This window comes from Enterococcus sp. LJL128, assembly GCF_056924295.1.
Genome location: NZ_JBXPBP010000008.1, coordinates 1 through 57671, shown reverse-complemented (window position 1 = coordinate 57671; position 57671 = coordinate 1). Strand labels below are relative to the sequence as shown.

The following is a 57671-nucleotide window of genomic DNA, read 5'->3' as shown; positions in this document are numbered from 1 at the left end:
CCGATAAATTCTAAGAAGTCAATTTTCCAATGTTCTGTCAGAGGCTCCTTATTAGCTATAGAGAATAGAAATAGTAACTTTTTTTCGTGTATTTATTCGAACGTAACTATCATACCATGAAAAGGAATAATTTTGTTTTTGAAATTGGTTGTTTAAATTTCATGAAAATGGTATAAAAACGGTTGCAAAATAAAAATTTCTCTGCTATCCTAGTTAAGAAATGTAAATGAAGTTTTCAGAAAATGAAATCTAATAGATGATTAGGAGAAAAGCAAGATGGAAAAACAAACAATCACAATTTATGATGTTGCCCGTGAAGCCGACGTGTCTATGGCAACAGTTTCCCGAGTTGTTAATGGCAACCCGAATGTTAAACCGGCAACAAGAAAGAAAGTATTAGAAGTTATTGACAGACTGGATTATCGTCCAAACGCTGTAGCTAGAGGCTTAGCAAGCAAAAAAACAACAACTGTTGGTGTGATTATTCCAGACGTCAGCAATATCTTTTTCTCTTCATTGGCAAGAGGAATAGATGATGTAGCGACAATGTACAAATACAATATTATCTTAGCCAATTCTGATGGCAACGATCAGAAGGAAGTTAATGTACTGAATAATTTATTGGCGAAACAGGTAGATGGTATTATCTTCATGGGTCACCATATCACAGATGAGATTCGTGGAGAATTTTCGCGGTCTAAAACACCTGTTGTACTGGCTGGTTCTATTGATCCAGATGAACAGGTTGGAAGTGTAAATATTGATTATTCCGCAGCTACAAAGGACGCAACCGATCTTTTAGCTAAAAATGGAAATAAAAAAATTGCATTTGTTAGTGGTGCATTGATTGATCCTATTAATGGAAAAAACCGTATGAGCGGCTATAAAGAAGCATTAACAGAAAATGGTTTGTCTTATAATGAAGGTCTGATTTTTGAATCAGAATACAAATTTAAAGACGGCATTAATCTAGCTGAACGAATCCGCAACAGTGGTGCAACTGCTGCAGTTGTTACAGATGATGAACTTGCTATCGGCTTACTGGATGGTATGCTGGATGCGGGTATTAAAGTTCCAGAAGATTTCGAAATCATTACAAGCAATAATTCTTTACTGACTGAGGTTGCTCGTCCGAAGCTTTCAAGCGTGACTCAGCCTTTATATGACATTGGTGCAGTAGCTATGCGTTTACTGACAAAACTAATGAATAAAGAAGAAATCGAGGATAAAACTGTTATCCTTCCTTATGGTTTAGATAAAAAAGGCTCAACAAAATAATCAGAGTATTCTTTGTCATTGAGGACGAAAAATACTCAGCTTGGACTGTTGAGTAATTTAAATATGCAAAAGCTGAAATATGATGAACTCTGTTGTAATTCAGCTTTTTTTGATTAGAAGAAAGAAGAACAGATAAAAAATAGAAGCAGCGGATTCCAATTATTCAAGGGAATCCGCTGCTTTTATTTAACTAATCGGAATTTTCAGGTTCAACACCGGATGGCGACTCAATATTACCTTCCTGATTTCCACCGTTGTCCTGTCCGTTCTCTTGATTGTTTTCTTCTTTGTTTTCTTCCGAAGAAGAGGAAGAAGGTGTAGTATCTGAACTGTTTGAGTTGTTTGTATCGTTAGAATTATTGTTGTTATTTGTGTTATTACTATTATTGTTCGTGCCACTGTTGCTGCTATTATTGGTACCAGAGATATATTTACTCCAGTATGCCTGATAATTAGCATCTGATCCGCCAAAACCAAACTTATATTGACTATCAGCTGGACCATTTTTAGCAAAGTAAGAGACAACAGATTCGCTAGATACTGAATATTTGATGTTATTGTAAGTAAAGCCGCCAATCTTGTCGCCTGTTAGTTTAGAAACGGTTGCTTTAATCACATCATCAGAAAGAGTGAAGCGTTCTTCAGCATTAAATAAGTCTGGACGTACGTTATAAATAGCATTTGTCAGATGAGCCAGGTAGGTACTGTTTTGAATCCCGCTATTTGGGCTCATGACATTTCCTTCATCATAACCAGCCCATGAACTCAAAGTAATACTTGGGGTTGAAACAACGAGCCAGGCATCTTTATAATCATTTGTTGTACCCGTCTTACCAATCCAGTCTGCTGCTGCAAGCTGAGGATTAAGACCAGTAATGACATCTCGGAATGGCGTTGTAATTTTTGAGTCAATGACAGAGCGCATCAAATCATTCATAATCGTTGCCGTAGCTTGTGAATAAACTTGAACAGGGGCTTCCTGATGCTGATAGATAACATTTCCTTCATTATCAGTAATCTTTTCTATCATATAACCCTTTTGATAAACGCCTTTGTTGGCCAGTGCCTGAAAGCCATTTGTCTGTGTGTAAACAGAGGCTTCAACAGACCCCAATGGTGCAGATTCAAATGCCCAACCGTCAGCAGCAGGGTAGTTCATTTTACTCAAATAATTATTATAAGAGAAATTGTCATCGCCCATTTGCTCTTTTAATGCTTCATTCAAGTGATAAACTGGAATGTTATAAGACCATTCAAGGGAAGTGCGAACCGTATCGAAGGTATTGGTTCCACTGTTTGTCGCATTACCCAGCTCTTCGCCTGTTTTATATTTTGTTGGATAGTTGGCCAAACGGCTTTCCGAACCAATCATCCCTTGGTCAATGGCTGGACCATAAACAGAAATAGGTTTGATTGTTGAGCCGACCTGACGGTGGGTATCAAAGGCATGGTTATTTTGATTAATCTCATAGTTTCTTCCAGCCACAAATCCGATAATTTTCCCAGTTTGATTATCCATTAAGACATTTCCGGTTTCTACGGAAGCCGCTGCATAACCATCATCGAGAAGATAGCCGTAATTCGCTACAGCTTCTTGCATAGTGTTATATACAGTTGGATCAATAGTTGATTCGATGGTGTATCCTCGATTTTGAATTTGTCGTCTAGCCTGTTCCTCGTACTGAGTCAGTCCCAGCTCGTCCAAATCCTCTCTCTTCACACCAGCTTTTTCAATATTTACATCCATAATTGCTTCAACTGCCTGTTCCATTACAGTGTAGTAAAGGAAGCCCTCAGTTGTGGTATTTGCTGCTTCGGTAGGAAGAAAGTCCTGTTTCAAGTCATAGGCTTTTGCAGCCTCGTATTCATCTTTTGTAATTTTTTCTTCCCGGAACATATTAAACAAAACAAAATCTTTTCTTTTCATTCCAACAGCTAAATCCTCATCACTTTTCAGCTCACCTGTATTACGATAGGGAGTGTAGACAATAGGACTTTGCGGAAGCCCTGCAATAAAAGCGGCCTGAGGTAATGTCAGATCGTTTGCGCTCTTTCCAAATAATCCTTTTGCCGCTTCTTCAACACCAGCGATATTTTCTCCTTTATTGTTTCTGCCAAAAGGAGAGACGTTTAGATAGGTTGTAAGAATTTCATCTTTAGTAAAGTACTTTTCAATCCGGTAAGCAAGAAGAATTTCATTTGCTTTTCGTTTAAAGGTAGTTTCGTCTGTCAGGAGCTGCTGTTTTACCAGCTGCTGCGTTAAGGTTGAACCACCAGAAGAACCGCCGAAGCCAACAGAGTCAGCTAAAAGTGCCCGGACTAGTGCTTTTGGCACAACGCCGTCATGTTCTTCAAAATATTCATCTTCTGTGGAGATTACGGCATTTTTTAAAAGTGGAGAAATGTGTTCGCCGTCTACACGGGTTCGGATTAGATCAGATTTGATTGATGAAATCATTGATCCGTCAGCGTAAGTCATTTTTGAGACTTCGGTGATATCACTAATCTCCCGCTGGAGTTCTTCTTTCGTAGGAGGTTCTGTTCCTTCAACTAAAGAGGCAAAATAGCCCATACCTATTCCTAGACCTAATGAGCCGCCTAAAAGAATGGCAACAACAGCAAACAAAATTACTGCTTTCAATACACGAACAAGTACATTAAAAGATAAAAGGGCATTTTTTTTATTGACCAGCTTATGTAAATTCTGTTTGTTATTGTTTGAATTGTTCTGATTATCCAAAAACTTCACCTCGACATGTCAATTCATATATTCCGTGATATTATAGCAAAAAAAAGAGATAATGAACAGTTGTTCCGTCTTTTATCGAAAAAACTTTAATTTCTTAAGAAAAATCCCGTGTTTTGTCTTTTATTTGGGGTCTGAATCAGTTAATATTGGAGGATAGGAGAAAAATAACTCCAGTAAAAAAGTGTGGGAGGAAACGAAATGAGCACAGATTTTTTTGATGAACTAAAAGCACGCGGACTTGTTCATCAAACAACAGATGAACAAGCACTAAAAAAACAATTGAATGATGAGTCTGTTAAGCTTTATATCGGGTTTGACCCGACAGCTGACAGTTTACATATCGGACATTTATTACCGGTTCTGATGCTGCGGCGTTTTCAATTAAACGGTCATGTTCCTATTGCCTTGGTAGGCGGAGGAACTGGGATGATTGGCGATCCTTCTTTTAAGGATGCAGAGCGTAGCCTGAACACACTGGATACGGTAAAAGATTGGTCGAATAGCATCAAAGGTCAGCTTTCACGTTTTATTGATTTTGATGATGAGACAAATCCGGCTATTCTTGCTAATAACTATGACTGGCTGGGAGAAATCTCGCTGATTGATTTCCTAAGAGATGTTGGGAAAAACTTTACGATTAATTACATGATGAGTAAAGAGAGTGTGAAACGCCGCATTGAAACTGGGATTTCCTATACGGAATTTGCTTACCAGCTGCTCCAAGCGTATGATTTTCTGAAGCTGTATGAAACACAAGGCTGTTTACTACAACTGGGCGGTAGTGACCAATGGGGAAATATTACCTCTGGGATTGAGCTGCTGCGTCGTGAGAAAGAAGTACAAGGTTTTGGCTTAACTATGCCGCTGATTACAAAAGCAGATGGTACAAAATTTGGAAAAACAGAAGGAAATGCTGTTTGGCTTGATGCAGACAAAACTTCTCCTTATGAGTTCTATCAATTTTGGATTAACACAGATGATCGTGATGTAATCAAGTTTTTGAATTACTTTACCTTCCTCTCTTTAGATGAAATTGCTGCGATTGAAAAAGCATTCAAAGAGGCACCTGAACAAAGAGCAGCTCAAAAAGCATTGGCTAAAGAGGTAACGACACTTGTTCATGGAGAAGAGGCTTACGAGCAGGCGGTTAAAATTTCTCAAGCGTTGTTCAGTGGAGATATCAAAGGTTTGAATGCTGACGAAATTTTGCAAGGCTTTAAGGATGTCCCTTCTTATGAAGTTCAAACAGAGGATTCAGCAAATATTATTGAGTTGCTGATTGCAGCTGGTATTGAACCTTCTAAACGTCAAGCTAGAGAAGATGTACAGAATGGGGCTATTTATATCAATGGAGAGCGGATGCAGGATGTCGGCTTCGAATTGTCTGATAATGAAAAAATTGAAGGGCAGTTTATAGTCGTTCGCCGAGGCAAGAAAAAGTATTTCCTATTGAAATATTAACAAGTTAAGCTGGCAGGACAGAAATGAATAAATTACAGAACTTGGAACAAAAGCAGGAACTTGCTGGTTTTGTTTCAAGTTTTTTTATTCGGGGAAGAAGAACTTCGTCAATAATCTGGGTACTCCAAGTAAAATTAGGTTTTTTTATTTATAGGAAACGATTTTTCTAATGTTCTACACTAGTGTTGCAAAGAAAATAAGATAGTTCATCATGCTTCAGACCAATAGAATAGGCAGTGAGCCGGAAGCAACTCGGCAGAAAATGATGGCCGAGTTCATTCCTAAATGAAGTCAAACAAGCAGTGTTAAAAGCAGCTTGTAATTCCTTATCTGCTTTTAACACTGCTTGTTCTTGGTTTTGAAGTATAGCTATCCATAGATAAAAAGTGCTGATGTGTTTTCCGTGAAGGATTTTCCACCAGCACAAACAATTAAAGTTCTTTGCATTTTTGAGATTAGATCGCTTCCGTATTTTCTTTGATTCTGAAAAGAACAATTTTTTTTATTACCTCCCAGGGAAGCTCTTTGTTTACAGGAAACTGGATTGCTCCTTTAGAGGTTTTATATCCGGTCAGGTCCTCTTGAAAAGCAGAAACCGCAGAGGGAGTTGGATAAAAGCCGATGTGTTTGCTGGCGTTAGCGAAATGAACCAGATTGCCGTTTAAATAAAAAGTTGGCATACCGTAGGAAATTTTTTCTTCAGCCTGAGGAACCAGCTCCTTGATAAAATGATAAAGCTCTGTCAGCAGCTCTTGTCTATCTGCTGGGCTTTTTTGGATATATGCTTCAATTGGTGTAGTCATGTGTTCTCTCCTTTACTTTTTTAGAAACAAGCGGTATTTCGCTTTTTATCTGCTGTTACATAAAAGCCTTTTCGCCTATATACCATTCCTGCTATACTATCATTTAACAGGAATGTTCTTTCAACTACTCCAGTATACCTTGGAAAGAATAAATTAGCATCTACTGCAGCTGTTTTTTTATCAAAGGAAATTCTTGTACAATTTCAAGACAAAATAAAAGAGGTCGAGATAAAGCATTAGTTTTCTACAAGCTTGTCTACAGTTTTCACTCTGTTGCAATACTCGAAGCATACAAAGTCTGAAACGCCGTTTATTCGCATTTTAGAGAAAGAAGAGCAGGTATTTACCTATGTCCTAAACTCAAAAGAAGTTATAAAATAGATAGCATATAAAGGAGAAAGTAATGACTCGTTCAATCGTAGAAAAATTACAATTAGATAAGTATAAAAACAAGTTGATTTTAGGGCGGCCGAAGCCTGCATATTTTTCAGAATTAAGCTTTGAATATGAAAACCAGGCAAGCATACCGGTGGACTTAATCATTGCTTTTGTGGAGGATATGGCGAGTTTTAAAAAATGTGTTCAACACGTCGCGGAAAAGCAGCTGTTGACTGAACAAGGTGTATTATATGTTGCCTATCCGAAGAAGGGTAATAAATTGTATAAGACGTTTGTTCATCGGGACGAGATTTTCCCAACTTTGAAAGTCAATGAAGCAGATGGGTATGTGGAAGGAACCGAATTGAAGTTTAATCGAATGGTTCGTTTAGATGATACATTCACAATTGTCGGTATTAAGTATTTACCAAAAAGCAAAAATAAACCTGTAAAAAAGAGTCAGTCTGTTCAGGAATATACAGAGTTGGTTCCAAAGGTTCAGGAAGCATTGTCTGGTAATCCGAAAGCTTTGCAGTTTTTTAATGAGCTGACACCTGGCTATCAGAGAGGTTGGGCGCAATATATTTATAGTGCCAAGCAACGTGCCACGCAAGAGAAAAGGCTGGTGGAAGCGATCGAGCTGCTGGAAAAAGGCTTTAAGTCGAAAAATTTATATCAGCAGTTTCTAGCCAGAGATGAATAGGAATGGAAAGTCTATAGCGGACATGCTAGAGCCAGTGCAGCAACAACTACTATAAAATTCTAAAAAAAGCGGCTATTCAAAAAATTATATAGCCTTGTTAACTGTGTACAGCATACGAAGAGCCGTTGTTTTGATTGTGCTGATTTGAAGCAAAAAGATTGTTTTTTCAGGTATTTTCACTTAATCTGAAAAGGATGAAGACTAGAGGAGGAAAAGAATGTTAATAGGGTCACATGTAAGTATGAGTGGAAAGAAAATGTTGTTGGGGGCGGCAGAGGAAGCAGCAAGCTATAAGGCTTCGACGTTTATGATATACACAGGAGCTCCCCAAAATACCAGAAGGAAACCAATTGAAGAGATGAATATTGAGGCTGGCGAAGCCTTCATGGCAGACCATGGCATTAGCAACATTGTTGTGCATGCTCCTTATATTATTAATCTGGGAAATACGATAAAACCAGAAAATTTTGGCTTTGCTACAGAATTCCTGCGGCAGGAAATTCAGCGTGCAGAAGCATTGGGCGCAAAACAGATTACACTGCACCCAGGTGCTCATGTAGGTGCTGGGGTAGATGCAGGTCTGCAGCAGATTATCAAAGGACTTAACGAAGTTTTAACAAAGGAACAAGTACCGCAGATAGCGCTTGAAACGATGGCAGGTAAAGGCACTGAGCTGGGGCGGACTTTTGAAGAGCTGGCTGTAATCATTGATGGTGTCACATTAAACGATAAATTATCTGTTACACTGGACACTTGTCATACAAATGATGCTGGTTATAATGTGAAAGAAGACTTTGATGGTGTATTGGAAGAATTTGATAAAATTATTGGACTGGATCGTTTAAAAGTAGTTCATGTGAATGATTCTAAAAATCCAATGGGTTCTCATAAAGACCGTCATGCCAATATCGGCTTCGGTACGATTGGTTTTGATGCATTGAATGGCGTCGTACATCACGAAAAGCTGGCTGCTTTACCTAAAATTTTGGAAACACCCTATGTAGGTGAAGACAAAAAGACGAGCAAAGCACCTTACGGCTACGAAATCGCGATGTTAAAATCCGGAAAATTTGATTTTGACTTATTAGATAAGATTCAGAAACAGAACTAATTAAGAATGCAAAAGGGCTTTTAAAAAATTTCTTTTGAGGAATCTTTTAAAATGCCTTTTCTTTTTCTATGCTTTCTAGTAAAATGATTTCTTGAGAGCATTTATATGACTTAAATTTGAAGCTTAGTATGAATAGAATTACTTTTTTACAGAAAAAAGACGCCATACTCATTAGCTTTTTATGATGGAAAGGAGAGATTTAATATGTCAACAGGAGTTGTAGTTTTAATTGCAGTAATCGCTTTAATCGCTGGTGCGGTAGGCGGATTTTTCCTTGCCCGTAAAGCAATGCAGGACCATCTGAAAAAAAATCCTCCCGTTAATGAGGATATGTTGCGAATGATGATGGCATCGATGGGACAGAAGCCTTCTGAGAAGAAGATTCGTCAAATGATGCAGCAAATGAAGAACCAAGGGGATAAGTAAATCCTTTTGCTAATCATCATATTTGGAGCTGAAACGGGCAGATTTTTTGTCCGTTTTTTTGTGTCTTCAAAAACAGTAGTGGAAAGGGGTTCGTAAAAATGGGGAAAAAGAATAGAAAACGAGTGATTAGTGAGTAGAAGTTGTGTTAGGAGGAAGGTAAATGTCAGTTTTTAAGAAATTAAGCTGGTTTTTCAAAAAAGAAAAAAGAAGTTATATTATTGGGATTTTTGCATTAGTGATGGTGGCGCTTGTTCAGCTTGTACCGCCTAAGGTCATTGGTGTAGTAGTAGATATTATAGACCAGGATGGATTTAGCTTCAGTCAGATAGTGTTCTGGATAAGTATCCTGCTGGCGGCTGCACTCGCACAATATGTGTTTCGTTATATATGGCGAAAACATATCTGGGGCGGGGCGGCTCGATTAGAAAAAGAACTGAGAAGGCAGCTGTTTTATCATTTTACAAAGATGGACAGTATTTTTTATCAGAAACACCGTACAGGAGATTTAATGGCTCATGCAACGAATGACTTGAATGCTATTCAGAATGTTGCAGGAGCAGGAATTCTAACCTTTGCAGATTCATTTCTGACTGGAGGCAGTACGATTATTGCTATGGTGTTGTTTGTCGATTGGCGGTTAACATTGATTGCTTTGGTTCCGCTGCCGTTGCTGGCATTGATGTCTCGAATTCTTGGTTCAAAGCTCCATGATGCTTTTAGAGATTCTCAAGCCGCTTTTTCAGCGATTAATGAGAAAACGCAGGAAAGTATTACTGGAATCAAAGTGATAAAAACCTTTGGGCAGGAAAAAGAAGACATTAAGGATTTTACTGAAAAAATCGATGATTCGATTGTTAAAAATAAACGAGTAAATTTTTTAGATGCATTGTTTGATCCATTTATTACCCTGATTATTGGCATCTCGTATGTTCTAACGATTATTGCGGGCGGTCATTTTATTATGAAGGATATTATTTCCTTAGGACAGCTGGTTTCATTTATCAGCTATATTGGGATGCTGGTGTGGCCGATGTTTGCCATTGGCCGATTGTTCAACGTTCTTGAGAGAGGGAATGCCAGTTACGATCGGGTGAATGAATTGCTGCATGAAAAGACACACATTATTGAACGTCAGGATGCCATTCAGACACCAGCCAAAGGAACATTATCAATGTCTATTGCTTCATTTTCTTATCCAGGAGAGGAAGAAGCAACCCTCAAAGATATCGATTTTACAATTAATGAAGGTCAGACTTTAGGAATTGTTGGTAAAACAGGAGCAGGAAAAACAACGGTTCTGAAGCTGCTTCTGCGGGAATATGATAATTATCAAGGGCAGATTAGACTAGGGGGATACAATGTCAAAGATTATTCTTTGGACGCTTTGCTGACAGGTATCGGTTACGTTCCCCAAGATCATTTTCTGTTTTCCATGTCTGTGCGGGACAACATTCGCTTTGCAGATCCTTCATTATCACAGGAGGAAGTGGAAAAAGCTGCTCAAATGGCTTTTATTGATGAGGATATTAAAGGCTTCGCCAAAGGGTACGATACAATGGTCGGCGAACGAGGTGTCTCCCTTTCAGGAGGACAAAGACAAAGGATATCAATTGCCAGAGCTGAGATTATTGATCCGGAGCTGCTAATTTTAGATGATGCTTTATCAGCAGTAGATGCCAAAACGGAAGAAGCAATTTTAAGTAATCTAAAAGCAGCTAGACAAAATAAAACCACAATCATTTCTGCTCACAGATTGAGTAGTGTTATGCATGCGCAGGATATCATTGTTTTAGATAAGGGCCAAATCATTGAACGGGGAACTCATTCGGCACTACTGGAAAAAAATGGCTGGTATCGTCGTATGTGGGATAAACAGCAGCTGGAAGCGAAAATCGAAGGGAGTGAAGAGTAATGGAGGAACAACAATCTGCATGGTCCAAATCGATTCCTGTCAAAGAACAGGTAACGATTGTGAGACGTCTATTCAACTATGCAAAGCCTTTTCGGAATACGTTTGCTGGAGCTATCGGCTTTGCGTTTATTCTGTCAGTTATTAATGCACTATTGCCGAGAATTATACAATTGTTGATGGATAACTACTTAACAACTAAAACAGCGACTTCTCAGATTATCTATTTGTTTGCAGGACTTTATCTGCTTGGAATTATTTTGAAAAGTATTATCTGGTTTTTTCAGTGGTTCCTATATTCCATGGCTTCACTGAAAACCTATCAATACATTCGGGTAAAACTATTTGAAAAGCTGCAGACCTTAGGTATGCGTTATTTCGATCAGACACCGGCAGGGTCAATTGTTTCTCGTGTGACAAATGATACAGAAACTCTGTTTGAATTCTGGTATGTTTTTTTGATGGTGTTGACTGGAATTTTTGCAGTAATCTCTTCTTTTGTCGGTATGCTGCAAATAGATTCAAAGATTGCTTTTTGCATCTTGTTATTCCTGCCGGTGCTGTTGGCTGTAATTGCTTATTATCAAAAATTCAGCTCCCGTATTTATCGGAACATGAGAGAAAGACTGAGTCAGTTAAATACCAAGCTGAACGAATATATTTCTGGTATGCAGATTATTCAGCAGTTTAGACAAGAAAAAAGACTGGAAAATGAGTTTGAAAAAACAAATGAAGAATATCTGCAGACAAAATTTGCGATGATTCGTGTGAATTCGTTGCTTTTAAGTCCGATTATTAATTTGCTGTACGCTTTAGCAGTATCAGTTGCACTGTCTTTGTTTGGGCTGGACGCATTGGATTCACCAGTTAAGGTGGGGCTTATTTACGCATTTGTCACTTATGTTCAAGCCTTTTTTCAACCAATGACGCAAATGATGGATTTTCTAAGTATTTTCACTGATGGTATGGTTGCAGGCAGCCGTATTTTGAAAATTTTTGATACGGAAGAAGAAACTCCTCAGCAGGAACCGGATGCAGATGGAGAAATTCAGGATGGAAAAATAGAATTTAGAAATGTTAGTTTTTCGTATGATGGAGAAAATTATGTACTGAGAAATATCAGCTTTACAGCGAATCCGGGCGAAACGATTGCCCTAGTAGGACATACTGGAAGCGGAAAAAGCTCAATTATTAATGTGCTGATGCGTTTCTATGAGTTTTACGAAGGGGAAATTCTGTTGGATAATCGAAATATTCGGGAATATCCATTAACAGAATTGCGTAAGAAAATGGGACTGGTATTGCAGGATGCGTTTATGTTTTACGGAGATATTGCCGGGAACATTCGAATGCTGAATAAGAACATCAGCGATGAAAAGATTGAAGAAGCTGCACGCTTTGTTCAAGCAGATAAGTTCATCGAAACGTTGCCGAATCAATACCACGCCAAAGTCATTGAACGAGGCGCAAGCTATTCAAGCGGGCAACGGCAGCTGATTTCTTTTGCACGAACAATGGTGACAGATCCTAAGATTCTGGTATTGGATGAAGCAACAGCAAATATTGATACAGAAACAGAAGGGCTTATCCAAGAAGGCTTAGCTAATATGAGGCAAGGACGGACTACAATAGCTATTGCTCACCGTCTTTCAACGATTCGGGATGCTAATCTGATTTTAGTTTTAGAAAAAGGACACATCGTTGAACAGGGAAATCATGAGGAATTACTGAAGCTGGAAGGTCTGTATGCAGATATGTACAAGCTTCAAAACAGTGAAGTCTAATAGAAAAAATACTGGTGCTGAAAAGTCATTACATGGTTTACTTTCAGTGCCAGTTTTCTGTATTGAGAGGGGGAGAAACGATGATTTACACCAGGCGAACAATTCTGAGACCGTTTGACTCTTTGGATTTGGCTGATCTATATGCATATAGCAGAATTAGCGGATTGGGCGAACAAGCAGGCTGGAAACATCATGAAAGTCTGTCAGAAGCCGAAAAGATGCTGTGGCGGTTTTTGAAAAGCGGGTTTACTTTTGCTATTGTTTTGCACGAAAATGCTAGAGTAATTGGGCATATTACTGCACATGAGGACTCTGTAGATGGGAGAACAGATACTAAAGAGCTGGGATTTGTGCTGCATCCTGGCTATCAGGGTCAAGGCATTATGGCAGAGGTTATCGAAAATTTTCTTCCTTATTTATTTAATCAAGGGATTGTTAAGATCTATGCCTGTTGTTTCCAAGTAAACCGCCCTTCAAAAAAACTAATTGAAAAATGCGGCTTTCAGTTTGATCAGGAAGGTGAATTTGTTTCAAAATCTCTTAACCAGACTTTTCCCTCCTATGAATATTTGCTGACTAAAGCAGAATGGGAAGCTAGAAAGTAAGAGGCGTAAGCTAGAGATAAGAAAGGTTTTTGACTAAACTACACTTAGCGTTGTTGTTTCAAAAGATATCGAATGATAAAATTGTTTTGGGATGAAAAAAATAAAGGAGCTATACTGTATGTATACAGATTTCATTTTTATGCTATCTATCTTCGATATTCTTTATGATGAAAATTTTTCTAAGGTATGTAAATTGCTGCATATTAACTGGGATGATGATTGGATGGCAGCGAAATATGACCAAATTATTAGTGGTCAAGGGGAAGCAGTAATTCTCCATTCAGTATCTAATCAGCATGAGCTTCTATTCTTTGACTTACATCTTGGTTTTACGGATCAGCATAATATGGTCTTGATTGGTGTTCGCTGCAGCGAACATAGTTCGTTTGAAATCAAGCCGCTGCTCAAAAAAATCTATGATACAGCAGATGTGAAAAGTCTTCAAATGGAACAAGGGGGTTCTCTTCTTGATGAAAAGATTAAAGTCTCTAATTATCCTAAAAAAATGATGACTGTAACAAAAATTAACGGGCAGGAAGTATACGAATATGAACAACGGCTGGAGTGTTATTAAAGCTTCTGATTGAACAAGAGCAAAGAAATGGAAATTACAGTCAATCTTTTAAAGAGATTGTGTTATTATGATAAAGGTGTCTGCTTAGGCAGATAAATAGACAATCAAAGGTTTAGGTTGTAAAGTAAATATACTTGAAAAAAAGAACATTTATTCTTGTTTTTTTCTTCGGAGGACAGAAATGCTTTTGTTGTCTTAAAACAGAAACAGCTGTTCCACTTTGAAAATAACAGTTCTTGATAAGAGAGAAAAGGAGAATGACTTATGTATGATGTGATTGTGATTGGTGCAGGACCAGCAGGAATGACTGCTGCACTTTATGCTTCCCGTTCCAACCTGTCTGTTTTGATGATTGAACGCGGCGTACCAGGAGGACAAATGAATAATACCGCAGAAATAGAGAACTATCCTGGGTTTGATTCAATTATGGGGCCGGATCTTTCGTTGAAAATGTATGATAGTGTAGAAAAATTTGGAACAAAAAATGTCTACGGCATGGTTTTAGATATTAAGGATCATGGAGATTACAAAGAAATTATTTGTGAAGATACTACATATGAAGGTAAAACAGTGATTATTGCTACCGGCTGTGTGCATAGAAAATTGGGTGTAGCTGGTGAAGAAGAATATGCTGGACGAGGTGTTTCTTACTGTGCCGTATGTGATGGTGCATTTTTCAGAAACAAACACTTGATGGTCATTGGTGGTGGAGATTCAGCAGTTGAAGAAGCGGTGTATCTGACTCAGTTTGCTTCTGAAGTAACTATTGTTCACCGTAGAGATGAATTACGTGCCCAGAAAATCATTCAAGATCGTGCATTTGCCAATGAAAAAATCAATTTTGAGTGGAATTCTGTTTTAGAAGAGATTATCGGAAATGACATGGCTGTGACAGGGGTTCAGTTGAGAAATGTGAAAACGAATGAAGTGAAAGAAACAGCGGCAGATGGTGTCTTTATCTACGTAGGATTGGATCCGCTGACTGAGCCTTTCCGTTCAAGCGGCATTACAAATGAAGAAGGCTGGATCATTACTGATCAGGAAATGAGAACCGCAATTCCAGGTGTTTATGCGATTGGCGATGTTCGGGAAAAGACATTGAGACAAATTACAACAGCTGTTGGTGAAGGCGGAATCGCTGGACAACAGGTTTATAAATATCTAGAAGAAATGAAAGAGTCCGAAGTAAAAATCAGCGAATAATTAAAAAAATATAGTACCAAACAAGATGATTGGTTTTATATCAAATAATTCCTCGTAAGATAAAAAGTGAATACAATCATAGAACTTGAAATGAAAAACAGAGAATATCTGATTTTTCTTTCAAGTTCTTTTTTGAGAAAGGCAACACAATTGTTAATTCTAGATTTGTTTATAGAGCTGTGAGAATATTCACTCTGCGTTCTTTAGAATAACGAAAAAAATAAAATAACGATTGGTTTGTTTTGACTTTTATCAGATAATGCTTTATTATGAGTTTGATTATAGAATTGAATATGAATTGTTAGGTGAGGCTCCTATATGGACACAGGCTGCTGCCGCGAAAGAATCGAGAGACTCTTAGTTGGTTGAACAGGAATGATCGTGAAGGTTATTCATAACGTAGCTGATAAGAAATTATCTACGCCCTATAGTGCTAAAGCTCAACGATAGAGAAACTATTATTTAAGTTGCTATTTTAACGCACACTCTATTGTTGAGTGTGCGTTTTGCTATTTAACACGGATTGCTAGCAATCAGATGTTAAATAGTACAAGGCGAGAGAAAAAGAGCGTTGTGACATCTGTTTGAATCACTGCGATTGTCTACAGAGCAGATGATGAAAAGTACTTGGCGAACGAAGAGAGCGAAGTATCGCTTAAATCAGACAAGGCTGTGAACAGGAGCATGCAGGAATTATTCAATACTTAAAATAAAGGGAAAGACAGAGAGGAAGATTATCATGGAAGACCCACATCAGAGGCGAATGAACAATAATCTTTGTCTGATCGGATAGAACTTTTCTTTTCCGGTTAGGCAGAATAATCGGGGGAAAAGATAATGATGAATAAAAAATTAACAGATTTTAAAAAAGAAACAAAAGAGCAAGAACTAAAAAAACTGGCATTATTATCAGAACGGGAATTAATGATGGAACTGCGGACATCAGAAAGAGGGCTTTCTACAGAGGATGCAGAGCAGCGTTTAGAAGAATTTGGTCCTAATGAAGTATCAGCACAAAAGCCAACGCCTGCACCGCTGATGTTTTTAGAGGCTTTCAAAGATCCTTTTGTTTTTGTACTAGCACTATTGATGGTTGTATCCGCTGTAACAGGCGATTATGAAGCGGCAATTGTGATGGGCCTAATGATTCTAGCTAGTGTTGTTATCACGTTTGTGCAAGAATATCGTTCTCAAAAAGCAAGTTTGGCATTGAAAGAACTGATTGAAAATACAACGGCTGTTACTCGGGATGGAGAAACGAAAGAAATTCCTATGGATGAAGTGGTGCCAGGAGACATTGTGACTTTAGCAACCGGGGATATGATTCCAGCGGATGCAGTTTTGTTTTGGACAAAGGATTTGTTTGTGAACCAGTCTTCTTTAACAGGAGAATCAATGCCAGTAGAAAAATTTGTTGAGGCAGGGATTACAACAGACCAACAAGAGGTTTCCGCATTAGACATGCAGGATTTGATTTTTATGGGAACTGATGTGTTGAGTGGTCAGGGAAAAGCAATTATTTTAAAAACAGGGCAGCGGACATTTTTTGGAGATATTGCTAAAAATGCAACAACGCAAAGAGGGAAAACCTCCTTTGACATTGGTTTGACTAAAGTTAGCAAGTTTCTGCTGCGGATGGTTGTTGTACTATTTCCAATCGTCTTTTTGATTAATGGTTTAACAAAAGGCGAGTGGGGAGAAGCCTTCTTCTTTGCAATCGCTGTTGCAGTAGGGTTAACGCCTGAAATGCTGCCGATGATTGTAACCAGCAATTTGGCCAAAGGAGCCCTTAGCTTGTCTAAGCATAAAGTAATCGTAAAGGAATTACCATCTATTCAAAATCTTGGTAGTATGGATGTTTTGTGTACAGACAAAACTGGAACAATCACAGAAGATCGAGTTGTTCTGGTTCAACACCTGGATCCGTTAGGTGATGAGAATGAGCAGGTACTGGATATGGCGTTCCTGAACTCTCATTATCAGACTGGTTGGAAAAACCTTATGGATATTGCTGTAATCAACTACTATGAAGAAAACAACCGCCAGGCCCCATTTCAATCAGTCACAAAGCTGGATGAAATTCCTTTTGATTTTTCAAGAAGAAGGCTGACTGTAGTTGTGAATGGTGATGGCCATCAAATTATGGTGACCAAAGGCGCTGTGGAAGAGATGGAAGCAGTGTGTACACATGCTGAGATTAACGGAGAGGTTGTAGCATTAACCGAAGAACTGCGGCAAAATATGCGGGTTGTCAACCGGCGGATGAATGAGCAGGGAATGCGTGTGATTGCTGTTGCTGTGAAAAAAGATGTTCATAGTGAACCAATTTATAATACAGAAGATGAACAGAATATGACATTGATTGGGTTTATGGGATTTTTAGATCCAGCCAAAAAATCTGCTATTACTGCAATCCGCTCTCTCCATGAGCATGGTGTAAATGTGAAGGTATTGACAGGAGACAATGATATTGTCGCAAAGAAAGTGTGTAGTGATGTAGGCATTGAGGTTTCTCATGTTGTTTTAGGTACAGAGCTTGATGAACTGTCAGAGGAACAACTGGCGGAGGAAGTCGAAAAGACGAATCTATTTGCGAAGCTGAATCCTATGCAAAAATCACGACTGATTGAAGCGCTGCAAAAGAATGGTCATACTGTAGGATTTATGGGAGATGGCATAAACGATGCCCCAGCTCTGAGAAAAGCAGATGTGGGTATTTCAGTAGATACAGCAGCTGATATTACAAAGGATGCCAGTTCAATAATCCTGCTTGAAAAGAGCCTCAATGTACTTGAATCAGGTGTAATTGAAGGACGTAAGGTTTTCAGCAACATGATGAAATATATCAAGATTACCATTAGTTCAAATTTTGGAAATGTTTTTTCCATTTTAGTAGCCAGTGCATTTCTGCCATTTCTACCTATGTTATCCATTCAACTGCTGATTCAAAATCTGATTTACGATGTCGCTCAGTTGACAATTCCGTGGGACAATGTTGATGAGGAAGAACTGGTGAAACCTGTTCGCTGGGAAATTAACAGTTTAGCCAAATTTACATTATGTATTGGTCCTGTCAGCAGTATTTTTGATATCATGACCTACTTGGTTATGTGGTTTGTTTTCAGTGCTAATACGGTAGCTAGTCAAAGTTTATTCCAAACAGGATGGTTTGTAGTTGGCTTGGTAAGCCAGACTTTAGTGGTTCATATGGTTCGTACAAGAAAGCTGCCGTTTATTCAAAGTATTGCATCAGTACCTGTTATAATGACAAGCTTGGCTGCCATTATATTGGGAATCGGCTTAGTATTAAGTCCCCTTAAAGCTGTTTTTGATTTCACTGCTCTGCCAGGTGCTTACTGGGGCTGGTTTATCGTCATTATTTTGCTATACTTAATTACTGTGGAATTTGCGAAAAGACTATATATTCGTTTGACAAAGGAATGGATTTAACAGCGAATAATTTAAAAAGGATTTCGACTTTTGTCGGAATCTTTTTTTATAAAGTGACTAGTGATTAATATAATACATATTGTTTCACATTTTTAATTATTTCCCGTATCATTAATATGTAGGTATTGCTTACAATTTTAAAAGATGATAGCTATTGAAATGAAAATACATAAAGCTCTTTTAGGGAATAACAATAATAGGAATTTTTTTTTGAAAAGGGATTTTTTAAAGCATGAGAGCTTTATTTAAATTCTTTAAACTCCTTTTGACAAAAGTTAAATTGAAGGATACGACTATTTTGTTTTCTAATCATTTTTCAATGGTTATGATTGGAAAGTTAATAAGTGAGCAAGTAGAATAAGTGTAGATAATTACTACAATTAATGAGCTGTTATATTTTTTTGATGTAAATACTGTAACAGCAGTTGGAATAAAGCAAAAACAGCTAGGAAACAGAATGAAACGTTTTCTTGCTTGTGATTTTTATCACTAACCGCTGTTTTATCAGTCTTTTTAAGGCTAAGTCTTTTTTCCTGGAAAATAGAATATTTTACTTGCTCTTTTCATTGATTAATGATAATTTGTATATGTAGCCGATAAAGTGATACAGTTTAAATTGCTGTTTCATTTTTTCGAAATAATAAGAATCGTTAATAGAGAGGATTGTGTGACAAAATGGCAAAGAAGCAAAAACCTATTGATTTCAACCAATTAATGGACGAAGTCAACGCAGAGTTCCCAACTTATCAAGTATTGGATCAAGAGGGGAAAGTAGTAAACAAAGATTTAGTACCAGATTTATCCGATGAAGAACTAGTAGAATTGATGACACGTATGGTTTGGTCCCGTGTACTTGATCAACGCTCAACTGCGTTGAACCGCCAAGGACGTTTGGGCTTTTATGCTCCAACTGCTGGACAGGAAGCAAGTCAGCTGGCAAGTCATTTTGCGATGGAAAAAGAAGATTATTTGTTACCAGGTTATCGCGATGTGCCTCAACTTGTACAACATGGTCTTCCTTTGAAAGAAGCATTTCTATGGTCAAGAGGACATGCTGGCGGGAATATGTATGCTGAAGATTTAAATGCAATGCCTCCACAAATTATCATTGGAGCGCAATATATCCAAGCAGCAGGTGTTGCTCTTGGTATGAAGAAACGCGGAAAGAAAAACGTTGTCTTCACGTATACTGGCGACGGTGGTTCTTCTCAAGGGGACTTCTATGAAGCAATTAACTTTGCTGGCGCTTATCAAGCAAATGGTGTATTCATTATTCAAAATAATGGTTTTGCAATTTCCACTCCTCGTGAGAAGCAGACTGCTGCTAAAACACTAGCACAAAAAGCTGTAGCGGCTGGAATTCCCGGGATTCAAGTAGATGGTATGGATCCATTGGCTGTTTATGCTGTAGCTAAAGAAGCGCGCGACTGGGCAGCAGAAGGAAATGGTCCAGTATTGATTGAAACACTAACTTACCGTTATGGTCCGCATACATTGTCTGGTGATGATCCAACTCGTTACCGTTCAAAAGAAATGGACGGCGAATGGCAAGCAAAAGATCCGTTGATTCGTTTCCGTAACTACTTAACTGAAAAGGGTTTGTGGTCTGAAGAAAAAGAAGAACAAATTATTGAAGAAACAAAAGAACAAATTAAAACTGCAATTGCAGAAGCTGATAAAGTTGGCAAACAAAAAGTTTCTCACTTCCTGAAAAACATGTTTGAAGTTCAACCACAAAGTATTAAAGAACAAATTGCAATTTACGAAGCAAAGGAGTCGAAATAATCATGGCACAAAAAACAATGATTCAAGCTATTACTGATGCTCTAGCTCTTGAGCTGGAGAACGACGAAAATGTATTGGTTTTTGGTGAAGATGTTGGTAAAAACGGCGGTGTATTCCGTGCAACAGAAGGCTTACAAGAAAAGTTTGGCGAAGATCGTGTATTCGATACTCCTTTGGCTGAGTCCGGTATTGGCGGATTGGCATTTGGACTAGCTTTAGAAGGATACCGTCCAGTTCCTGAAATTCAGTTTTTCGGTTTTATCTTTGAAACAATGGATGCAGTAGTGGCTCAAATGGCACGTACTCGTTACCGTATGAGCAGTACAAGAAATATTCCAGTAACAATTCGTTCTCCATTTGGCGGCGGCGTTCATACACCTGAACTTCATTCGGATAATTTAGAAGGTTTGATGGCTCAATCTCCAGGATTGCGCGTGGTTATCCCATCTAACCCTTATGATGCCAAAGGCTTGTTGATTTCTTCTATTAGAAGTAATGACCCTGTTGTATTTTTAGAGCATATGAAATTGTATCGTTCATTCCGTGAGGAAGTGCCGGACGAAGCTTACGAAGTACCTTTAGACAAAGCAGCTGTTACCCGTGAAGGAACAGATGTGTCAATTATCACTTATGGTGCAATGGTTCGTGAAGCAATTAAAGCTGCAGAAAATCTTGAAAAGGAAAATATTTCTGTAGAAATCATCGATTTGCGCACAGTCGCTCCACTTGATATCGAAACAATTATTGCTTCGGTTGAAAAAACTGGACGTGTGGTTGTTGTTCAGGAAGCTCAAAAACAAGCGGGCGTTGCTGCCCAAGTGGTTTCAGAAATTTCAGAAAGATCTATTCTTTCACTACAAGCACCAATTGGCCGTGTATCAGCACCAGATACCATCTTCCCATTTGGTCAAGCGGAAAATATTTGGTTGCCTAACGCTTCTGATATCGAAGCAAAAGTGAAGGAAATCGCTGAATTTTAATAAGTAAAGAAGGGAAGAAAGAAACGATGGCTTATCAATTTAAACTACCGGATATCGGTGAAGGAATCGCAGAAGGCGAAATCGTAAAATGGTTCGTTAAAGTCGGCGATACAATTAATGAAGATGATACACTTTTAGAAGTGCAGAACGATAAATCAGTGGAAGAAATTCCATCTCCAGTGACTGGAACAGTAAAGAATATTGTTGTATCAGAAGGTACTGTAGCAAATGTTGGTGATGTACTGGTTGAAATTGATGCACCAGGACATGAAGACAATGAAGGCGATAGCGGGGTTGCGGCTCAAGAGCAAACCCCTGCACAGCCCGCAGCGACTCCAACAGCAGCTGCTGATTCCAATACAGGGGTTTTCCAATTCAAATTACCAGATATTGGTGAAGGAATTGCAGAAGGCGAAATCGTAAAATGGTTCGTCAAAGAAGGCGATACAATTAATGAAGACGATACCCTTTTAGAAGTGCAAAATGATAAATCAGTGGAAGAAATTCCGTCGCCAGTGACTGGGACTGTGAAGAAAATTGTTGTATCAGAAGGTACTGTAGCAAATGTTGGTGATGTACTGGTTGAAATCGATGCCCCGGGACATAATTCAGCTCCTTCAAGTAGTGCAGCATCAGCAGCACCTGCGAAAACAGAAGCAGCGAGTGCGCCAGCTACTGAATCGACTGGAGTTGTTGCAGCAGCTGATCCAAACAAGCGGGTCTTAGCAATGCCGTCAGTACGTCAATATGCTCGTGAAAAAGATGTAGATATCACTCAGGTATCAGCAACTGGTAAAGGTGGACGTGTCGTTAAAGAAGATATTGACAGCTTCTTAACTAATGGTGGTTCAGTATCGGCTGCAGAAACTACTGCACCAGCGAAGGATACAGCTTCTACATCTGCAGAAACAACGGCAGCTGCACCAGTTAAGCCGGCACAGACATTTACTTCAAGCCTGGGTGAATTGGAAACACGTGAAGCAATGACACCAACACGTAAAGCGATTGCGAAAGCAATGGTAAACAGCAAACATACAGCTCCGCATGTGACCCTGCATGATGAAGTAGAAGTATCCAAGCTATGGGATCATCGTAAGAAATTCAAAGATGTTGCTGCAGAAAATGGTACAAAATTAACATTCTTGCCATATGTTGTTAAAGCATTGACAGCAACTGTTCAAAAATTCCCTGTGTTAAATGCCTCAATTGATGATGCAAAACAGGAAATCGTTTATAAAAATTACTTTAATATTGGGATTGCAACAGATACGGATCATGGTCTGTACGTTCCTAATGTTAAAAATGCGAACACAAAGAGTATGTTTGCTATTGCTGATGAGATTAATGAAAAAGCCGGTCTGGCAGTAGAAGGAAAATTAGCTGCTCAGGACATGCGTGATGGAACTATCACAATCAGCAATATTGGTTCAGTTGGCGGCGGCTGGTTTACACCAGTTATCAACTACCCTGAAGTCGCTATTTTAGGTGTAGGAACAATTGCTCAACAACCAGTAGTAAATGCGGATGGTGAAATTGTTGTAGGTCGCATGATGAAACTTTCAATGAGTTTCGACCACCGTATTGTTGACGGTGCAACTGCTCAAAAAGCAATGAACAACATCAAACGTTTACTAGCTGATCCAGAATTATTATTGATGGAAGGATGATTGACAAATGGTAGTAGGAGATTTTGCCATTGAATTAGATACAGTTGTAATCGGTGCGGGACCTGGCGGCTATGTAGCTGCCATCCGTGCTGCCGAAATGGGACAGAAGGTCGCGATTATTGAACGCGAATTTATCGGCGGAGTTTGTCTGAATGTAGGATGTATTCCTTCTAAAGCGCTAATCGCTGCTGGTCATCATTATCAAGAATCACTGGATTCAACTTTGTTTGGTGTAACGACTGAAAATGTTTCATTAGATTTCGGGAAAACACAGGAATGGAAAGATAACAAAGTTGTTAATACATTAACTTCCGGTGTAGGCATGCTTTTGAAAAAGCACAAAGTAGAAATTATTGAAGGAGAAGCATTTTTTGTAGATGATCATACACTTCGTGTTATTCATCCGGATTCTGCACAAACATACTCATTCAATAATGCAATTGTTGCAACTGGCTCTCGCCCAATTGAAATTCCAGGATTTAAGTTCGGCGGACGTGTTCTGGATTCAACAGGCGGATTAAACTTAAAGGAAGTACCAGAAAAGTTCGTAATTATCGGCGGCGGTGTTATTGGCGCAGAACTGGGTGGCGCTTATGCTAATCTTGGTTCTGAAGTAACGATTATTGAAGGAACTCCTTCAATTTTACCAACTTATGAAAAAGATATGGTGAAGCTTGTTGTCGATGATTTTGCCAAAAAAGGTGTGAAGATTGTCACTTCTGCTATGGCAAAAGAAGCAGTCGATAACGGTGACAGCGTAACTGTTAAATACGAAGTAGATGGTAAACAAGAAGAAGTAACTGCGGATTATGTGATGGTTACGGTAGGTCGTCGTGCGAATACAGATGATTTAGGACTTGAACAAGCAGGTGTTGAGCTTGGTGAGCGCGGCTTAATCAAAGTAGACAATCAAGGACGTACAAATGTATCGAATATCTTTGCAATCGGAGATATCGTTCCAGGAGCCGCTCTAGCTCATAAAGCTAGTTATGAAGCAAAAATCGCAGCAGAAGCCATTTCTGGCAAAAAAGTAGCTGTTGATTATAAAGCAATGCCGGCAGTAGCCTTTACAGATCCTGAGTTAGCATCTGTTGGGATGACTGTTGCAGAAGCAAAAGAAGCTGGAATTGAAGCCAAAGGCTATAAATTCCCGTTCGCCGGTAACGGCCGCGCTATCTCATTAGGCAAAACAGAAGGCTTTGTCCGTCTGGTAACGACTGTTGAAGATAACGTGATTATCGGTGCTCAAATTGCTGGTGTAGGCGCAAGTGATATGATCTCTGAAATGGCGCTAGCTGTTGAATCAGGGATGAATGCGGAAGACATTGCATTGACTATCCACCCACACCCTTCTCTAGGGGAAATTGTTATGGATGCTTCTGAATTGGCTTTAGGTTTGCCAATCCATATTTAAGCATATCATATATTTTGTCACACAGAAAAACCGGGCTGGCCAAGCCCGGTTTTTTACTATAAAATTCAAAAAAAGAAACCGATAAAATCAAAGGATAGGTTTCTTTTTTTTTTAGTTATATTTTATTGTTCTTCCTAAAACGACCACCAAATATACCAACTAATTTTTCTATAATCCAGTTTTTTTGATTAATTGCATGCACAATCCTTAGCGGAAATAACAGAAAAGTTTTTGCTCATAATCTGAAGAGTAGCATATAGATGGGCTGGCAACAAATCAATCAGTAAATGTTTTCAGGCTCTCCTGATACAAAAGATCATCAATTTCCGGGATAGTTAATTGCTGAATAATACCATAAATAACCACAGCATCCCAGCTGTTTTTAGGATAAAGCTGAGCAAAACCGGTTTTTTTCAGCAACTCATTCAGCTCATCTAAAGTCAGTGTCATACCGATTCCCAGAGCAATCAGACGCTCTCTAGGCGGCTTTCGCTTTCCATCAAAGTACTGATAACCAGTAGCTTCGGCAATCCCGGCTTTTCTTAGCACAGAGCTTTTAGAAAGTTTTTTTTTATTCAACCAGTCAGAAAGCTGCTGCTCTATATTGTATTCAATTGTATGAGGTTTTGTTTCAGAAATTGCGGTTTTAAAACTTTCAGCTTGTTTTAAAGAATTCAATAATTGATGTGTTTCTTTTTCTTTCATTTTCTGCTCCTTTAAAATGGTATAAAAATAGTATACAATGACTTAGAGAAAGATAAAATATCTTCCTGTGTTTTTTTTATTATCCTGTAAAATTGAGCAAAATGGGGTTAGCGATAAATGGAAAATGAGTGGACAGAAAAGCGTTCGTTGAATGGGTATCGACATATCGAGGAGTTAACGGCTAAGGAGAATGGTCCTGTACTGGTACGAAGTGAAAAAAATCAGCAGTTCTGGGTAAAAAAACAATATCCAATAGCTTTGAGAGAAAGCTTAGAGACCCTGAAGCAAATCAGGCATATCAACTTACCTAAAATTGAAGAGGTATTTGTTGAAGAAAAGCAATTATTTCTTTACGAGGAGTATATCCATGGAACAACCTTGAGTGACCGCATTCGTTCACCTGAACAGATGGATACGAGGCAGATTCTGGAGCTCGCTAGAGATATTTTAGCTGGGTTGTCAGAGCTGCATAAGTATGGCGTGATTCATCGAGATATTAAACCATCAAATATAATGATTACAAACGATGAGACCATTAAACTGATTGACTTTGATGCAGTTCGGATTATTAGCGGAGAAAAAGATACAGATACGGTGCAGTTGGGAACTGTAGGTTTCGCGGCACCTGAGCAGTTTGGGTTTGCTGAAACGGATCAGCGCAGTGACCTCTATTCTTTGGGCGTTGTAATGAATGTCTGTGCCACTTTAGATTATCCTAAAAATAAATTGACTGAAGAGCCTTTACTGAAAGAAATCATTTCAAAAGCGGTACGGATTGATCCGAGTGACCGTTATCAGACAGCTGAAGCTATGAGAGCGGCAGTAATTACCAGTTTGAAATTATTGGATTCCGTTGAAGCGAGAGCAAATGAACAACTGGCTTCTACTCAAAACAAAACTGATTTTGAACTGCCAAAACCTGTATCAGCTCCCCCAAAAAAACAAGAATCTGAGAGGTTCGATGCTCAGGTTTTCTCTACAAATAAAAAAAAGAAACAGAACTTTTTTAGCCAATACGTTCCCGGCTTTAGAACAGGACAGTGGTGGAAGAAGGTGCTGGCCGTTGCGTTCTACGCTGTTTCGATTAATCAAATTGTTTATATCTTTTCAAGTAGTGCAGAGACTTATGAGAAGATTCTTGATTTAACAGATTTTTTTATGATTTTTATTATTCCGATGATGATGTATACAAATTTTCTTGATTTCCATCGCGATTTACCCCTATTATCATCAGATTTCCAAACGAAACGGGTAATCGGATATGTGGTTCTCGCTGTATGCTGGTTCTTGCTGCTGCTGCTTTATTTTGCTTTTAGGCCAGTTATATAAAAATGGAAGCTCGAAACAACAGCTTTTTCCTGCTTATTTGCATTTGAGTGTTGGAAGATAGGCCCTTGTTAATCAGCATTTACGGTATTAAAACAAAAAAGCGTCGAATTATGCATATTGCATAAGATTTAAATCGACAGATTGAGTATGATTACTATAGAAATACGGATCAGCAAACCAGAAAATCATCTAGCCTGTTTTAAGAATAAAAGACAGCTGTCAGACCAACAGCTGAAGTTTGGTAGACTTGTTATTCTTAAAGGGCTATAGACAGCAGGAGACTGCCATGATTTTCGCGTTAGTTTGCAATTGTCTAGTGACATCAAATGTTTATTGAATCAACGACGTTCTGTTATTAAAGGGGTTAAGAGTTAAATGAAAGTGTTTTAGGGGACAGAACAATGTTTTTTCTATAAGCAGGTACACTCAATCGACAGCCCAATGTTTTTGATGCATTCAATCAGTTTTCGCTTCTTTTAGAGTTAAAAAATCAAATGTATCCCCATGTCAAAGACTATTTGATTGAAAACTTTGGTTGCTTGATTCGTTATTTTGTTTAGCTGATGTAGCATAAGTATACAGCAGCTAAAAGGAGTATGAAAAAGGTAGAGTAAAAGGGTAGCAACAAAAGAAACAGGATAAGGAGCCTTCCATTTTTGGAAGTCCTTATCCTGTTTCTTTTGAATTAGCCAAACAACAGTTGAATGATTGCAAATAAAATATTCATGGCAACAATCAGTGAGCAAATGATGAGATGGCGTCTTTTTCGCATCATTGCAATGGCGATGAATTCTCTTAAAAAAGCATTTGGTAAAAAGTAAAAAGCCGTTTTTGCGCCGATGCCGTCAGCTTTTATGTTTGCTTCTTTGGCAAAAAGGCCGGCACGGAACAGATGGTAATTATTTGTGGTGAAAATTGCCTGATAGCTGGTGCCGCCAAAATCCTGTTCCATAATTTCTTTAGAGAATTTCATGTTTTCCAAGGTGTTTTTGGAGTTGGCTTCAACTAAAATATCTTCTTCCGGGATGCCCTTTTCTAGAGCGTATTGCTTCATGGCTAAACTTTCAGCCAAATGCTCATCATCTCCTTTACCGCCTGACATTAGCAGCTTGGGCGGCACGTCAGTCGCTTGCTTTTGCTTTTGATAAAATTGAATGCCTCTTTCAATACGCTTGCCTAATAGCGGTGGGACGGTTTTCCCGTTAAGCAGACCAGCTCCCAAAACAATAATGTAATGCTGAGTGTACTTTGGTCTGTTAAACTGATAAAGCACAGAAATAGTTAGGAAATTATAAAAAACGATGGCAAAATAAGCGATGCACATTGGAAACATAGAAAATAGTGATGCGGCCCATAGAGGCAGGTAACGTCCGGAAACATAGCTGAGTATAAGGAAACCTGTCAACGCAAGTGCCAGCAGCAAGGTAAGCAGGTTAGCTAGCGAGTGCCCTTCTTTACGCCAGACAACAACAGCATTCCAATAAAGAAAGATGATTAGTGCATAAATACCAACCAATAACAATAGAAGTAGTAGGACAAAAATTCCAGCAAGCAGAAAAATCAAAAATGGACTGCGGCTGCTGATGGCTAATAGCCCTAAGTACAAGCCGAAGCTGACTAAAAAGAAATTAAACAGCAATCCATTTATCAAGCGTCTTTTTTCTCTTCGATAAAAAAAGAAAAATAGACAAAAGAAAAAAAGCGGAATTAAAATAAAATAAGTTCGATCCTTGATCTCTAAAGAGAGAAGATAAATGCTGAAACAGCCAAGGGTCCAGATGAATACTGGGAAAAGCCGGCTTTTCATGCGTTTTTTCCGCCATAAGGGAATCAGTACTAGTCCTATCAGAAAAATCAAGGCTAATGATAAATCAAAATTCATTTTCATTACAGCTCCTTTAAATATAATCCATCCTAAGTATAGCGAAAAATATACATAAAAGATAACAAAAACTTTTTCTTTTATATTTTAAGAGAGTCTAGAATGTTGTGATTTAGGTGAAAAGCACCTTTGCGGTCTATCAGGGATTTGTTATAATAGGTAAAAACGAGTAAGGAGAAATAAGATGGGATTATTTAGTGGTTTGATTGGTAATGCTTCTGCACAGTCAAATGAAAAAGCAGAAGAAAAGCTAAAGGATTTTTTAGTTCCAGGTGAACAAATTGAGCTTGCATTTAAACTGATTCGCGACATGGTAATTTTCACAAATAAACGTTTGTTAATAATAGACAAACAAGGCATGACAGCAAAAAAGACGGAATACAAATCAATTCCATACCGGGCAATCTCAAGATTCTCTGTAGAAACATCGGGACATTTTGATTTGGATGGGGAATTACGAATTTGGATATCCAGCGGCATAGAGCCGGCAGAAGTGCTGCAGTTTAACAAGGACAAAGATATCCTAGCTATTCAGCGAGCGCTGGCAGTAGCTGTTTTAGGATAATCAGGTGGTAAAACGTCTGATTTTAGTCGCTCATCAAGAACAATTAAAAGTTAAAAACATATAATTATATGACCGTTCATTCCTGTAGGACTAGGAAGAACGGTCATTTTTTACTTTTATTTGATTCATTTAGATAGAGAAGTTTTTAAGTAGAGACCATTCGTAATTAACTGAAAAGGGTAAAAACATATAAATGAGATGAAACATGAAAAATCGGATTATTTGATTATTCTGAAAGTGGCGGATGTTAGCTGGTAAATAAAATAAAAGAACACTGCTGATAAAAAAATGAAAACGGTTTATCTTAGTAGGTTTATCGGTTTTGATTAGATAAATAACTAATATATTCTCATTTAAATTTAACATTGATATGTCAGGAGAATGTCACAAAGTCTTAGTGAGCAGTTGTTCAAAGTGTTTACATTTTATAAGTAACTCGATATAATAACTAAAATTAGAAAATGATTAAAATTTGGATAAAAAGGAGGTTTAATCATTTGGAGACTAAGAGCAAAAAGATATTCACTAAAAACGGAATAAACTATCATTATTATTCTTTAAAAGCATTAGAAGATGATTATCCTATAGAAATCACACGGCTGCCGTACAGTATTCGAACATTGCTGGAGTCTGTGCTCAGACAAAAAAATGACCAAGAAATCACAGATAAGCATATAACAGATTTAGCTTTTTGGAAGCCAGATCAGAAGAATGACGGTTTTGTGCCATTTAAGCCGGCGAGGGTTATCTTACAAGACTTTACTGGTGTACCAGTTGTCGTAGACTTAGCTTCATTAAGAGAAACGTATGCACAGCTAGGAGGCGCTCCAGAAGAAATTAACCCTGAAATACCAGTTGATTTAGTTATTGATCACTCTGTACAGGTAGATGTAGCAGGAACAAAATATGCGCTGGAACGAAACATGAATATGGAATTTCAACGAAATCAGGAGCGCTATCGTTTCCTGAACTGGGCTCAGAAGGCATTTGATAATTATCGGGTGGTTCCTCCGGCAACAGGGATTGTTCATCAAGTAAATGTTGAATATCTTGCAGATGTTGTTGTTCAAAAAGAGCTAGATAATACTAATATTTTATTATATCCAGATACACTGGTAGGAACAGATTCACATACGACAATGGTAAATGCCCTTGGTGTTTTAGGCTGGGGCGTTGGCGGGATTGAAGCAGAAGCCTGTATGCTGGGAGAACCATCGTATTTTCCAATACCTGAAGTAATAGGCGTACGCTTGGTGAACGAGTTGGCAGAAGGGGCGACGGCTACTGATTTGGCCTTGAAAGTGACACAGGTATTGAGAGAAACCAAGGTAGTTGGTAAGTTTGTTGAGTTTTTTGGTCCAGGGCTGACCTCGCTATCGCTTGCTGATCGGGCGACAGTTGCCAATATGGCCCCAGAATATGGTGCTACCTGCGGATTTTTCCCCGTAGATGATGAAACAATACGTTATTTGAAGCTAACTGGACGGGAAGAAGAAAAAATTGAAGTTGCTCAGACTTATTTGAAAGCCAACCAATTGTATTATTCTGCTTCAGATCAAGTAGCGTATTCTCAGATTGTTGAATTGGATTTGGCGGCCATCGAAGCAAATTTGGCTGGTCCAAAAAGACCTCAGGATTTAATCCCGCTTTCTCATATGAAAGAAACCTTTATCGAAAACTTTCCTTCACAAGTACCAGCCTCTAGAAAAGAGTACACTGTAACGATTGACGGAACAGAAGTCCCGCTTTCTGATGGAGCTGTTGCAATTGCTGCGATTACCTCTTGTACAAACACATCGAATCCTTATGTCATGTTAAGCGCGGGGCTAACAGCGAAAAAAGCGGTTGAGCTGGGATTAACTGTTCCAAAATCAGTAAAAGCATCATTGGCGCCAGGTTCGAAAGTGGTGACTGCTTATTTAGAAAACGCCGGACTGCTGCCTTATTTAGAAAAGCTTGGTTTTTATGTGGTAGGTTATGGCTGTACAACCTGCATAGGTAATTCAGGGAATCTTAGCGAAGAAATTGAAGAATTAATGAATCAAGAAAATCTTCTTTTAGCAGGAGTGTTAAGCGGCAACCGTAATTTTGAAGGGCGTATTCATCCGCTGGTAAAAGCAAACTATCTTGCCTCGCCCCCTCTGGTTGTTTTATATGCATTAGCAGGTACAGTTAACATTGATTTGCTGAATGAACCAATAGGAACTGGTCATAATAATCAACCAGTATATTTCCGTGATCTTTGGCCAACCACTCAGGAAATTCAAGAATATGTTGATTCATGGGTTACACCAGAGCTATTTAAGGAACATTATCAGCAAGTATTTCAGTCTAATGAGGAATGGAATAAGATTCAGACGGAAGCTTCACCATTGTATGGCTGGGAAGAAGCTTCAACTTATATTGCCAATCCGCCTTATTTTGAGGAGATGGAGAAGGAGAAAAAGCAAATAAAACCGTTAAAAGAGCTGACTGTTTTGGCCAAATTTGGTGATTCTGTGACAACGGATCATATCTCGCCGGCGGGAATTATTCCTAAAAACAGTCCAGCAGGCCGTTATTTGATAGAGCATGGTATTGAACCTCGTGCATTTAACTCCTACGGCTCCAGAAGAGGACACCATGAGGTGATGATGCGGGGAACCTTGGCTAACATTAGAATTCAAAATCAGCTGGTTCCAGAGGTTGAAGGCGGCTATACGAACTATTTTCCTGATGAAGAGACGCTGTCAATTTATGATGCAGCGATGAAATACAAAGAGCAAGGGATTGGAACTGTTCTTTTAGCAGGAGACGATTACGGTATGGGATCGTCTAGAGACTGGGCAGCTAAAGGGGTCCAACTGCTGGGAGTTCAGGCAGTGATAGCCAAAAGTTATGAACGTATTCACCGGTCAAATCTAGTGATGATGGGAATTCTTCCTTTACAGTTTATGGTTGGTGAAGATGCTGAAACATTGGGACTGACAGGCCAGGAAAAATTTGATGTTGAAATTGATGACACAGTAGAGGTGGGCGCAGAAGTAACTGTTACTGCGAGAAAAGAAGATGGCAGCAGTAGTAAATTTTCAGCAACTGTTCGTTTTGATTCACCAGTAGATATTAGCTATTACCAGCATGGGGGAATCTTGCCAATGGTTATCCGTAAAAAACTGTCAAATAAGGTTACAGCTTTATAAAGAGGCAAAGGAGGAATTGTCTATGGAAATTCATAAGGGATTAAACGGCGTCGTTGTATCTGAAACAAAAATTAGTGCAATCGTTGATAACCAGCTGTTATTTGCTGGATATAATATAGACGAGCTGATTCATAAGAATGTCCTGTTTGAAGAAGTTATCTATTTACTGTGGTATCTTAAAGCGCCAAATAAAGAAGAGTTAACCCGCTTCAAGCAGGAGTTGTATGCTCAAATGCCGGTGTCTGATACAATCATCACCTGTCTGAAGATCCAAACGAGAGAAAATCTGCACCCAATGAGTGTTTTGCGCTCTACGATTTCTCTTTTGGGTGTATTTGATCCTTTCGCAGAGGAAACTGATCAGGAAGCTGTATACAAACAAAGCTTAGCTCTGCAGGCCAAAATCCCCACTATAATCGCGGCGTATGCCCGCTTAAGACGAGGCTTAGATCCGATTCCGCCTAAACAGGACGGCACAGAGCTGGCGGAAAATTTTCTTTATATGCTTACCGGAGAAGAACCGGACAGTATGCAGATTTATGGCATGAATCAGGCACTGGTTCTGCATGCTGATCATGATTTCAACGCCAGTACATTTACGGCTAGAGTTTGCTCATCGACCCTATCGGATGTATATTCGTGCATTACCGCTGCGATTGGTGCCCTAAAAGGACCGCTTCATGGCGGCGCAAACGAAAAGGTTTTTGATATGCTCAGAGAGATTGCAGAAGGAAATCTCTCAGTAGAAGAATATTTAGACTACAAACTGGACCGAAAAGAGAAAGTGATGGGCTTCGGTCATCGCGTATATAAAACAGAAGATCCTCGGAAGAAGCATTTGAAACGGTTGGCTCAAAAGCTGACAGCAGCAGATGACAAGCAGCATTGGTACTTTCTTTCCTGCCAAATTGAACAGTATTTGAAAGAAAAGAAAGGGTTGATTCCTAATGTGGATTTCTATTCGGCAACCGTCTATCATTGCTTGGGAATTGACAGCGACTTGTTTACGCTGCTGTTTGCAATGAGCAGGGTATCTGGGTGGCTGGGGCACGTTCACGAACAGAAGGAAGAAGATTGTCTCATTCGCCCGCGGTCTTTTTATGTAGGAGAAAAATATAGTTGTTATCCAACGATTGAACAGGCAAATGGAGGGATGGAAGCGTGAGTTTTAGTCAGATTCATATGAACGAACAAGGGGAGTTAACTGTCCCGGATAAGCTAATTATTCCATTTATTGAAGGCGATGGAATTGGTCCTGAAATTTGGTCAGCAGCTAAAGCTGTTTTTGATGCGGCTGTTGAAAAAGCTTATGGGGGAGAAAAAGAAGTCGAGTGGCAGGAGCTTTTAGCGGGAGAAAAAGCATTTACCAGCACAGGAAGTTGGCTGCCTCAGGAAACCTTAGAGACCATTAAAAGTCATTTAATAGCAATAAAAGGACCGCTTACAACTCCGATTGGCGGAGGCTTTCGCTCACTAAATGTGACGTTAAGGCAAGAACTGGATCTTTATGTCTGCTATCGACCGGTACGGTATTTTGAAGGTGTTCCATCTCCTCTCAAACGCCCGGAGCTTACCGATATGCTGATTTTCAGGGAGAACACAGAGGATATTTATGCGGGTATTGAATTTCCAGCGGAAAGTGTGGAAGCAAAAAAATTAATCACTTTTCTAAAACAGGAATTAGGTACTGAAAAAATCCGTTTTCCAAAAACTTCTGCCATAGGAATTAAGCCTGTATCGAAGGAAGGAAGTGTCCGACTGGTTCGAAGTGCCATTCAGGAGGCTATTAAGAAAAATAGAAAGTCTGTTACATTGGTTCATAAAGGCAATATCATGAAATTTACAGAAGGTGGTTTTAAGCAATGGGGTTATGAACTGGCTGAAAATGAATTTTCAGATGTTGCTTTTAGTTGGAATCAGTATCTAACAATAAAAAAAGAGCAAGGCTATGAACAGGCTGAGAAGGCTTTATCTAAAGCTAAAGCAGAAGGGAAAATTATCATTAAAGACCGGATTGCTGATATCTTTCTGCAGGACATCCTGCTTCATCCAGAAGAGTATGATGTTATTGCTACACTGAATTTGAATGGTGATTACATTTCAGATGCTTTGGCCGCTCAGGTTGGCGGCATCGGTATTGCTCCTGGGGCGAATATAAATTTCCAGACAGGGCATGCTATCTTTGAGGCAACTCATGGAACAGCACCGGAATTTGCCGGCTTGGATCAGCTAAATCCTTCTTCGCTGCTCCTATCGGGAGCGCTGATGTTTGAATATATTGGCTGGTTGGAAGTTCGTGATTTAATTGTACAAAGCATTGAAGCTGCGATAAAAAATAAAACAGTTACTATAGATTTTGCTGATCAGATGACAAACGCTCATTGTTTGAAATGTTCGGAATTTGGTGATTTATTGGCAAAATGGGTCAAAGAGCAATAAAGAGAGAAAAAGAGTTGTCAGAAAGATGGTTACGCTTTCTGACAACTCTTTCTAAATGATGACAAAAAAACCTGACGGTTATCCGTCAGGTCTAATAGGCTAATTACGCTTTGTTAACGTTAGTTGCTTGAGGTCCGCGTTGACCATCTTCGATGTCGAAAGTAACTGCTTGACCTTCTTCTAAAGTTTTGAAACCGTCGCCTTGGATAGCTGAGAAATGTACGAATACGTCGTTTCCGTTTTCAGCTGTGATAAATCCAAAACCTTTGTCTGAGTTGAACCATTTTACTGTACCTGTTTCCATAATAGAAAATCCTCCTTATGTTTCGAAAAATATTGTGCAATTACTTGAAGGGTGAAAATGTGGAGGATGTTTACTATACATGAAACAACTACACATATACTACCGAACAAAAACTACATTTATTACTATAACATACATTTTTAGTTTTGCATAGTAAATCAGCTATTTATTAAATTTTTCATTAGTGTAAAATCTTTTTCCTTATATCACAAATTTTTCTGGTATACTATAGCTATATTAAGCATTAAATATGGACGTGAAGGCAGAGAACATATCGTTGAAATCTATTCCGAAGGCGCAGTCTAGGAGCTGCATAGACTTGAAAGCAGGTAGGGTTCAAGTTGTTTAGATGAGAATGGTTTCTGTAGACGAAATAGAGAGTTTTACCCGGTTTCTTTAGAATATTTGATTTACTTAATTATAAATCGTATCTGAGCTGCTGTTGCAGAAGCATTTCAGGTACGTCTATTTTTTTTGCCTTTTTATTGAATTTGTACTTAAAGGGTAGGAAAATGAAATGCTATTGTCAGAGCATAACGGAACAAATGAATTAAAGAGAAATAGAATAGTTTTGAAAGTAGTAAAAGACAAGTAAATCTACTAAGTCAAAAAAATTTGCTTGTTTTAAGGATAATTGTTGACAAAGAAGGAATAATTGCGTATTATTTTAATTACCAACAACAACCTTTTTATTTTTCATTTTACTCTTAATTGAGTAATACTCCTTTTTGGCTATCTCTTCGGAGATAGCCTTTTTTGTTCTTCATGATTAAAGTTTGTCTCTATGTCATATTGTATTGATAGGATAAAAGCTGAATAAAATTGCAGCACTTGGAAAAAAACAGAAATTTCAGATTTAGTTTTAAGTTTTTTGTTTGAAAAAGAGAAGCTGCGGAGATATTCGCGAATGTCCTTTTAATGTTCTGGAAAAACTGCTTTATACAAATATATGAACGAAAAAAGATAGAAGCTAACTATAAGTGGCTCCCTTGATTACCTATTATTTATTTAGGTTCAGACAAAAGAAAAAACCGGAATCGTAGTTAGATTCCGGACTCAATTTAGTACAGATTTGTTTTTAGTAGCGTAAAATACCTAAGAGTGATTTTTCATCAGGCGCAGCATGCTGTTCTAAAACAAAAACATTTCCACCTGTCTTGATAACAGCGTAGGCTGTATTATTTAAAAGTTTTCGACGGTCAAACTCTTCAGAAGACATCTCGTTAGTCTCGTTAATAAAGTTTGCTGTAGCAATAAAGAAATGTGACAATCGTCCTTCCTTGGCTGCTGGAACGATGTCGACTAGCTGGTCTACAAATTTCTTATCCATCAACTCATTATAGTTTTCAGTTTCCAATTCTTCTAGATGCTGATTAATCTTTTCCGCACCTGCGCTTATTTCTTTGATTGTTACTTGTGCAGGAGAAGAGGGAACTGAAGCACTTGTATCGAGATAGGGATTCTTGGCGATTTTCTTAAACGTAGCTTGATTTTCAGGCAGCGCATAAAGAAAAATTGGAAGATTTTCTGGATTATCAAAGGAATCCTTTAAGTAGTTATCGATAGCTTGATAATAATTAATCCAGTCAATTTCAACCTCTTCATCTTTGGGATTGATGCCATGATAAGCAACGCCTTCTTTACCAGAACCATTATAGCCAGTTCCAGCTTTAGTAGAGTAGTTCAAGTTCCCCCCTGTTAATTCATCACCTAAAGTGCCAACCAAGTCAGTCGGTGCATCCTCTGGCAGTTCTACTGGAGTAACAATCTGGTTATTTACCAGATATAGGGACATGGAGTCTCTGTTTAATGCTAAAAGATAGTAGTTGTAGGTAAACTGATTATCCTTGATAATGCCAAGTAAATAAGGTTTCTTCCCAACGTAGTATTGATTATCGACGGGAACATTGAGCTTGTATATATAAGTTTCATCTTTTGTAAAAATGATGGTTATGCTTTTTGTGGTATTCCGCCAAAAAGCGGCATCAGCCTCTAAAGCATCAATTTTTTCTTGGATGGGTGCCCAGTCATGCTCGGCAAATCGTTTTTCAAAGCGGCTTTTTGCCGATTTCCCCAAATTTTTGAAGGCCAAAATATCTTTAGAAATATCCTGATGGGCAACATGGGTGTTTAAAACAAACGTAACAAAAGGACCTTGGATATCATCTGAAAATAATTCATTGAACCGAGTTTTTCCGTTATCTGACATAATCAATTCCTCCTATAGTGAAACGTTTTCTATCTATTAAAAAGTGTAGCACAAGGAGAAGGATGTTTGAAATAATATGATTGCGAAATTCGTCAGGTAAGATGATTTTTTCTCATGGAAATTTTAATAAATCCATAGGACTTACTCATGTTTTCCGCCTTGTTTTGTAATAAAATAGGTGTATGCCAATTATCCCGAATTGGTTTTTCATACTTACTCCTACCAAGAGTAAATAACAACCTTCATTTCCACCACATTACCCGATGTGGTGGTTTTTTGTTTTAGTACTAAAGAGGCAGTCAGTTAATGACTACAAAAATCAAAGGCTCTCAATGCTTGACTGTGTTATAGAAGTGATTTGAGTATAGAAAAAAGCACTGAGATACTGTTAGTTATCCCAGTGCTTCAATGAAACGGTTGGTTCTTAACAAGCGGCTTTCCAGATTTTTGCCAAGCTCAGCCGCAGTTGATTTACCTTTTCCGTAAAATTTATATCGAATATTGTCGGCATTTGTCTTGGCCGCTATATAGGAAACGTTGAAATAGGCTTGCATTGTCTGGATCAGACGAATATACAAGGCACTTTCAGAAATACCAAAGTGCTGTGACAAACTGCTCAAGCTCCATCCTTTTTTTAAAAAACGAAAAAGTACGACATCAGGAATCAATATCGCAGAAGCCCCAATATTGGCCTGAAATTCATGAAGAATCTCATTATAAGAATAGTGAAGGCTGTTCTCTGTATCCGTAAAAATCGGATTTTCTTCATTTAGATGAAAAAGATAGTGAGTGATTTCGTGACTGATAGTAAAGTTTTTCCTTTTCTCCACCATATTCTGATTATAACCAATAGTGGTTTCCAAGCCGTCCTGAACAATCATTCCAGAAATTCTCTCTTTAGCAATACCGTCAAAAGAAAATCCTCGAATTGCCACGCCTTTTTCCTTCACATAATCCCATACATAAGAATAATAATAATCTTCATAATGAAGATTTTCAGCAACCATTAATGCTGATAAAAAATCATTGATTTTATCTGAAAAATTAAGATATTCATCGACCTGCTCTGTCATGTCATCACGCGCCTAACTATTGTTTTTGATTACGTTCTCTTTCAATCTCAGATTTTCGGAAGGTCAAAAATCGTTCTACTTCGCTTTTTAGTTCGGTAACTTCATTCTCTGAAAGTCCGTCTGTATTCATGCGAAACATAATCTGAGAAGATAAAGTGTCCTCTAAATCTGTTTCAGAGGAAGAAAACTCTGATCGACCCAACAGATAATCAGTGGAGACGTGAAAGTAATCAGCAACTTTTTGGAGATTATCAATTTTAGGTGAGGAAGCATCCCAGCGCCGAATCTGTCCGTTGGAAATTCCTACAGAGCGTTCAAGTTCAGCGAAAGTGACTTTCCTTCTGTCTGCAAGCTCCTTAATTCTGTTTGTTAAGCTCATAATACTCAACCTTTCTAATTTAGTACAAAATAATAGCATAAAAGTCAATTTTCTTATTGACAATTAGCTTAAAAGCTATTATAATTAGCGTATAAGCTATTTCGAGCTGATTATTTAAAAGAAGTGAATGAGGTTGACCAGATAAAGCATCTGTTCAAGCGCTCGTTGCTTTTTTCTTTAACTTAATGATAGCGTAAAAGCTAATTTTAGTCAAGCGTATTAGTAAATTAGCTATTTTATAAGATGTAGAAAGGAGAGAAAACATGAAAATTAGAAAATTAAAAGGGAAGCTGCTATGTCATTATCTTTCTCATGCGGAAAGAGGAGACGATGAAGCGCAGAAAAAAGCAGATTACTTAGCTCAGCAAATATTTTGCTCTGAAGAACAGGAGGAAAATTACTTAATAACTGTTCGTTTTCCCACAGGAAAATCGACTGATTACACTTCCTTTGAAGAAGTCGTCAATAGGTTTCGCTTAACACCTGCGGAACTTGAAGGTTTTTTAGAAAGTGAAAAGCTAGACTGTTATGGACGAAAATTTCAACTAAAAATTATTTTATAGAAGGAGTCGTGACTAATGATGATTTTCCCCGAAATTGATAAAAAGAAAACAAAAGACAATGCTCGCAAGGTTCTAAAAGCATATCCCAAACTGCTTCGGTTAGCAGAAGCAAGCGATCTACCTAATATTACTTCTAGTTATACATTTGAACTGAGACAAAGTGAAAAAGGGGGAAGTGGTTCTTTTGAGTTTATTCTTGAAAAGGAATCCAGAGCTGGGCAGGAATTAAGAAAAATTGCGAAAGGAATTAATAAATTAAGCTCCTTTGAAAGACAGCTATTGTATGACAAATTTATTAATAATAAAGAAACAAATGTAGCCCTTTATATGAAGTATCACATTAGTGAGAGTAAATTCTATCGAGAACTGGATAGAGCATTAATTCATTTTGCAGAATCCTATGACAGTGGGAGACTTGTGATAGAAAAGTGACAGTATTTTGAAAGTAAAGAGAAAGTTATTTTGGCCAAATGAAAGGTATACTCAGTTCATCCGATACAAACAAATTTATCGGATGAAAGGAGGAGCCTTCGAGAAGAGCATGATGAAGATAAAACTTGCTCTACTGTATGTAAATGAAATCTGATTAATTTTGTGGTGAAATGATGACAAAAAAATGCACAAACACTGATTTGATTTCAACTTTTCTTGAAACTTTTAACTTTCAGCAATTATAGTTAAGCAATTTAGAAAGATAAAAAAGCTTTCAGGGTAATAACAGGAGGGAAACTATGGATTTTTATGAAAGAACTGCTGAGCACTTGTTGAATCAGCTAACGCTGGAATCTGTTGGAGAAAATGATTTAGGAGAAAAAGAAATTATTTTTCGACCGTTAACAAATTATGAAAAAGGGATAGCTATTTTGGATGCACCATCAGAAACTGATATTCGGTTTCTAGATCGATCAAGATCTTACAATATAAATTTTCTAGTTAGTGTGAAAAATAAAGATCAGCAAATTGCCCGTCGAGATGCATTTCTAATTTATCAGGAATTAGATGATTTGCCCAGACCTGCTGAAGATGGAAATCTGCAGACAATTCTAAGTGGTACAAACAGTTTTATGCTTCGGACGTGTGAGGGAGTGTTGCTGCCTCAATTACAAGAAGTAACTGAGGAAGATGCATTTGTCTACAGCCTTCAAGCGAAGGCGAATCTATTTATTAAAAGAAATTAGGAGGAAATAATTATGTTAAAAACAAATCTTATCAAATTTAATGCTGAAACAGGAGCAACAGGCTTTGCGCCAAACTGGATGAATAAATACGAAGTAGGATCAGTACCTACTGCTGACGGAGAGCCGCAGCTATTTGAACTAGCAGCAGGTATTCAAACAGTAGAGCCTTCTACAGAAGAAGAAACAGAGACTTTTGCTTACTATGGTGATAAAGGCGGCAGCAATATTGATGTAACAAGTGTAACAAGTGCTTATGCATTTAAAGGACACAGACGTTATCAAGATGATGCTGCTCAAGAGTTTATTCGTGAGCGCTTATCTAAATCAGGTGATGGCCGTTTGATTTACTTCCGTCATACAGAACCAGATGGTCGTGTACGTGAAGGAAAAGCGACATTAACTGGGATTGTTCATACTGGTGGAGATGCTAATATGCGTGGCAACTTTGAATGTACCATTTCATTTAATGGCTTGCCATCAGATAAAAAAGCCTAAGAATAATGTTTTAGACGTTAATTATAAAAAAGTATCACTCTTATAAGATATGGAAGTGTGTAAAATCTCATAGTATTTTTTAAAATGTCTGAATTTTCAGATATTAATCTATGTACTATTTTATACATTTCCATTATTTTCAATAAGGAATATCAAGGAGGAAACAACATGTCAAAGCAAATCAAACAATCAAAGGAAATTAATGTAGGTTTAGGTAGTGGATTTATTCCAGTAAATATTGGTGGTCTGGACTTTAAGCTTCTAACAAGTGATCGCAAAAGAAAAGAATATTATCAAGTATTAGAAGAGCTTGGAAAGGAGCAAAAACAGCTGATCGAGGCAACAGATAAAAAAGCATCACCATCAACAAATGAGAAAGTATATGATCAAACAGTAGAAATTATCAGTAAAACAATCGATACTGTTTTGGGAAAAAACGCTTTCCATCAATTATATGAAAAAGCTGGTGAAGATGTGGAAGCAGTTCTTGAAGCTTTTATTGAAGTAATGAATCAGTATCAACGGATGCAAGAAAAAAATAAACTTCAGCAGTATGTTGATGGTAAAAAGAAGTGATGAAAAATGGGACTTTCTCTAGCTTGGGGAATAGATGATACGCTGGAAATTGATGGTCAGATTTTTCATCTGAACTTAGAATTTTCGTCTGTACTGCGCTGGTATGAAGTATTTCAAGATTCTTCTGAAAGCGATCATTTTAAGGTGCTTTTGGCGTTAATATTGCTGGGGAATCAGAGTGAAGAGGAACTTGAAGTGATGTCTCAAAAACAAAAAGAAATTTTATTTATTGAAATATTGAAAAGGGTTTTTGGGGAAAAAGAAAGTGAAGATCATTTAACTAGAGATTTACAAGGAAATATTCTTGATTCCGAAAATGAACCGACAACCAAGTTTTATGATTTGATTGAAGACACTCCTTATATTTATGCCAGCTTTCGACAGGATTATGGAATTAATCTGTTGAAAGAAAGAGGAAAAATGCATTGGGATGAATTTAATGCTCTTTTAGCTGGACTAAGTGAACAGACAAAAATGAGAAAAGTTATTGATATTCGGACAATGAAAATTCCTGAAAAATGTAGCCCTGATGAACGGCAAAAAATATTGGATGCTAAAAAGGCAGTAGCTTTAAAATCCAGTCGAGAAGCAGTAGCAGTTGAGGCAATGGACTTATTGGAAAGAAGGAGATGGTACGAAGAAAAACAGAAACGAGGTGAAGAAAAATGAGTGTAAATAATAGCCAAGTTGCTATTCAAGTAAATTTATCAGTAGTAGATATTGCGCTAGATTCTCTTATGGATAGATTGGATGAAATAAGAGATTCCCTGGAACCCGTAGAGGTTGAGGTAGAGACTGCAGCAAGTGAGCAGCGGCTTGATCGACTTTTAAATAAGATGAGAAATGTATCAGATGAGACGATGAAAGCTGTTGAAACCGTTTCGCCAAAACTAAATGGTTTGTTGGTTTCATTTTTTGATAAAGCAGCTGAAGCTCAAAAGAAGGAAAAATTTGGATCTTTAATGGAGCAATGGGGAAAAGCCGTAGATAAAGTAAGGGCAGAATTTGGAAAACCCCTTTTGGAGCCATTGACTGTGGCAATGAAGGTTGCTACAGCAGCAGCCAACAAATTTGCAGAATTTCTTAATAAATACCCTGCAATTGCTTATGTTGTAACAACTGCACTAGCCTCTTTAGCAGCAGGATTAGGCGCTCTGATAATTGCTGGAAAAGTTGCAGCAGTTTTTAAAATTTTAGGTGCTTTATTGCCGGTTTTACTCAGTCCACTATTTTTAGTAGTAGCAGCTATAACAGCTTTAGGAATGGCATTTATTAATGCTTATCAAAAATCTGAAGCATTTAGAATGACTGTTCAAAAAGTATTTGAGTATTTAAAGGGAGCCACTATAGCTGTTATAGAAGGAATCCGCAACTTTGGTTCAGCTGTTGTGGAAGCATTTACTTCAGCCTATCAAAATTCGGATAAGCTGAAAAGTGGAATAGGAACAGTGTTTGAGTTTATTAAAGGCGTAGTTGGCACAGTTATTGAGAAACTTGCCGGCTTCAAAGAAGCAATTGTCATGGCTTTTCAGGGTGGTGACATGTCTGGATTGCTAGAAGTATTTAAAAATCTGCTTCCAACAATTATCGGTTTCTTTCTGAGTGGTATTCCCAAATTATTATTGATAGGTGCTCGATTGATTACATCTATAGCAAGTGGTATGGGAATTTCTGTTCCCGAACTGCTTACTAAGGTAATCGAGTTCATGACGACGATGATTGCGGAGATTATGAATATGCTGCCGCCGCTAATCGAAGCCGGAGCAGCAATTTTGGTAAATTTAATCCAAGGTATTGCCTCGATGCTGCCGGGATTAATTGAAGCAGGTATTGGGTTAATAACGCAGCTGATTACCGTGTTTTTAGAAAACTTAACGTTATTTATTGAGTTAGGTGTGCAGATTTTAAATGCCCTAATTGAAGGGCTAGCAACAGCACTGCCGTTTATTATCGAAGCAGTAATTACCATTATTACAACATTTGTGACATTTATAATTGAAAACTTACCATTGATATTGGAAGCAGGTATTCTATTGCTAATGGCTTTGATTAATGGAGTCATTCAGCTACTTCCTATGCTAATCGAGGCAGTGATTACAATTTTAATGGCAATTGTGGACGCTTTAATTGAAAATCTGCCAATGATTATTGAAGCAGGTATCAAAATATTAATGGCCTTGATTGATGGGCTTATTCAGGTACTACCAGTCCTGCTTGAAGCAGTAATTACAATTTTGATGGCATTAGTTGATGCGCTAATTGAGAATCTGCCAAAAATTATTGATGCGGGAATAAAAATTCTGATGGCTCTCATTGATGGCTTGATTCAAGTGCTTCCTGTGCTGCTTGAAGCAGCTTTACAAATTATCATGGCATTGTTGGGGTCTTTAATGGAGAATCTTCCTAAGATCCTGAATGCAGGAGTAGAACTGCTTATGGCTTTAATTGAAGGACTCTTAAGTATGGGTGAGACTTTATTGAGTACCATTGGTAAATTGATGAGTACAGTATTATCGAAAATTGGAGAGTTTTTACTGGAAATGTTAGCCAAAGGAAAAGATTTAATTACTAATCTTATTTCTGGTATTGGTGAAAAAATTGGCGAAGCCGGTGAAAAAGCTAAGGCTGTTGGTAGAAAAATTATTGAAGGAGTCTCAGGGTTTGTTGAAGACATGAAGCAAGCTGGTATTGATATGGTGAACGGCTTTATTGGTGGAATAGGCGGTATGATTGAAAAGGTTGCAAACAAAGCTAGAGAAATGGCTAAAGGAGCTGTTGATACTGTCAAGAAATGGCTGCATATTGCTTCACCATCTAAAGTAATGATTCAAATGGGGGAATGGACAGGAGAAGGCTTTTTAAACGGAATTGATTCAATGATTACACCTGTAGAAAAGCTTTCAGAAAAATTAGCTGAAGCTGCTACAATTGATGAGTTACCTCATACTGATCTATCTGAAATGATGAAAAGCAGTTTAATTAATGAATTAGGAGTAATGAATCTTAATGCCAATCCAGCTTTACTTCATGCAGGAAATATGACAGGAGCGTTGATTCATAGCTACAATGCAGCGACTCAAAACCGAAATGGTCAAGAGATAGCACCGATCTATGTTGAAACAACATTTGAAACAGACGGTCGAGCAATCGCGAAAGGAACAGCTAAATTCATGAAGCCGGAAATTGATCGAATCAACCGAGCTGAAGCAAGATTAGGAGGCGAAAGAATTTGAGTGAGTTTACAGTAATTTTTAATGGAACAGATTTATCTCCCTATCTAAGAGTAACAGAAGATTTTCGTCGTGGAATTGGGACAACTAGGTCAAATCGAACAATACAAGTAGGAAATACAAACTTTAAAAAGTATACAGGGTATAGCTTGGATGAAAAGATTATTGACATGCCTTTTGTCTTAAGGAACGATTTGATTGATAAAAGAAGAGAGTTGGCTCGGATACTTAACGTATCCGAACCTGCCCAATTAATTTTTACAGATGAGCCTGATAAATATTATTTAGCTGTTCCAACAGGTGATATTGATGTTGCTGAGAAGAAATTTCTAGGATTTGGAACAATCAGTTGGCAGATTCCTGATGGAGTAGCGTACAGTGTACAAGAAAAACAGTTGACAAATGAAAAAAATGATTTTCTAGATATTTATAATACAGGAACATTTGATTCCTTTCCAAAAATGGAAGTCGAGATGAAATCAGATAATGGTTTCGTAGGATTCATTAATGATGATGGGGCACTGCTTCAGTTTGGAAACCCTGACGAAGTAGACGGTGTGAACTATGAAACCTCTGAACATGGGATAATTGATGTCTGTGGAGTAAATTTTGGACCAGAACAATTTGAAAAGCATGGATGGAAATTGAATGCAGGTACAGTACTTTCTTATAAGGGACAGAATTGTATTCAATCAGGAAGCGGGTTTGATTTTGCTCGCTACCATATTACTTATGGGAAATGGAAAGGTACCAAACATGATTATTTAAAGGCTAAAGATTTTGGCACTGGAGAACAGTGGCATGGACCTTCCATGACCAGAGCGTTTACACCAGATAGTGAAGGACAGGATACTGCTAAAAATTGGCAGTTTGATTTTTCTAATTTCTTTATTACTGGACTAGCTCCACAGACTGGGATGCAACAATGGCTGGTTAATACAGCAGACGAAAAAAATGTGGCGGGATATATATTTTGTAAGAGTAGTACAAGTATTAATCAAATCGTTTGTTCTTTAGTTATTAATGGGAGAATTGTTAAGGAATTTTCTGTTTATGCAGGTATAGATAATCAATATACAGGTTGGGATCAAGGAAATTGGCGAATTGAAAAATTCGGTAGTCAATTTATATTTACAACGCCAAAGAACGTTTATACTTATACGGATTCTAGTGCAGAAGAACTTGAGGCAAAATTCATTACGTATTATTCAGCCGTTTGGAAAAACCGTTTAGGAAATGATAAGATGACCATTGATTTTTTCCGAAAATGTCATTTTGTCAAGCACAATGTTGAAAAATGGGCAGATATCCCAAATAAATTTGGGAAATATGATGTACTTACTGTTGATACTTCAAATGGCAAAATATTTGTAAACGGTGTTGAAACACCTGGACTTGGAGCTCTAGGAAATGATTGGGAACGGTTCAAACTGAAACCAGGAGAGAATCAGCTGCATTGCTTATATTCTGATTTTGCTCAAAAACCAATGATTAAGGTTAAGTATAATGAGGTGTTTTTATGATTTTGTATTTTACAGACAGAAAATTTAATGTTTTAGGTCTAGCCTCAACAGGTGATTTACCGAATGCACTCTCTTTTTATGATGATTTAGAAGTCCAGGAAATTGAAAAGGGATCGGCAGTTTTAACTGGTTATTTATCGATTAAGAATAATTTATCAGAGATTAATCAGCTGACTCAGACAGGCAACTACATTTTGATTCAAGATGAGGATGAGTTAGTTCGTTTTTATACAATAATTAGAAAAGAGAAAAATCGTCAGAACAAAGAAGTGTTTATCTATGCCGAGGATGCGGGGTTAGATTTACTAAATGAGGTTCTTGGCTCTTGGGAGGCTCCAGCTAAAGAGCAACCTATTTCATATTATGTAAATAAAGCAATTTATGATTCAGGATTTGAAATTGGACGTAATGAGCTTAGTGATATAACAAGAAAAGCAGCATGGTCAAACGAAGAGACTGCTACTAAACGACTGCTATCGATTGCAGAAGAATTTAATCAAGCTGAATTTTCTTTTCGCTTTGAAGTGAATGGAATGAGAATTACTAAAAAATATATTGACATTTATAAAAAACGAGGAAATGATACGCAGGTTGAACTGCGTTTAAATAGAGATATTCATAACATAGTGACAGAAGAGACTATCGAAAATCTGGCAACTGCGTTTCGTGTGTATGGAGGAACTGGCTCAGGAAATTCAGAACCGATTACTTTAAGTGGCTATAAGTATGATGATGGACGCTACTATACAGATGGCATCTATCTGAAAGATAGAAAAGCTCTATCGATATGGAGCCGCTACTTGGTAGAATCAGGAGATAACGAAGGACACATTGTTGCCAATTTCCACTATGATACTTTAAGCAAACAGGAGCTCTGTAACCAAGCGATAGGAGCACTGAAAAAGCGTTCTGAACCCGAAGTGAATTATGAAGTAGATATCGCATTTTTGCCTGAAAATGTACGTATCGGTGATACGATCAATATTGTCGATGATGAGGATGAACTTTATTTACAAGCACGTGTTCTTAAACTGGAGCGTTCAAGAGCGAATCAAAGTGCACAAGCTGTTTTAGGGAATTATTTAATTCAGTCTAGCGGAATTAATCAACGCTTGCAGGATTTAGCTGATAAAATTCAACTTATGAAAGATGGAGATACTTATTTTCCTTGGATTCGCTATGCTGATGATGATGAGGGGACTGGGATTTCTGGCATGCCTACTGGTAAGCAATATATGGCCATTAAATATGGGCTGAATCAGCCAATTCCTTCAGATGATCCGAAGGAGTACGAAGGGTTGTGGGTTAAGATTATTGGTGAGGACGGTATCAATGGAAAAGATGGTATCCAAGGTCCTCCAGGTCAGGATGGCTTGCCCAAATACACTTGGATTCAATACGCAGATGATATAAATGGTACGAACATGAGCAATGAATCTACTGGAAAAAAATATATTGGTTTTGCTCACAACAAATCTGAACCTACTCCTTCTAGTAATCCTAGAGAGTACAATTGGTCGGCGATGTATGATAATGAGTTGATAGAAATAGTAAAAAACGAACTAGATTCAATTCCAGTAACCACCGTATCAGCTGTCGAGCCTCTGTCTCCCAAAAATGGAGATAACTGGTTTAAAACTGATTTGCAAGGGACAATCATAGGTTTTTATATTTTTAACAATGAATGGAAGCCTCGACAAATCGATCAAGGAATGCTCGCAATAAACAAACTGGTAGCTGTTGATATAGAAGGAGCGAAAATAACTGGTACAGAAGTACAAAGTGCATTTGATAGAGAAATTGTTACAGGTGCCCCAATTAGAAGAAAAGGTACCATCAAGATGTCCGATGGGCGTTTGAGAGTAGATTTTGTTCAATATGATGTATCTGATCCAGATACAATTCAAGCTACAGGTATGATTCATTTGGATGAGGGAGGAATCATCAGTAAATCAAGCTATACTTCTGGAAAGAATGATAGCTTTATGCAATTGGGTTCAGGATCACTTAGTTTTAATAGTAGCTTGTTTGGTTCAGGTAGTTTAACAGCGGAGAGTCTAGTTTCTAAACCTTGGCAGGATTTACCATTGACGACAAATTTTCAGCATTACGGAACCGATAAATGCCAATACAAAAAAGTAAAAAATCTTGATGGGTCTTATACGGTCAAGTTCAGGGGAATTATGACAACAAAGGCAGGTGTCTCTTGGGCTACAGGACAGTCTATTGCTAACATGCCGCTAGGAACAAGACCTTCTCAAACAGAAATTGCTATTCAACCGACAAACTTAAATGGAATTGGTGGTAGGTTGCATGTTGTAGCTAATGGAGAAGTCGTTTTTAGACCACAAACTGTTTCGGGTTTGACTTATGTCTCACTTAGTAATTTTAGTTATGACATAGAAAACTGATAGGAGGATAAACATGAACATTCAAAAAATTGTTATAGATTTAGAAAAGCAAACAAGAAATCCATCGAACTACGTTGTGTTGCGTCAGGGAGATTATGGGCTGCAAAATATAGAAATTTTTGTTCGGAAAAATGGAGAGCCGATTTCTATTGAAGGTTTTTCTCTGAAATTTGAAGGAAATTTAAGTAATGAAAACTATGTTACAGGTGAGGCAGAACTAATAGCTCCGGAGGAAGGGAAAGGTTTGTATACCTTTTCCGATATTGACACCTCTGTTTCTGGACGTTATCAAGTTGCATTCTTCCGTTTATATGATAAACAGGGACAATGTATTTCTTCGGAAGATGTTATTATCGATGTAAAAAGGAACGCTGATCTTCGCAAAGGAGAAGCGGAAGCCTATGAAAATGAGTTTACTCAACTTCTCAATCAGTTCAATGAAGAATGGACAAATTACATGGTTGGAAAGACAACGGAGTTTGAAGGACTTGAAGAAATTTATCAGCAGCTAATTAAGAAAGCAGACAAGTTTGGGTTAGATTTGTCAAATCTAGAAAAAAAATTAAATGAAATAGATGCTTATACAAAAAAAGAGACGGATCAGTTGTTGTTCAATTCATTTTTAGGCAAATTAAGTACTTCTACTGTTGAATTTGATTTAAAAAATAAAGTTGCTGGCAGCTTAGTGGAAAATCCTCATATATCCCAGTACATTGCTCGAACTTCATTATTAGAGTTCAATAATTTGAGCTGGAAAGAGTTTATTGGGACTAGGTATGAACAAACCAATATATTGGATGGCACAGTTACCAGTATATCTGACTTTCGAAAAAATCATATCACTCAAGTAGTATTTCGATGGAATATTATTGAAGAAATAGAACGTCTTTACGCGGGTTTATTTGAAAGCTATGGAGCGTACACATTACCTGAAAAGGTTGTCGTTGCTAAAAAAATTATAAAAAGAGTGAACGGGAATGTTTGGGGAATGGGCTCTGGCGCCGAAGGTCTAGGATTATCGGTAGCTATAGCTTCATATGCAGGTTCGTGGAACGGAACTAAGAAACATACAAATAAAACAATTACTAAATTATTCGTTTCTACCTCAACGAATACACCAAGTTATATTCAAGAAGATGGCACGATAGTAGTAAATGCTTACGCACCAGCATCAGATGGCGTAACAGCGAGTACCATAACCATTGACTATGCTAGTCTAGAACTTACATTGGCTATTAGTGCAGCTGAGCTATTTTCTAATAAAGCAGTTACAGATAAACATATAAATGATTCAGCTTTGCATACTACCCAAGAAGAAAAGAACACTTGGAATACCAAGATAGGAAATAAAGAACTTATTTCCTCATTCACAGGAGAAGCTATTAGTGACACTATACTCTACGATTTTAAAAATAAAATTGCTGGTAGTGTTGTTGATAATCAAAATAAGATGACTCGAACAGCTTATCCTACATTATTACCTCCGAAATCAATTACTATTGAAAATACTCAAAGTCAATATAATTCTGTAATGAATCTTGATAATAATTTGTATACACAATCTACTACTGTGAGTGGAAATATTTTTCAAGTAATGTTTTCATACAATGTTATCGAAATCGTTGAGAAACGTTATCCTCACTTTTTTGAAGGGATAATAACAATTGCTGAAAAAATATTGAAATTAAAACAGGTATTAAAAGAAATTAATTTTAAGGTTTATGGATTTGCTCAAGGGTCAGGAGAGAAACCTAATCGAATGATGTTGGCTAGATGGGGAGGGACTTACGAATGGGTAACAAGTCAGAGTTCAGATTCTACTATGGTAACTTTACTCCAAGGAATCTTAACTTCCGAAAGTCAGATAACGTCTTCTATAGACACTGCTGGATATGTCTACATTTTAGCTTATGCACCTGCTTCTGATGATACAGAACCAAGCACTGTAAATATTGATTATGCTAGTCTAGAGCTTACGCTGTCGATTAATGCATCAGATATTTATGCAGTAAAAAGTGACACATATACCAAAACTGAAGCTAATGAAAAATTTTTACAACCAGCAACAACGCTACAAGCAGGTATCGTCAAGCTAGCTAATACAACAACAAGCTCCAGCGTAACAGAAGCGGCGACAGCTAACGCAGTGCGAGTTGTAGCTGAAACACTGCCAAATAAGGCGAATGTATCTCAAGTTCAAATGAGCAAAATTACTAATGATAATGGTACACCGGTGTCAGAAATTAATTCTGGTAGCTTATTAGACTTCATCAAATCTATGCAAGTGTCATATAGAACAGTATCAGTTTCTTCTAATGTAACAGATAGACCAAATGTTGCAACCACGTTTAGAGGAACAATTCAAAAAGTAGCTAACAACACAACTGGCAATGTTGTCCTTATCTCAGACACTGGCAGGGTATTCACACGAACATATTACGGCGGAGAGTGGTTTGCAGATTGGATAGAGACAGCAGACTCAAATAAAGCACAGCTAAAAAAAATTACAGCAGATAATGGTATTCATATTAAAAATATAAGTAATGGAACAGTTCTAAGTGGAATTTTAGCATTAGGTTCAGGAGTTTTCAGCATTTCAATAGGATGGAGTTTATCGGATTCGCCGATAGGTAATACTCAAAATATCCGAGCAATTGCTCAAATGATAACTGAAGCGTATGGAAATGTAATTGGTATTTCTGATGATGGTCGAATGTTCTATCGATCAATCGCAAATCGTAAATGGGTAGGGGAATGGCAGGAACTTGCTTCAAAAGCTCAGTCACAGATGCAAAAAATCACAGCAGATGACGGTCGACCTGTAGGAACATTAACTTCGGGTAATATCTTATCTGTAGTAACTGGTTCAGCGGGGGTAAAATCTTACGTTTCGACGAGTGCGGTGACTGATCATCCGCCCACCACTCAGGCTTTTCGTTTCATGTCTCAAATGACTAGCTCTACCTTTGGAAATGTCATTGGAGTTGCTGATGATGGAACGGTGTTCTCTCGTGCGATTGTCAGCGGTGCTTGGAAAAATGACTGGCAGCAGCTTAAAGCAAGTCAGGTACCAGTTTCCATCACACCTACTTTGTCAAGTGGGTTTAAAGCAGTTGCTGAGCAAGAACTAAAGGGAAAGGTTACAACGGAGTCTGACAATACTCAAAAAGTAACATTAAGTGGAGCGATAACTAGTGACTCGGGTTCTATCGCTGGTGGATCCTCTGCTATTGTAGCAAGTATACCTGTTGGTTATAGACCGAGCAAACAAATGATTTTCCCAGCAGTTGGAGATGGTTCGACAACTGCGGCTGCGAGATCCATCTCAATTGTTGTTTATCCTAGTGGTGAGGTTCGAATGACTATTCAGGGTGCAGCAACAACTTTGGTTTCTTTGGAAGGTATATCTTATTATTTATAGTATTTATAAGAGTAGATGAGTCAATTTAAGGGGTAAGAGATGACTACGGATTTGTCATTTCTTATTTCCTTATTTATTTTAAAAATATATTTTGATTGTTGAATGCTTAATAGATGTTTTTATTTAAAAATATTTTTAGAGAACAAACTAGATGCTTAATTTCTGTGTAACAGTGGGAGACTTGTGATAGAAAAATAACACTTTTTTGACAGTACTTAGAGAGTTTTGGAAAGGCAAATTCTTATAGAATAAAGGTAGTCTACTAATAGATAATGGGCCCATTATGCTAAAAGGAGATTAGAAAATAACAGAAAGGGAGTTGATGCAATGAGATTTTTAGGTTTAACTATCGCTGAAATTGCTACATTAATGGCTGTCATTGGTTCGTTGGGTGGATGGCTTTTATGGATCTGTAAACGGGCGTACAACGCTGTAAAGGACAATATATCAGACCCTATTAAGCAAAATCTTGACGGTCTTTCAGAAGCGATTACGCTTCTGTCGAAAAATGTTGAAGCTGAAACCCGCTGGGTTCATGAGAGGCATACAGAAGTAGTTGAGAAGCTTGGAGATCATGAAGAGAAAATTGGTCATATCGAGGATACAGTTATCAAACATGATGAACGAATCAAAACGCTGTTTCGAAAGGAGAAATGAGCATGCAGAAAATATCCGCAGAAACAATTGCACGCACGCTTATCCTGCTGCTGGCACTTCTTAATCAAGTGTTGGCAGTGACAGGAAAGGAAATGCTGACTATTGCAGAAAATGACATTTATCAAGTCGTTAGTCTATTGTTTACATTGAGTACAACTGTAATGGCTTGGTGGAAAAACAACAGCTTTACTGAAAAGGCAATCAAAGCTGATGAGCTGTTGAAGGAGCTGAAAGCCCATGACAAGTAAAGAACAGATGATTCGATGGATGGCTGATAGACAGGGAAAGGTTACGTATTCAATGAATGCCCGCACGGGTCCTGCCAGTTATGACTGTTCCAGCGCCGTATACTATGCTTTACAGGCTGGGGAGTTTCTTCATGCTGGAACGATGGGGAACACAGACAGTCTTTTTGGGCATCTTGAAAACAATGGCTGGAAAGCTCTCTCAGAAAGAAATGGCTACATTGATGCTGGACGAGGAGATATTTTTATTTGGGGTGTTCGGGGAGCATCCGGTGGTGCGTCTGGTCATACAGGAATCTTTCTGGATACTGAGAAGATTATTCATTGCAACTATGGATATAATGGAATCACTGTAAATAATCATGACCAGATATGGACTTACAATGGCGGTCCGGCGAATACAATCTATCGCTATCAGGGGACAGAGAATAATAGCAGTTCAGCATCAAAAGAATTTTCTGTCGGTCAGCAAGTGAAGCTGCTGAATCACGCAACACAGTACCAGACGAGAGAGCGAATTCCGGTCTGGGTAAAAAACAGGACATATACGATTCAGCAAGAAAAAAAAGTAACGCAATCGAATTCTAAAAAAGCCTATCTTTTGAAAGAAATTCAAAGTTGGGTGTTAGAACAGGATTTAGGATAAATTGGATTAAAATCCTTTGTTTGATTTAAAGGAACTAGGGCAGTGTCGGTTTGACAAATGTCATAGTTCCTTTTTGTTTTTCTTTGAATAGGTCGTTTTGTAAATAACAATTGTGATAATGAACGATAGAGCTATTAATAAAGAAATCGTCTTTAAAGATAGGAGGGTCTTATACTGTTTTAGTTTTTTTAAGACAATCTTTTTGTATCTGTTATACTTTCAGATAAAAACTGTACTATAATATTTTTTTTCTGTTATAATTTAGTAGTAAGTATACTAGAAGAAAAAGCAAAAAAAAGATAGTGCAGCTGAAACGATGCGACTAAGAGAGTTCTGAAAAGAGGATTCTATTATTTCTCATTGGAAAGTAGTGTGCAGGATGTTTACTAGTAAGTAGTTAACACAGAGAAGGAGATAAAAAAATGAAGTTAACATTTCATGGTCATTCATGTATTGAAATCCAGTTAGAGGATGGAACCAATTTGCTGATAGACCCGTTCATCTCTGGAAACCCAATGTCTGATTTAACCGTCGAGGAAGTAAAAACCGATGTAATTCTAATTACTCATGGACACAGTGATCATATAGGTGATATGATTCCTATCGCTCAAAGAAATCAGGCAAAGGTCATTAGTATTGTTGAAATTGTACAGTTTGCTGAGAAGCAGGGAGTTAACGGACATGGTATGAATCTAGGCGGCAAATGTACATTTGATTTTGGAACGGTTCACTTTGTACCGGCACTGCACAGTTCAAGTTATGAGTATGAGGGACAAACTCTTTATATGGGCGAGCCTGCGGGAATTTTGCTTCAGGCAGAAGGAAAGACCATTTATCACGCTGGGGATACAGCTCTTTTTACAGATATGCAGCTGTTGAAGCAATTTTATGATATTGATATTGCTTTTCTGCCAATTGGCGATAACTTCACGATGGGACCAAAAGAAGCAGCCGTGGCTGCGGAATATTTGGGAGCCAAAGTGGTTGTTCCAATTCATTACAATACATTTGAAGTTATCAAACAAGATCCAGAGCTGTTTAGTAGTAGTCTGAAGCCTGGCGTTGGACAAGTATTGACTGTTGGAGAAAGTATAGAATTATAGGAGGTCTACTATGGCGACGAAACATGATCAAATATTGCAGCATATTGAAGGTTTGCCGATTGGAGACCGGATTTCTGTTCGTAGTATTGCAAAAAATTTAGGTGTAAGTGAAGGAACGGCTTATAGAGCCATTAAAGATGCAGAAAATATTGGGTTAGTTTCGACAATTCAACGTGTGGGGACCATCCGGATTGAACGGAAGCTGAAAAAACATATTGAAAAACTGACGTTTGGTGAAGTAGTTCGGATTATCGAGGGAGATGTACTAGGCGGCGCTGCTGGACTAGACAAGGTATTGAATAAGTTTGTGATTGGGGCAATGACCAAAAGTGCAATGACCCGCTATATTACACCAGGCTCGCTAATGATTGTGGGAAATAGACATGAAGTACAAAAGCTGGCGCTGGAAAACGGTGCAGCAGTTTTGATTACAGGCGGATTTGATACAGACCATGAGATAGCAGCACTGGCAGATAAGCTGGAGATGCCGGTTTTGCGGACAACGTATGACACATTTACAGTAGCAACAATGATTAACCGGGCACTTAGCGACCAGCTGATTAAAAAAGATATTATGCTGGTTAGCGATATTTATACAACTCTGGAAAAAACAAACTATTTAAGTATTTCTAATACCATTACAGATTATCAGCTTCTGTCAGAGGAGACTAGTCATTCTCGGTTTCCGGTTGTGAATAAAAATATGCGGCTGGTTGGAATCATTACAGCCAAAGACGTGATTGGTAAGAGTGACACAGCTACGATTGATAAGGTGATGACAAAAGAACCCATTGTAGTGAAGAAAACAATGAGTGTGGCTAGTGTGAGCCACCAGATGATTTGGGATGGCTTAGAGGTTATGCCAGTCGTTGCCGATGACTTTTCTTTAGTTGGTCTAGTTTCACGTCAGGATGTGATGAAGGCCATGCAGCTGGTGCAAAGGCAGACCCAGATTGCGGATACGATTTCTGATCAGATTTCTGGAGAGATTCTGATTGTTGAGGATCAGACTGAAGAAAAAGGAAAAATGGAAGCTCCGGAGTTCAAATTCCATGTAACCCCTCAAATGGTTAATGGTGTGGGAACTATCTCTTTTGGCGTACTGAGCGAAATCGTTTCAAATGTGACCCAGAGAACCATGATTATCAATCAAAAAAGAAATGTTCTAATCGAACAAATTAATCTTCACTATTTACGATTAATTCAACTGGAAAGTGATTTATCTATTCGCCCGAGGATTTTAGAGCTGGGCAGGCGTTCAGCGAAGCTGGATGTAGAAATTTACCTGGAAAATGCCTTAGTTGCTAAAGCAATTGTGGTTTGTCAGGTTATGGAACGTTCGTAGGAGGAAAATGTCAATGAGTGTGCAGAAAGAAATCCTGTTAATGATTAAGAAATATAAAACAATAATTATCCATCGACATCAGCGGCCAGACCCTGATGCGATTGGATCTCAGGTCGGCTTGGCCGAACTGCTGCGGCAAAGCTTTCCTGAAAAGACTGTTTATCAGGCTGGCGGACCAGTAGAGGGTTTAGAGTTTTTAGCTGAAATGAATGAGTTTGAGGATGAGCTGTATCAAGGAGCTTTGGTCATAGTGACGGATACTGCCAATTCACCAAGAATTAGCGATGAGCGCTACAAATTAGGGGAAAAGTTGATTAAAATAGATCATCATCCCAATGACGAACCATATGGCGATTTAGTTTGGGTTGATACAAGTGCCAGCAGCTGTAGTGAAATGATTATGGATTTTTATCTGGCATTCTCCAACGAACTGCGCTTGTCTGACGAGGCTGCTCGCTTGCTGTATGCTGGCATTGTTGGGGATACGGGACGTTTTCTTTATCCAGCAACAACTTCCCATACGTTGGAAGTTGCTGCAGTATTACGGAACTATTCTTTTGATGCGTCAGCACTTAACCGGGAACTGGAACAAATTTCGATGGCTGTAGCGAAGCTTGCCGGTTCTGTCTATCAAGGACTTGATGTAGATAAATATGGGGCTGGCAAGGTAATTATTTCTCAACAATTATTGACTGAATATGGAATTGTGGATTCTGAAACAGCTGCAATTGTTGCACTTCCAGGAGTGGTGGATGTCGTGCTGGCCTGGGCCATTTTTGTTCAGCAGCCGGAAGGCTATTATCGAGTACGGCTGCGTTCTAAAGGTCCAGTAATTAACGAGATTGCCAAACGCCATCATGGTGGCGGACATCCTCTTGCAAGTGGAGCAAATGCTAGAAACATGGAAGAGGTCAATGAAATTTATAAGGAAATTCAAGCGGCTTGTCGAGAATTTATAGGATAAGATGATGATATGCTTGATCAAGGTTAATTTTGCTGATAGTTTTTTTCAGGAGAGTTAACCTTTTTGTTAGAGCTGCTGATACTCCTGTTTCTGCTGGAGAGTCTTTTCTTTTGAAAGGAAGTAGGCTAAAATATAACAGACATTCAATTTCGAAGGAAGTATTTTTCCGATATACATAAGCGCATTTTTTCGGAAAGAACATTGTCAATTATTAATGATTAAAGGAGAAAGAACATGGAAACTTTACCAAATTGCCCGGAATGCGGGTCAGCTTACACGTATGAAGATCGGGGAATGATGATTTGTCCGGAATGCAGCCATGAATGGAGTCCCACAGAGGCAGGAGAAGATACTGGTTTTAGTGTGAAGGACTCAAATGGCAATCCTTTAGCGGATGGAGATACAGTAACCGTGATTAAGGATTTAAAAGTCAAGGGTGCCAGCGGAGCAATCAAGCAGGGGACTAAAGTGAAAAATATTCGTTTAGTTGAAAGTGCAGATGGTCATAATATTGATTGTAAAGTGGATGGCTTTGGACCAATGAAGCTAAAATCTGAGTTTGTAAAAAAAGCATAAGAGAATAAAAGCATAGAGGTCGAGACAAAAGGGCACTGACCCCCAAGAATGAGAATATAAAAAAGAGGCACCTCCGTTGAATTTATTTTATATAATAAATTTAGGCTCTTTGTCAACTAATGTTGGTGAAGAGAAATCTTAGAATTTTTGAAGATCAAGAGGAAACATTTCTCTTGGTCTTTTTTAGTTTACAATTAAAGCGTTGCCGTGGCGAATCATAATTCGCAGTTTGAAATTGTAAAAGCTACGGAAGCCATACGCATTCCTTTTTAAAACTTTGATATGGTTGTTTAAACATTCCAGCGGTCCATTGGAGTAGGTGTGTTGAAGAGCATTTTTGATTTGTGGAAGAAACTTTTTAAATGTCTCCAAGGTGGTTCGATAACTTTCTGGA

At 38.1% G+C, this 57671-nt stretch carries 46 protein-coding genes and 1 riboswitch; of the genes, 37 read left to right on the top strand and 9 right to left on the bottom strand.

Features of this window, described 5'->3' with window-relative positions:
* Positions 1 to 276 precede the first annotated feature (276 nt).
* Positions 277 to 1278: a catabolite control protein A gene (gene ccpA / locus AC1Z3K_RS10965; RefSeq protein WP_461732758.1), complete on the top strand. Its 1002-nt coding sequence runs from the start codon at positions 277 to 279 to the stop codon at positions 1276 to 1278.
* A gap of 190 nt (positions 1279 to 1468) precedes the next feature.
* On the opposite strand, the gene AC1Z3K_RS10960 is transcribed toward ccpA, so the two are convergent.
* The gene (locus tag AC1Z3K_RS10960) at positions 1469 to 4018 is read right to left on the bottom strand and encodes a transglycosylase domain-containing protein (protein ID WP_461732757.1); all 2550 of its coding nucleotides are present in this window, start codon (positions 4016 to 4018) and stop codon (positions 1469 to 1471) included.
* A gap of 207 nt (positions 4019 to 4225) precedes the next feature.
* On the opposite strand from AC1Z3K_RS10960, the gene tyrS reads away from it, so the two are divergent.
* Positions 4226 to 5488: a tyrosine--tRNA ligase gene (tyrS, locus tag AC1Z3K_RS10955; RefSeq protein ID WP_461732756.1), complete on the top strand. Its 1263-nt coding sequence runs from the start codon at positions 4226 to 4228 to the stop codon at positions 5486 to 5488.
* Between the two features lie 455 nt (positions 5489 to 5943).
* On the opposite strand, the gene AC1Z3K_RS10950 is transcribed toward tyrS, so the two are convergent.
* On the bottom strand, positions 5944 to 6291 hold the full coding sequence (locus AC1Z3K_RS10950; RefSeq protein WP_426082403.1) for an iron chaperone: 348 nt from the start codon (positions 6289 to 6291) through the stop codon (positions 5944 to 5946).
* 403 nt (positions 6292 to 6694) lie between these two features.
* On the opposite strand from AC1Z3K_RS10950, the gene AC1Z3K_RS10945 reads away from it, so the two are divergent.
* From AC1Z3K_RS10945 to lpdA, 13 genes are all read left to right on the top strand, one after another.
* Entirely contained in the window at positions 6695 to 7372 is a 678-nt protein-coding gene (locus AC1Z3K_RS10945) for a YdeI/OmpD-associated family protein (RefSeq protein ID WP_461732755.1), read from the top strand.
* 217 nt (positions 7373 to 7589) lie between these two features.
* On the top strand, positions 7590 to 8483 hold the full coding sequence (locus tag AC1Z3K_RS10940; RefSeq protein ID WP_461732754.1) for a deoxyribonuclease IV: 894 nt from the start codon (positions 7590 to 7592) through the stop codon (positions 8481 to 8483).
* 204 nt (positions 8484 to 8687) lie between these two features.
* Entirely contained in the window at positions 8688 to 8909 is a 222-nt protein-coding gene (locus AC1Z3K_RS10935; RefSeq protein WP_086348183.1) for a YneF family protein, read from the top strand.
* A 160-nt stretch (positions 8910 to 9069) separates the two neighbouring features.
* Positions 9070 to 10821 (top strand): ABC transporter ATP-binding protein, encoded by a 1752-nt coding sequence (locus AC1Z3K_RS10930; protein ID WP_461732753.1) that lies wholly within the window; start codon positions 9070 to 9072, stop codon positions 10819 to 10821.
* Positions 10821 to 12602: an ABC transporter ATP-binding protein gene (locus AC1Z3K_RS10925; RefSeq protein WP_461732752.1), complete on the top strand. Its 1782-nt coding sequence runs from the start codon at positions 10821 to 10823 to the stop codon at positions 12600 to 12602. Before AC1Z3K_RS10930 ends, AC1Z3K_RS10925 begins: the two co-directional genes overlap by 1 nt.
* A gap of 80 nt (positions 12603 to 12682) precedes the next feature.
* Complete coding sequence (locus tag AC1Z3K_RS10920) at positions 12683 to 13207, top strand: GNAT family N-acetyltransferase (RefSeq protein ID WP_461732751.1); 525 nt, start codon at positions 12683 to 12685, stop codon at positions 13205 to 13207.
* A gap of 118 nt (positions 13208 to 13325) precedes the next feature.
* Entirely contained in the window at positions 13326 to 13781 is a 456-nt protein-coding gene (locus AC1Z3K_RS10915) for a hypothetical protein (RefSeq protein ID WP_461732750.1), read from the top strand.
* Positions 13782 to 14045: 264 nt separating this feature from the next.
* Positions 14046 to 14984, top strand: a complete 939-nt coding sequence (gene trxB / locus AC1Z3K_RS10910) for a thioredoxin-disulfide reductase (RefSeq protein WP_461732749.1) — start codon at positions 14046 to 14048, stop codon at positions 14982 to 14984.
* Positions 14985 to 15274: 290 nt separating this feature from the next.
* A riboswitch (M-box (ykoK) riboswitch) is annotated at positions 15275 to 15443 on the top strand.
* Between the two features lie 378 nt (positions 15444 to 15821).
* Positions 15822 to 18434, top strand: coding sequence for a magnesium-translocating P-type ATPase (mgtA, locus tag AC1Z3K_RS10905; RefSeq protein ID WP_461732748.1), 2613 nt, complete (start codon positions 15822 to 15824; stop codon positions 18432 to 18434).
* Between the two features lie 675 nt (positions 18435 to 19109).
* Positions 19110 to 20219: a pyruvate dehydrogenase (acetyl-transferring) E1 component subunit alpha gene (pdhA, locus tag AC1Z3K_RS10900; protein ID WP_461732747.1), complete on the top strand. Its 1110-nt coding sequence runs from the start codon at positions 19110 to 19112 to the stop codon at positions 20217 to 20219.
* A 2-nt stretch (positions 20220 to 20221) separates the two neighbouring features.
* On the top strand, positions 20222 to 21199 hold the full coding sequence (locus tag AC1Z3K_RS10895) for an alpha-ketoacid dehydrogenase subunit beta (protein ID WP_461732746.1): 978 nt from the start codon (positions 20222 to 20224) through the stop codon (positions 21197 to 21199).
* A gap of 26 nt (positions 21200 to 21225) precedes the next feature.
* The gene (locus tag AC1Z3K_RS10890) at positions 21226 to 22866 is read left to right on the top strand and encodes a dihydrolipoyllysine-residue acetyltransferase (RefSeq protein WP_426082414.1); all 1641 of its coding nucleotides are present in this window, start codon (positions 21226 to 21228) and stop codon (positions 22864 to 22866) included.
* A 7-nt stretch (positions 22867 to 22873) separates the two neighbouring features.
* On the top strand, positions 22874 to 24280 hold the full coding sequence (gene lpdA, locus AC1Z3K_RS10885; protein WP_461732745.1) for a dihydrolipoyl dehydrogenase: 1407 nt from the start codon (positions 22874 to 22876) through the stop codon (positions 24278 to 24280).
* Between the two features lie 276 nt (positions 24281 to 24556).
* Here the strand turns inward: lpdA and AC1Z3K_RS10880 are convergent, their stop codons facing one another.
* Positions 24557 to 24985, bottom strand: a complete 429-nt coding sequence (locus tag AC1Z3K_RS10880; protein ID WP_426082417.1) for an XRE family transcriptional regulator — start codon at positions 24983 to 24985, stop codon at positions 24557 to 24559.
* Positions 24986 to 25102: 117 nt separating this feature from the next.
* Between AC1Z3K_RS10880 and AC1Z3K_RS10875 the strand changes: the two genes are divergently transcribed.
* Positions 25103 to 26314, top strand: coding sequence for a serine/threonine protein kinase (locus tag AC1Z3K_RS10875; protein ID WP_461732744.1), 1212 nt, complete (start codon positions 25103 to 25105; stop codon positions 26312 to 26314).
* 685 nt (positions 26315 to 26999) lie between these two features.
* Here AC1Z3K_RS10875 and AC1Z3K_RS10870 read toward each other — a convergent pair.
* Positions 27000 to 28202, bottom strand: a complete 1203-nt coding sequence (locus tag AC1Z3K_RS10870; RefSeq protein WP_426082419.1) for a YdcF family protein — start codon at positions 28200 to 28202, stop codon at positions 27000 to 27002.
* A gap of 178 nt (positions 28203 to 28380) precedes the next feature.
* Between AC1Z3K_RS10870 and AC1Z3K_RS10865 the strand changes: the two genes are divergently transcribed.
* From AC1Z3K_RS10865 to icd, 4 genes are all read left to right on the top strand, one after another.
* Positions 28381 to 28761 carry a PH domain-containing protein gene (locus AC1Z3K_RS10865; RefSeq protein WP_426082420.1) on the top strand — a complete coding sequence of 127 codons (381 nt, stop codon included), beginning with the start codon at positions 28381 to 28383 and terminating at the stop codon, positions 28759 to 28761.
* Between the two features lie 461 nt (positions 28762 to 29222).
* On the top strand, positions 29223 to 31940 hold the full coding sequence (gene acnA, locus AC1Z3K_RS10860) for an aconitate hydratase AcnA (RefSeq protein ID WP_461732743.1): 2718 nt from the start codon (positions 29223 to 29225) through the stop codon (positions 31938 to 31940).
* Between the two features lie 22 nt (positions 31941 to 31962).
* Positions 31963 to 33105, top strand: coding sequence for a citrate/2-methylcitrate synthase (locus tag AC1Z3K_RS10855; RefSeq protein ID WP_461732742.1), 1143 nt, complete (start codon positions 31963 to 31965; stop codon positions 33103 to 33105).
* 17 nt (positions 33106 to 33122) lie between these two features.
* Positions 33123 to 34379, top strand: coding sequence for an NADP-dependent isocitrate dehydrogenase (icd, locus tag AC1Z3K_RS10850; protein ID WP_461732787.1), 1257 nt, complete (start codon positions 33123 to 33125; stop codon positions 34377 to 34379).
* A 103-nt stretch (positions 34380 to 34482) separates the two neighbouring features.
* Here the strand turns inward: icd and AC1Z3K_RS10845 are convergent, their stop codons facing one another.
* From AC1Z3K_RS10845 to AC1Z3K_RS10830, 4 genes are all read right to left on the bottom strand, one after another.
* Positions 34483 to 34683: a cold-shock protein gene (locus AC1Z3K_RS10845; protein ID WP_086275065.1), complete on the bottom strand. Its 201-nt coding sequence runs from the start codon at positions 34681 to 34683 to the stop codon at positions 34483 to 34485.
* Between the two features lie 1078 nt (positions 34684 to 35761).
* The gene (locus tag AC1Z3K_RS10840) at positions 35762 to 36892 is read right to left on the bottom strand and encodes a baeRF6 domain-containing protein (protein ID WP_426082423.1); all 1131 of its coding nucleotides are present in this window, start codon (positions 36890 to 36892) and stop codon (positions 35762 to 35764) included.
* A gap of 392 nt (positions 36893 to 37284) precedes the next feature.
* Positions 37285 to 37965, bottom strand: a complete 681-nt coding sequence (locus tag AC1Z3K_RS10835; protein ID WP_461732741.1) for an ImmA/IrrE family metallo-endopeptidase — start codon at positions 37963 to 37965, stop codon at positions 37285 to 37287.
* A gap of 16 nt (positions 37966 to 37981) precedes the next feature.
* Positions 37982 to 38344 carry a helix-turn-helix domain-containing protein gene (locus tag AC1Z3K_RS10830; protein ID WP_426082425.1) on the bottom strand — a complete coding sequence of 121 codons (363 nt, stop codon included), beginning with the start codon at positions 38342 to 38344 and terminating at the stop codon, positions 37982 to 37984.
* A 263-nt stretch (positions 38345 to 38607) separates the two neighbouring features.
* Between AC1Z3K_RS10830 and AC1Z3K_RS10825 the strand changes: the two genes are divergently transcribed.
* From AC1Z3K_RS10825 to AC1Z3K_RS10745, 17 genes are all read left to right on the top strand, one after another.
* Entirely contained in the window at positions 38608 to 38907 is a 300-nt protein-coding gene (locus tag AC1Z3K_RS10825; RefSeq protein ID WP_461732740.1) for a hypothetical protein, read from the top strand.
* Between the two features lie 15 nt (positions 38908 to 38922).
* Entirely contained in the window at positions 38923 to 39339 is a 417-nt protein-coding gene (locus AC1Z3K_RS10820; RefSeq protein WP_426082427.1) for an ArpU family phage packaging/lysis transcriptional regulator, read from the top strand.
* A gap of 299 nt (positions 39340 to 39638) precedes the next feature.
* Positions 39639 to 40085: a phage tail terminator protein gene (locus tag AC1Z3K_RS10815; RefSeq protein ID WP_461732739.1), complete on the top strand. Its 447-nt coding sequence runs from the start codon at positions 39639 to 39641 to the stop codon at positions 40083 to 40085.
* Between the two features lie 12 nt (positions 40086 to 40097).
* Positions 40098 to 40580: a phage tail tube protein gene (locus AC1Z3K_RS10810; RefSeq protein ID WP_461732738.1), complete on the top strand. Its 483-nt coding sequence runs from the start codon at positions 40098 to 40100 to the stop codon at positions 40578 to 40580.
* Between the two features lie 168 nt (positions 40581 to 40748).
* Positions 40749 to 41156: a hypothetical protein gene (locus tag AC1Z3K_RS10805; RefSeq protein WP_461732737.1), complete on the top strand. Its 408-nt coding sequence runs from the start codon at positions 40749 to 40751 to the stop codon at positions 41154 to 41156.
* A 6-nt stretch (positions 41157 to 41162) separates the two neighbouring features.
* Positions 41163 to 41825: a Gp15 family bacteriophage protein gene (locus AC1Z3K_RS10800; protein ID WP_461732736.1), complete on the top strand. Its 663-nt coding sequence runs from the start codon at positions 41163 to 41165 to the stop codon at positions 41823 to 41825.
* Entirely contained in the window at positions 41822 to 44389 is a 2568-nt protein-coding gene (locus AC1Z3K_RS10795) for a phage tail protein (protein ID WP_461732735.1), read from the top strand. Before AC1Z3K_RS10800 ends, AC1Z3K_RS10795 begins: the two co-directional genes overlap by 4 nt.
* The gene (locus AC1Z3K_RS10790; protein ID WP_461732734.1) at positions 44386 to 45909 is read left to right on the top strand and encodes a distal tail protein Dit; all 1524 of its coding nucleotides are present in this window, start codon (positions 44386 to 44388) and stop codon (positions 45907 to 45909) included. Before AC1Z3K_RS10795 ends, AC1Z3K_RS10790 begins: the two co-directional genes overlap by 4 nt.
* Positions 45906 to 48320 carry a phage tail spike protein gene (locus tag AC1Z3K_RS10785; protein WP_461732733.1) on the top strand — a complete coding sequence of 805 codons (2415 nt, stop codon included), beginning with the start codon at positions 45906 to 45908 and terminating at the stop codon, positions 48318 to 48320. Before AC1Z3K_RS10790 ends, AC1Z3K_RS10785 begins: the two co-directional genes overlap by 4 nt.
* A gap of 13 nt (positions 48321 to 48333) precedes the next feature.
* Positions 48334 to 51741, top strand: coding sequence for a BppU family phage baseplate upper protein (locus AC1Z3K_RS10780; RefSeq protein ID WP_461732732.1), 3408 nt, complete (start codon positions 48334 to 48336; stop codon positions 51739 to 51741).
* A gap of 327 nt (positions 51742 to 52068) precedes the next feature.
* On the top strand, positions 52069 to 52398 hold the full coding sequence (locus AC1Z3K_RS10775; protein ID WP_426082428.1) for a hypothetical protein: 330 nt from the start codon (positions 52069 to 52071) through the stop codon (positions 52396 to 52398).
* Positions 52399 to 52400: 2 nt separating this feature from the next.
* The gene (locus AC1Z3K_RS10770) at positions 52401 to 52646 is read left to right on the top strand and encodes a phage holin (protein ID WP_426082429.1); all 246 of its coding nucleotides are present in this window, start codon (positions 52401 to 52403) and stop codon (positions 52644 to 52646) included.
* The gene (locus AC1Z3K_RS10765; RefSeq protein ID WP_426082430.1) at positions 52636 to 53289 is read left to right on the top strand and encodes a peptidoglycan amidohydrolase family protein; all 654 of its coding nucleotides are present in this window, start codon (positions 52636 to 52638) and stop codon (positions 53287 to 53289) included. The genes AC1Z3K_RS10770 and AC1Z3K_RS10765 overlap by 11 nt, the downstream gene beginning before the upstream one ends.
* A gap of 422 nt (positions 53290 to 53711) precedes the next feature.
* Positions 53712 to 54392: a metal-dependent hydrolase gene (locus AC1Z3K_RS10760; protein WP_461732731.1), complete on the top strand. Its 681-nt coding sequence runs from the start codon at positions 53712 to 53714 to the stop codon at positions 54390 to 54392.
* Between the two features lie 10 nt (positions 54393 to 54402).
* On the top strand, positions 54403 to 55737 hold the full coding sequence (locus AC1Z3K_RS10755; RefSeq protein WP_426082433.1) for a DRTGG domain-containing protein: 1335 nt from the start codon (positions 54403 to 54405) through the stop codon (positions 55735 to 55737).
* A gap of 13 nt (positions 55738 to 55750) precedes the next feature.
* Entirely contained in the window at positions 55751 to 56701 is a 951-nt protein-coding gene (locus tag AC1Z3K_RS10750; protein WP_461732730.1) for a DHH family phosphoesterase, read from the top strand.
* A 234-nt stretch (positions 56702 to 56935) separates the two neighbouring features.
* On the top strand, positions 56936 to 57277 hold the full coding sequence (locus AC1Z3K_RS10745) for a zinc ribbon domain-containing protein YjdM (protein ID WP_426082437.1): 342 nt from the start codon (positions 56936 to 56938) through the stop codon (positions 57275 to 57277).
* A 183-nt stretch (positions 57278 to 57460) separates the two neighbouring features.
* Here AC1Z3K_RS10745 and AC1Z3K_RS10740 read toward each other — a convergent pair.
* The coding region (locus AC1Z3K_RS10740; protein ID WP_461732729.1) for a transposase at positions 57461 to 57671 on the bottom strand (211 nt) is incomplete at its 5' end.

Excerpts from the sequence above, each read along its gene's own strand:
- ccpA (WP_461732758.1), top strand. The coding sequence starts at position 277 with ATGGAAAAACAAACAATCACAATTTATGATGTTGCCCGTGAAGCCGAC.
- tyrS (WP_461732756.1), top strand. The coding sequence starts at position 4,226 with ATGAGCACAGATTTTTTTGATGAACTAAAAGCACGCGGACTTGTTCAT.
- AC1Z3K_RS10950 (WP_426082403.1), bottom strand. The coding sequence starts at position 6,291 with ATGACTACACCAATTGAAGCATATATCCAAAAAAGCCCAGCAGATAGA.
- AC1Z3K_RS10945 (WP_461732755.1), top strand. The coding sequence starts at position 6,695 with ATGACTCGTTCAATCGTAGAAAAATTACAATTAGATAAGTATAAAAAC.
- AC1Z3K_RS10940 (WP_461732754.1), top strand. The coding sequence starts at position 7,590 with ATGTTAATAGGGTCACATGTAAGTATGAGTGGAAAGAAAATGTTGTTG.
- AC1Z3K_RS10935 (WP_086348183.1), top strand. The coding sequence starts at position 8,688 with ATGTCAACAGGAGTTGTAGTTTTAATTGCAGTAATCGCTTTAATCGCT.
- AC1Z3K_RS10930 (WP_461732753.1), top strand. The coding sequence starts at position 9,070 with ATGTCAGTTTTTAAGAAATTAAGCTGGTTTTTCAAAAAAGAAAAAAGA.
- AC1Z3K_RS10925 (WP_461732752.1), top strand. The coding sequence starts at position 10,821 with ATGGAGGAACAACAATCTGCATGGTCCAAATCGATTCCTGTCAAAGAA.
- AC1Z3K_RS10920 (WP_461732751.1), top strand. The coding sequence starts at position 12,683 with ATGATTTACACCAGGCGAACAATTCTGAGACCGTTTGACTCTTTGGAT.
- AC1Z3K_RS10915 (WP_461732750.1), top strand. The coding sequence starts at position 13,326 with ATGTATACAGATTTCATTTTTATGCTATCTATCTTCGATATTCTTTAT.
- trxB (WP_461732749.1), top strand. The coding sequence starts at position 14,046 with ATGTATGATGTGATTGTGATTGGTGCAGGACCAGCAGGAATGACTGCT.
- mgtA (WP_461732748.1), top strand. The coding sequence starts at position 15,822 with ATGATGAATAAAAAATTAACAGATTTTAAAAAAGAAACAAAAGAGCAA.
- pdhA (WP_461732747.1), top strand. The coding sequence starts at position 19,110 with ATGGCAAAGAAGCAAAAACCTATTGATTTCAACCAATTAATGGACGAA.
- AC1Z3K_RS10895 (WP_461732746.1), top strand. The coding sequence starts at position 20,222 with ATGGCACAAAAAACAATGATTCAAGCTATTACTGATGCTCTAGCTCTT.
- AC1Z3K_RS10890 (WP_426082414.1), top strand. The coding sequence starts at position 21,226 with ATGGCTTATCAATTTAAACTACCGGATATCGGTGAAGGAATCGCAGAA.
- lpdA (WP_461732745.1), top strand. The coding sequence starts at position 22,874 with ATGGTAGTAGGAGATTTTGCCATTGAATTAGATACAGTTGTAATCGGT.
- AC1Z3K_RS10880 (WP_426082417.1), bottom strand. The coding sequence starts at position 24,985 with ATGAAAGAAAAAGAAACACATCAATTATTGAATTCTTTAAAACAAGCT.
- AC1Z3K_RS10875 (WP_461732744.1), top strand. The coding sequence starts at position 25,103 with ATGGAAAATGAGTGGACAGAAAAGCGTTCGTTGAATGGGTATCGACAT.
- AC1Z3K_RS10870 (WP_426082419.1), bottom strand. The coding sequence starts at position 28,202 with ATGAAAATGAATTTTGATTTATCATTAGCCTTGATTTTTCTGATAGGA.
- AC1Z3K_RS10865 (WP_426082420.1), top strand. The coding sequence starts at position 28,381 with ATGGGATTATTTAGTGGTTTGATTGGTAATGCTTCTGCACAGTCAAAT.
- acnA (WP_461732743.1), top strand. The coding sequence starts at position 29,223 with ATGATTAAAATTTGGATAAAAAGGAGGTTTAATCATTTGGAGACTAAG.
- AC1Z3K_RS10855 (WP_461732742.1), top strand. The coding sequence starts at position 31,963 with ATGGAAATTCATAAGGGATTAAACGGCGTCGTTGTATCTGAAACAAAA.
- icd (WP_461732787.1), top strand. The coding sequence starts at position 33,123 with ATGAACGAACAAGGGGAGTTAACTGTCCCGGATAAGCTAATTATTCCA.
- AC1Z3K_RS10845 (WP_086275065.1), bottom strand. The coding sequence starts at position 34,683 with ATGGAAACAGGTACAGTAAAATGGTTCAACTCAGACAAAGGTTTTGGA.
- AC1Z3K_RS10840 (WP_426082423.1), bottom strand. The coding sequence starts at position 36,892 with ATGTCAGATAACGGAAAAACTCGGTTCAATGAATTATTTTCAGATGAT.
- AC1Z3K_RS10835 (WP_461732741.1), bottom strand. The coding sequence starts at position 37,965 with ATGACAGAGCAGGTCGATGAATATCTTAATTTTTCAGATAAAATCAAT.
- AC1Z3K_RS10830 (WP_426082425.1), bottom strand. The coding sequence starts at position 38,344 with ATGAGCTTAACAAACAGAATTAAGGAGCTTGCAGACAGAAGGAAAGTC.
- AC1Z3K_RS10825 (WP_461732740.1), top strand. The coding sequence starts at position 38,608 with ATGAAAATTAGAAAATTAAAAGGGAAGCTGCTATGTCATTATCTTTCT.
- AC1Z3K_RS10820 (WP_426082427.1), top strand. The coding sequence starts at position 38,923 with ATGATGATTTTCCCCGAAATTGATAAAAAGAAAACAAAAGACAATGCT.
- AC1Z3K_RS10815 (WP_461732739.1), top strand. The coding sequence starts at position 39,639 with ATGGATTTTTATGAAAGAACTGCTGAGCACTTGTTGAATCAGCTAACG.
- AC1Z3K_RS10810 (WP_461732738.1), top strand. The coding sequence starts at position 40,098 with ATGTTAAAAACAAATCTTATCAAATTTAATGCTGAAACAGGAGCAACA.
- AC1Z3K_RS10805 (WP_461732737.1), top strand. The coding sequence starts at position 40,749 with ATGTCAAAGCAAATCAAACAATCAAAGGAAATTAATGTAGGTTTAGGT.
- AC1Z3K_RS10800 (WP_461732736.1), top strand. The coding sequence starts at position 41,163 with ATGGGACTTTCTCTAGCTTGGGGAATAGATGATACGCTGGAAATTGAT.
- AC1Z3K_RS10795 (WP_461732735.1), top strand. The coding sequence starts at position 41,822 with ATGAGTGTAAATAATAGCCAAGTTGCTATTCAAGTAAATTTATCAGTA.
- AC1Z3K_RS10785 (WP_461732733.1), top strand. The coding sequence starts at position 45,906 with ATGATTTTGTATTTTACAGACAGAAAATTTAATGTTTTAGGTCTAGCC.
- AC1Z3K_RS10780 (WP_461732732.1), top strand. The coding sequence starts at position 48,334 with ATGAACATTCAAAAAATTGTTATAGATTTAGAAAAGCAAACAAGAAAT.
- AC1Z3K_RS10775 (WP_426082428.1), top strand. The coding sequence starts at position 52,069 with ATGAGATTTTTAGGTTTAACTATCGCTGAAATTGCTACATTAATGGCT.
- AC1Z3K_RS10770 (WP_426082429.1), top strand. The coding sequence starts at position 52,401 with ATGCAGAAAATATCCGCAGAAACAATTGCACGCACGCTTATCCTGCTG.
- AC1Z3K_RS10765 (WP_426082430.1), top strand. The coding sequence starts at position 52,636 with ATGACAAGTAAAGAACAGATGATTCGATGGATGGCTGATAGACAGGGA.
- AC1Z3K_RS10760 (WP_461732731.1), top strand. The coding sequence starts at position 53,712 with ATGAAGTTAACATTTCATGGTCATTCATGTATTGAAATCCAGTTAGAG.
- AC1Z3K_RS10755 (WP_426082433.1), top strand. The coding sequence starts at position 54,403 with ATGGCGACGAAACATGATCAAATATTGCAGCATATTGAAGGTTTGCCG.
- AC1Z3K_RS10750 (WP_461732730.1), top strand. The coding sequence starts at position 55,751 with ATGAGTGTGCAGAAAGAAATCCTGTTAATGATTAAGAAATATAAAACA.
- AC1Z3K_RS10745 (WP_426082437.1), top strand. The coding sequence starts at position 56,936 with ATGGAAACTTTACCAAATTGCCCGGAATGCGGGTCAGCTTACACGTAT.